Raw genomic sequence first — 57326 nt, forward strand, 5'->3', positions numbered from 1 at the left:
AGCCTTTTCCGGTTGCTGCGCGCGCCGGGCTTTCCCGACCGGATTCTGGCGCTGGATACCCTGGTGGTGAACATGATCGCGCTGATCGTGCTTTACGGCATCCTGCAGGCCAGCGGCATCAACTTCGAGGCGGCGATGCTGTTCGCCATCACCGGGTTCGTGTCGACCATCGCCTTCTGCAAATACCTGCTGCGCGGCGACATCATCGAATGAGGCGGCCATGGAACTGATTGCGGAAATCTTCATCGTGGTGCTGCTGGTGGTTGCCGGCACGTTCGGGCTGATCGGCAGCTACGGGTTGCTGAAACTGCCAGAGGCGATGCAGCGCCTGCACGCCCCCAGCAAGGCCACCACGATGGGCGTCGGGACCGCGCTGCTGGCCTCGATGCTGCATCTGGCGGTGTTTGCCGAAGCGCTGACCTGGCAGGAGGTGCTGGTGGTGCTGTTCCTGTTCATGACCTCGCCGCTGACCGCGCTTTATCTTGCCAAGGTGCATCTGCACACGATGGCAGACCGCGGCACCCTGCCCGCAACCGGCACGGGGCGCGACTGGGCGACATTCGAGCATGAAGACGCGCCGCCAAAGCCGCAGGATTGAGCGCCACGCCACGTCAGGGCAACAAGGAAGGCTGCGCCCGACAGATTCTGCGGGCAGATCGACACGACTGACCGGCGGGTGATTGACCGGCCCCATGCGCCATGCTCTGACACGCGGAACGCCGTGTCCGGCGCGGGGGCAGTGCAGTTTCATGCTTGATCTGACGACTCATTGGGCGGGCTTTCTGTCCGTCCTGATCTTCATCGGGGCCTACGTTCTGGTGATCTTCGAAGAAACCACCCACATGCGGAAATCGAAGCCGGTGATGCTGGCGGCGGGGCTGATCTGGCTGCTGATCGGCATCGCCTATGCGCAGGCGGGGCAGGCCGAACAGGCGCACGACCTGTCGGCCCACATCATCGAGGAATATGGCGAACTGTTCCTGTTCCTGCTGGTGGCGATCACCTATGTGAACACGCTGGAGGAACGGCGCGGCTTCGAGGTGCTGCGCGCGAAACTGGTCGGGCTGGGGCTGAGCTACCGCAACCTGTTCCTGCTGACCGGGGTGCTGGCGTTCTTTCTGTCGGGGGTTCTCGACAATCTGACGACCGCGCTGGTGATGGGCACGGTGGTGATGGCGCTGGGGTCGGATTCGCCGCGCTTCGTGACGGTGGGCTGCATTTCCATCGTGGTCGCGGCCAATGCCGGCGGGGCCTTCACCCCGTTCGGCGACATCACGACGCTGATGGTCTGGCAGAAGGGCAAGCTGGAGTTCTTCGATTTCTTCGCGATCTTCCTGCCGTCGATGGTCAACTGGCTGGTGCCGGCCGCAATCATGTATTTCGCCGTGCCGCTGGGCAAGCCCGCGCCGCAGACGGAACGGGTCCGGGCCAAGCCGGGCGCACTGGGTGTGGCGATCCTGTTCGGGCTGACCATCGTCACCGCCGTCAGCTTCAAGAACTTCCTCAACCTGCCGCCCGCGCTGGGGATGATGCTGGGGCTGGGCTATCTGCAGATCTGGTCGTTCTTCCTGAAAAGGCAGGGCACCCGGCGTCGCGACGGCGACATGGTGCTGGATTCGTTTCACCAGATACAGCGGGTGGAGTGGGACACGCTGCTGTTCTTCTTCGGCATCATCTTTGCGGTGGGCGGTCTGGGCGTGCTGGGATATCTGGCGCTGGCGTCGGAGTATTTCTACATCGGCATGGGGCCGACCTGGGCCAACATCATCATCGGCGCTCTGTCGGCCATCGTCGACAACATCCCGCTGATGTTCGCCGTGCTGACGATGGACCCCGAGATGAGCCACGGCCACTGGCTGCTGATCACCCTGACCTGCGGGGTGGGCGGGTCGCTGTTGTCGATCGGTTCTGCCGCCGGGGTGGCGCTGATGGGGCAGGCCAAGGGCGCCTATACCTTCTTTGGCCACCTGAAATGGACCTGGGCGATCGCGCTGGGCTATTTCGCCAGCATCGGCGTGCATCTGCTGGTCAACGCGCGGCTGTTCTGACCCAAGCCCGCCGGGATTTGACCGTGTGATCAAATCCCGGCGGGCAGCGCCCTTGCGCCACCGCTGGGGCCATGCGACCCTGCCGGTTCATCCGGACCGGAGGCCGCCCTTGCAGACCGATCTTTCCCCGCACGCCGCACCCGTGCGCCAGCATCTGCCGCAGGTCGCCCCGCCGCGCAATCCGGGCATGGCGCTGGACCTGGACTGGGTGGCCGGGGTGCAGGCCAACACCTCGGCCATCGAGCGGCGGGCGGCGACGCTGCCGGGGCGGCGCACGGTGAAGAAGGCGTTTCAGGCGGCGTGGCTGTGCAAGGCGATCAGCGTGATCGACTTGACGACGCTGGCGGGCGACGACACCGAAGGCCGGGTGCAGCGGCTTTGCGCCAAGGCGCGCCAGCCGGTGCGGGCCGACCTCTTGGCCGCGCTGGGGATGGAGGGGCTGACGACCGGCGCCGTCTGCGTCTATCACGAGATGGTGCCTGCGGCGGTGCGGGCGCTGGAAGGCTCGGGCATTCCGGTGGCCGCGGTTTCGACCGGCTTTCCGGCGGGGCTGACGCCGTGGCGGCTGCGGCTGGCAGAGATCGGCGAAAGCGTGGCGGCGGGGGCTGCGGAAATCGACATCGTGATCTCGCGCCGCCATGTGCTGACCGGCAACTGGCAGGCGCTTTATGACGAGACGGTGGCGATGCGCGCGGCCTGCGGCGAGGCCCACATGAAAGCGATCCTCGCGACCGGCGAACTTGGCACCCTGCGCAATGTCGCGCGGGCCTCGCTGGTGTGCATGATGGCGGGGGCCGATTTCATCAAGACCTCCACCGGGAAAGAGGCCGTCAACGCCACCCTGCCCGTCAGCCTGACGATGATCCGCGCCATCCGCGACTACCAGGAACGGACCGGGGTCCGCATCGGCTACAAGCCGGCGGGCGGGATTTCCAAGGCCAAGGACGCGCTGGTGTATCTGTCGCTGATGAAGGACGAACTGGGCCTGCCCTGGGTGCAGCCGGACCTTTTCCGCTTTGGCGCCTCGTCGCTGCTGGGCGACATCGAGCGGCAACTGGAACATCACCTGAGCGGACAGTATTCTGCCGCCAACCGCCATCCGATGGGCTGAACCATGACAATCCGCGACATTTTCGATGCCATGAGCTACGGCCCCGCCCCTGAAAGCGCCGCCGAGGCGATGGACTGGATCGGCCGTCACAAGGGCACCTTCGGCCACTGGATCGACGGCGGCTTCACCCGGCCGGGCTCGACCTTTCCCACACACAACCCCGCGACCGGCGGCGTGCTGGCCGAGGTGAGCCTGGGCGACGCGGCGGCGGTGGATGCCGCCGTTTCTGCCGCCCGAAAGGCGCAGCCGAAATGGGCGGCGCTTTCGGGGCACGCGCGGGCGCGGGTTCTGTATGCGCTGGCGCGGCTGGTGCAGAAGCACGCGCGGCTGCTGGCGGTGCTGGAAACGCTGGACAACGGCAAGCCGATCCGCGAATCGCGCGACATTGACCTCGCCCTGGTGGCGCGGCATTTCTACTACCATGCGGGGCTTGCGCAGCTTTTGGGCGACGAGCAGCCCGGGATGGTGCCGCTGGGGGTCTGCGGCGCGGTGATTCCGTGGAACTTCCCGCTCTTGATGCTGGCGTGGAAGGTGGCGCCTGCGCTGGCGGCGGGCAACACGGTGGTGCTGAAGCCCGCCGAATACACGCCGCTGACAGCGCTGCTGTTTGCCGAGCTGTCGCGCGAGGCGGGGCTGCCCAAGGGTGTCTTGAACATCGTGACCGGCGATGGCGACACCGGGGCGGCGCTGGTGGCGCATCCGGGTGTGGCCAAGATCGCCTTCACCGGCTCGACCGGGGTCGGGCGCAAGATCCGCGCGGCCACTGCCGGAACCGGCAAGGCCCTGACGCTGGAGCTTGGCGGCAAGTCGCCCTACATCGTGTTCGACGATGCCGACCTTGATTCTGCCGTCGAGGGGCTGGTGGATGCGATCTGGTTCAACCAGGGGCAGGTCTGCTGCGCCGGGTCGCGCCTGTTGGTTCAGGAAGGCGTGGCGGCGCGGTTCCACATGAAGCTCAAGGCGCGCATGGACGGGCTGCGGATTGGCGACCCGCTCGACAAGTGCATCGACATCGGCGCGATCATCCATCCGGTGCAGCTTGCGGCGATCACCGCGCTGGTCGATGCCAACAGCGAGGGCGAGACGCACCGCGCGGCGGTTTCGGTGCCCGAGGGCTGTTACTACCCGCCGACACTGATCACCGGCCTGTCCGCCGCCTCGCACCTGATGCAGGAGGAGATTTTTGGCCCGGTTCTGGTGTCGATGACCTTCCGCACCCCGGCCGAGGCGGTCGAACTGGCCAACAACACCCGCTACGGGCTGGCGGCCTCGGTCTGGACCGAGAACGTCAATCTGGCGCTGGACGTGGCGCCGAAGCTGAAGGCGGGGGTGGTCTGGGTCAACGCGACCAACCTCTTTGACGCCGGCGCCGGGTTCGGCGGGCTGCGCGAATCGGGCTTCGGGCGCGAGGGCGGCTGGGAAGGTCTGCTGGCCTATCTGCGGCCCGCCGGGGCTGTGAAGGCGCTGAAGCCGCTGGCGGCAGTGCCGGAACCGCGCGTGCCAGAGGCGGGGGGGGCCGATTCGGGTGGGCTGGACCGCACCGCCAAGCTTTACATCGGCGGCAAGCAGGCCCGCCCGGACGGCGGCTATTCCCGCGCGGTGTGGTCGCCTGCGGGGCGGCTGCTGGGGCATGTCGGGCTTGGCAACCGCAAGGACATCCGCAACGCGGTCGAGGCGGCCCATGCGGCGAAAGGCTGGGCGCGGATGACGGCGCATGGCCGGGCGCAGATCCTGTATTACATCGCGGAAAACCTGTCGGCCCGTGCCGACGAATTTGCCGGGCGGCTGCGCGACATGACCGGCCGGCCCGGTGTGGCCGAGGTCGAGGCCAGCATCGACCGGCTGTTCACCTGGGCCGCCTGGGCCGACAAGTTCGAGGGCGCGGTGAAACCGGTGCCGCTGCGCGCCGTGGCGCTGGCGATGAACGAGCCCTGCGGGGTGATCGGCATCCTTGCCCCCGACGAGGCGCCGCTGCTGGGCCTCGTGTCGCTGATGGCCCCGGCAATCGCCATGGGCAACACCTGCGTGCTGGTGCCGTCGGAGCCCTTCCCGCTGGCCGCGACCGACTTTGCCCAGGTGCTGGAGACCAGCGACCTGCCGGGCGGCGTGGTGAACATCGTCACCGGCAGCGCGGCCGAGCTTGCCCTGCCGCTGGCGGGGCACATGGATGTGGATGCGGTCTGGTGCTTTTCCTCGACCGACCTGTCGGGGGATGTGGAACGCGCCGCCGCGGGCAACCTGAAGCGGACCTGGGTCAACCACGGCCGCGCCCGCGATTGGTACGGGCCGGCCGGTCAGGGGCGGGAGTTCCTGCGGGCGGCGACGGCGGTCAAGACGGTGTGGGTGCCTTACGGCGAGTGACGGTGCGCGGGGCGCGGCGGAAGCGGGGGCCAGCCCCCGCACCCCCGGGGTATTTGTGCCAATGAGAAACGGGGAAGGGCAAACCGCTGAGAAGCGGCCATCGGAGACACTGCCGGCAATCTGTCTCACGGGGATATGGGTCAGGCGCGCCCGGAGGTGGCCGAGAGCGACAAAGGGTTGATGCCCATGTGCTTCAGCGCGCCGCCCCATTTGGCGCCGTCGTCGGCCGAGAACACCAGATCGGCCGGGGCGTCGGTGGTCAGCCAGTCGTTGCGGGCGATTTCGGTCTCGAGCTGGCCCGGCCCCCAGCCGGCATAGCCCAGCGCCAGCAGCGCCCGGTCCGGCCCGGTGCCGCGCGCCATGGATTGCAGGATGTCGACTGTCGCCGTCATGCCATAGCCGCCCGGCACCGCCATGGTGGCCGAGTTGCTGCGCCATTCGGGCGAATGCAGCACGAAGCCGCGCCCGCGTTCGACCGGGCCGCCGAAATGCACCCGGATGTCGCGCCCGCCGGGGTCGTGCGGGATCTTCAGCTGGTCGAGCAGGCTGGTGAAGCTGAGGTCGGGCGTCGGCTTGTTGACGATCAGCCCCATCGCCCCGTCCGGCGAATGGGCGCAGACGAGAATCACGCTGTGCTCGAAGCGCGGGTCGCCCATGCCGGGCATCGCGATCAGGACCGTGCCGCCAAGTTCCATCGCCGCCTCCTGCTGTGCTGTCAGCATATGGCGCGATTCGGGTGTTGCTCAAGAGGGTGCAAGGGGCGGCCTGCCCTGGATCACGCGGGTTTCGCCCGAAAGTGATTTTCCTATCCGGCGTGGAAGGGTAATGTCCGCACATGTTCAAACCCGTTGTCCTTGCCGCGCTGCTGGCGCTGTCTGCCCCGCCCGTCCTGGCCACCACGCAGGGTGACGTGCTGGTGGCCGAGATCCTGCCGGGGTGGCGCACCGACCACGGCACCCATATCGCGGCCCTGCACCTGAAGCTGGCACCGGACTGGAAGACCTACTGGCGCGCGCCCGGCGATACCGGCATCCCGCCGCTGTTCGACTGGAGCGGGTCGGAGAATCTGGGGGCGGTTCGGGTGCACTGGCCGCGGCCGCATGTGTTTCATGTCAACGGAATGCAGAGCATCGGCTACAAGACGGACCTCGTGCTGCCGATCGAAGTCACGGCGAAGGATCCGACACGGGCGATCCATCTGAGGGCGAGCATCGACCTCGGGGTGTGCCGCGACATCTGCATGCCCGCGGAGCTGTCGCTGTCGGCAGAGCTTGCCGGCCCGGGGGCGGCCGATGCCGTGATCAGCGCGGCCCTTGCGGACCGGCCCGATACACCCGCAGAGGCCGGCATGGCCGCGATTGCCTGCAAGGTCGAGCCGATTGCCGACGGGCTGCGCCTGACGGCCGAGATCGATCTTCCGGTGACTGGCACCATGGAAACCGTGGTGATGGAGCCGGGGGCGGCAGGTGTCTGGGCTTCGGAAGCCGTGGTGGCGCGGGTCGGGCGGCGATTGACCGCCTCGGTCGATCTGGTGCCCGAAAGCGGCGAGCCCTTCGCACTGGACCGCGCGGCCGTGACACTGACGGTGCTGGGCGACGACCGGGCGGTGGAAATTCCGGGCTGCCCCGCCGCACCCTGACCGGGGACGGCGGGGCCGCGGACCCGCCGCCGCGCCTGCGGCCGCGCCCGGGCGGGGCTCGATGCCCCGTCCGGGCGCCCGCCCCTGCCGATCCGCACCGCGCAGGGTCTTCCGGCGCGACCACCTCCGGGCGGGCACCGCCGCCATTTCCACCTGCGCCACCCTTGCCGCCGACGCCGACGCCCGTTGACGGCGACCGTTGACGGCGACCGTTGACGGGCGGGGCCATGTGTCACCATACTCCGACCGTGCATCACCGGTTTCGCGCAGCCGACAAGCGGAGGCTCATGTGAGCAACAGTCAAGAAATTCGCGCCCGGTGGGGCGATGACGCGCTGCAAAGGGCAGTGGACGCGGCAGGCATCGCGCTATGGTCCTGGAATGTCGATTTCGACCGTTTCGACATGGACGAACGCGGGTTCGAATTGTGGGACGTTTCCCCGGATGAACTCCTGACTTTCGAGCATCTGTCCGAGAAGATCCACCCTGCGGACCGGGATCGGGTCCGGGCGGCCTTTGCCGCAACACGGGCCGTCGTTGGTCCGTTCGAGATCGACTTCCGCACCCTGATCGGCAAGAAGGTCCGCTGGATTTCCGCGCGCGGTCGCGGAAGCGACGAGGATATCGTCAGGCGGACCATGATGGGGGTTTTCCTTGATGTCACCGGGCGCAAGCAGGCCGAGGAGAGCAGCGAACTGCTGGCGGGCGAGATGAGCCACCGGGTGAAGAACCTGCTCGCGATCGCCTCCGGCCTCGCCCGGATCACGTCGCGCTCTTCGTCGGGGGTCGAGGACATGACAACCCAGCTGACGCACCGGCTGACGGCTTTGGGCCGGGCCCATGACCTTGTGCGCCCCCTGCCGGGAAACCACGGCGACGCGGCCCTGCTCGGAGATATCTTCACGGTTCTGCTGGCCCCCTATGACGATCAGGGCGCCTTTGCCGGGCGCATCCGGATCGCCGTTCCAAGGATGGGCGTCGGCGAGGAAGCTGCGGCGGCCCTGGCGCTGGTGGTGCACGAGCTTGCGACGAACTCGTTGAAATACGGCTCTCTTTCGTCGGATGAAGGCGTGCTGGATGTGTCTGGCTGTGTGGCGGGCGACAATGTCCGCATCGTCTGGACGGAACAGGGCGGCCCCGAGTTGGCCAAGGCCGCCGAACAGCAGGGCTACGGCCGCAAGCTGGTCAGCCGGACGGTCGAAGGCCCGCTGGGCGGGTCGATCAGCTATGACTGGTCCAGAAGCGGCGCGCTTGTCACCATCGAGATAAACGGCGAGCGGCTGGCGTCCTAGACGCTCGCGGTCACTGCTGCCCTGCCGCAGTCTCGCCTGCCGGGCAGACCCGTTTCAGGTTTCGGGAACGGGGTCGGCGCGGCCATGCCGCCCTGCCTGCGCCCCGCCCATGCCGCCCTGCCTGCGCCCCGCCCATGCCGCCCTGCCTGCGCCCCGCCCGCGGGGCCGGAGTGGTTTCCGGCGGTCCTGCCGCCATGCCTCCGCGGTGCCGCCCTGTGCCTGCGCGCGGCGTACGGGGCGGGCCGACCGGATGCCGGCACCAGCGCAATCTTCACCTCATACGCCGCTGCCTGGCGCACGCCGGCGCGCATGAATCTGCCACATCGGCGGGTCTGTGCAAAAAAACACACGCGTCATGGATGTAATATTGCCACGGGCGAAAAAATATCATTATGAATAGACGTTCCGATGGAACAAAAACGCAGCAGCGAAAATGCCCAAAAAAGAGCATCTTTCTTTACAAAGCCAGAAAGTCTCAAATGAACGTCCAGGATACGTTTGCCACGGCTGCATGGCTGCAGTCGGAAGGTGCTTTCACGTCTCGCGAACCTGCCATTCCCGGCTCTGCGCCTGCGCCGATCGGCGACGCAGACATTTTCCGGCAATACGTGCCGCTCGTGACCACGCTGGCCGAGGCTGGCGCTGCGAAGGGCGAGCCTGAAGCCCAGGAAGGCCGGTCGGACGGGACAGGGTGGGTTTCGTCGACCAGCCTGGCAGACGCGACGGTCGCGGACAGCCTGACCGCAGGCAGTCAGACCCGACTGGCCGCACCGGCGCAGACGCCGGTCGGCACGGCATCCGGTGCGGCCCCTGCCGTCGCGGTGGCCACCGCTGCCGCCGGTGCCGATGGCGTGATCATCGTCGCGCCTGGCACGTCGGCGGCGCAGTTGCAGACCCTGATCGACACCGCCCCGGCCGGAACGACCCTTCGGCTCGCGGCCGGCCATTTCAGCTTTGACCGGACGATCACGGTGAACCGGGACGATATTTCGGTCATCGGGGCCGGGTCGGACAAGACCTTCATCGACGTGCCGCCGACCCTGGGGCAAGAGGCGTTCCATGTCGGCAACGGCCGGACGGCGGGCAGCTTTGCCCTGGCCGCCGACATGGCCGAAGGCGGCACGGCGATGACCCTGACCGGAGCCCACAGCCTGGCGGCGGGCGACTTCGTCTTTCTGTCGCGCGAAAGCACCGAGGCGTTCTATGACGAGATCGGCGACAAGGCCTGGCGCAACACCGACGTGCCGCTGCGCACCTCGATCGCGCAGGTGGAATCGGTCAACGGCTCGCAGATCACGCTGGCTTCCGGCGTGCATTTCGATTTCTCGACGGGCGAAACCCGGGTGACCGAAATCAGCATGGTCGAGAACGTGACCCTTGGCGGGTTCACCGTCGACTACGGGCTTTCCACCGCGAATCCGTCGGCGTTCTCGAACACCCTTGGGAATTACGACCGCAACGCCGTGATCGAGATCGATGGCACGGCAGGGCTGCACCTGTTCGATGTCACGTCCCGTGACGTGCCTTCGCTTGGCGTGAATGTGGCAAGCAGCACCGGCGTCACTGCCGTCGGCCTGACCATGACCGGCGCGCACAACAAGGGCGACAGCGGCAATGGATATGGGCTGCAGATCCGCGATGTCTATGACAGCAGCTTCACGGACATCAGCGATGCCGACATGCGCCATTCGGTCGTCTTTGCGTCGTGGTGCTCGTCTGCGGGGAACTTCGTGCATGTCACGCAGACCGACCGGGACATCAACTTCCACGGCGGGCGGGACCATGACAACGTCGTCGTGGTGGACAGGTCGGTTCGTGACGCCAATTCCGACATCATCGGGGCGACGCTGTTCGTGAACGTCACCGGCACCCATTACGGATCGGTGACGGATGCCGATGCAAACGTGGTGACCTTCGGCCATGTGGTGGGAACGCGGCTGAACGACCAGATCACGGGCTATGCCAACGGGGCCTGGCTCGACGGCATGGGCGGCAACGACAGCCTGACGGGCGGGGCAGGCAATGACCTGCTGATCGGCGGGACGGGCCGGGACGTGCTGAACGGGGCGGGGGGCGAGGATATCGTCCGGTATTCCGGCAGGTTCGCGGATTTCACGATCACCAGCCGGGGCAACGGCGTGTTCGAGGTCAGGGACCGCGTCGGCACCCAGTCGACCGATCAGGTGTCACAGGTCGAGTGGCTGCTGTTTGGCGACAAGGCGGTTCATCTGGCCGACATGTCGATCCACTCCGTCGCGGCCGTGAACGGCATCTTCGCCGGTGCGGGAACGTGGCTACCGGCCGCCCCGGTCCTGCCCGAGCTGGTCGGAACCTCGGGCAAGGACGTGTTCGAGGTGACCGTCGCCGGAACCACGGTCTCCGGACTGGGCGATTTCGACACGGTCCGTTCGACGGTCGATTTCACCATGTCGGGCGATGTGGAGCGGCTTGATCTGGTCGGGTCCGCCGCGATCGACGGGACGGGAAGCACCGGCGACAACCACATGCACGGCAATGATGCGGGCAATGTGCTGCAGGGCCTTGCAGGCAACGACCAGCTTTGGGGCAAGGATGGGGACGACGTTCTGCTGGGCGGGGCAGGCAACGACCAGATCACCGGCGACGCGGGCAACGACCGGATCGACGGCGGCGCGGGTCAGGACAAGATGAAAGGCGGTGCGGGTGCGGATGTCTTTGTCTTTGCCCTGGCATCCGACACCGAACGCCTGAAAAGCGACAAGGTGCTGGATTTCCAGACCGGGGTGGACCGCATCGACCTGACGGGCATCGACGCGAATGTCGATGTTGCGGGCGATCAGGCCTTTGTCCGGGGAACCGCGAATGCAGGGGCCGGGTCGGTCTGGGTCAAGAGCGGCTATGTCTATGGCGATACCAACGGGGACGGCGTGGCCGATCTGGCAATCTATGTCACCGGCACCGTCGGGCAGCACGACATCCTGCTCTGACGCCGTCACATTCCCCAGACCAGGGACTGCCTGCCCCCGATCTTGGAATTGCCCAGCGCCCCGTATCCGGCGACGAATTGCGCCAGACGCGGGGCGTGAAACACCGAAAGGTAAGCCTCGGCCCAGGCCAGTTCGAACCCGCGCAGTTCCTCGGACCCGTTGAAGTAGGATTGCGCGTGGCCGGTTCTTGTTTCGACCAGGGCGGGGTCGTCGAACGCGGCCAGAACGAAGTTGACCGAGCGGTGGATCGCCCCGTCGCAGGCGCGAAACAGGTCATGCCCGCGGCCCTGCAACAGGGCTGCGGTCACGACAAGCGGGGTGACGGCGTGCAGCTGGTAGTGCAGCGCCAGTTCCTTGCGCGCCATTTCCAGCGGCAGGCTGCCGTCGGGCGCAGCCTGACAGGCGACAAGGCGGACCGAGGCGTCGGCCCAGTCGATCATGGCGGCATCGCCGGTCGTCAGCCCGATCCGGGCAACCGCCAGCGCGGCCCAGGCGCGCAGGTTGTTCCGGCCGGCGTTCTTCGGGGCTTCGGTGTCGAAATAGGTCATCGTCGCCGTCGCGCCGGCGGACAGCCAGCCTTCGACCATGGCCCGGTCTTCGGACGCCGCGAGGAACGGTTCGACCTGCGCATAGGCAAAGGCAAGCCCCGCGATCCGCGACGGCGCCGACAGCCGGGCGTTCATCGTGGCCAGGTCGCTGAGGGCGTCGGCCCGGGCCCAGACCGCCAGTCCCGACAGCACGCAATCCGCTGCGGCGGAACGGTCGTCGGGGGAGGACACCGCCCGGTTGGCGGCAAGCGCCAGATCGCTGATGAAGGAATCAACGGGCTTGAGCTGCGCGTTCACGTCGTCGTTCGACGCCTCGTCGAAATCGGAACGGCTCTTGTCCCTTGCGTCATAGCGGCTGCCGTGGTCGAGGCTGACGACCGGTTCGGGCGTGGTGGCGCAGACAAAGGGCACGGGCGCCTTTTCGTCGGCGTGCGCAGCGGTGGCCGAGGCCAGCGTGCAGACGAGCAGTGCGGGCAGGATATGTTTCATCGGTTCACTCCGGCATCGACGGTAAAGAGCTTGACCATGTCAATCGCGGTCGGGTCGCCGGCATCGGCGGCCTTTTTCAGCCAGCCCCGCGCGTTTTCAAGGGATGCGGGCACCCCCACGCCCATCGAGTAGGCCTGCGCCAGCAGCATCATCGCGGGCACGTCGCCCCCTTCCGAGGCGCGGACCAGCCAGCCGGTCGATTCCTCGATCTCGCCCCGCGCGACAGCGGCGGCCCGCAGGCGGCCGGCGTGTTCGCGCATCGCGGCGGGATCGCCGGCCTCGGCGGCCTGCGCATAGAGCAGGTCGAGGTCAAGCCGCGACTCGATCGCCACGCGCAGCTTCGGGTCCTTTCGCGCCAGTTCGTCCAGCACGGCAGGGAGCTGGCGGGCATCGCTTCGTGCCACCAGATCGGCATAGAGCGTCACGATCCGCGCCGGGTCATAGCCTTCCTTCGCCGGGTTGCCGAGGATGCGCAACAGGCGCTGCACCGCTGTCCGGTTGCCAAGCGCATGGGCCTTTTCATAGAAGGCCAGCGCGGTCGCGTCGCCATCTTCGCCCAGAAGCGCCCGGTAGCTGTCGGCCAGTGCCACGATCTGCCAGCTGTCCTGCCCGGCCAGATGGGTGGCGATGGTCAGCCAGCGGTGCGCCTCGTCAAGATTGCCCTCTGCCCCCATCACGCCGGCGAATGCCACTGCCTCGGGAAAGGCGCAGTGCATCGCGGTGATGGCCCGCGCGCGATAGATGTCGCGGCCTGCGGCATCGGGCAGGAACGGCATCGCCAGCATCAGCGCCAGAAAGTCGCCCCGTTCGTCGATCTGCCGCGAGAAGGCGTCGAACACCGCACGGGGGGTCGGGTAGGTTGCCGGATCGGCATCGGGCAGCATCGCCATCGCCTCGCCGTTGCCGCCTTGGGCCAGCGCCACGAGCAGCGGGACGGTCTCGGCGCGGGCGGCGTCGGTCGCGTCGATCAGCAGCGCCTTGGAAAGCTTGAGCGCCGCGCCATCCTCGCCCGCCGTGACGGCGGCGCGGAACTGGTTCAGGGCGGCGGCGCGGGCGGACGGGTTGGCCGCCCGTTCCAGCGCAAGTGCCGCCCGGGCGGTCGCCACATTGGCAAAGCGGTCGGCATAGGATGTCCAGAACGCCACTTCGGACGCGGGCGATCCGTCCCGTTCCAGCACCGCCAGCAGGTTGGCAAGCGGCGTGGCGCGGCCATAGAGCGCCTGCGTCTGAAGGGCCGCCATGGCCAGCGGGTCGGGGTCGGCGGCCAGTTTCGCCAGCGCGGAATCGCTGAACTGGAACGAGGATGACCCGATGGCAGCCTCGGCCCCGGCCCAGTAGGCGGCCTGGTCCGGCAGCGGCGCATTGGGCGCCTTGCACAGGAAGGCGGCCTGAAGGTCGGCGGTCGGGGCGGCCTCGCCCAGGGTCGTGACGGCATGGATCAGGTGATCGACGGCGACGTAGAACTCGGGTTCGGTCCGGGCGGCGCCCAGATCCAGCTGGGACAGCATCACGATGGCGGCGGGGTCGTCCATGGCCGCCCCCCGTTCCAGCAGGGCGCGCGCAGCGGCCTGCCCGGTCCACCGACCCTGCACCGCAAGGATTTTCGTGGCCTGCTTGGCGAAGACCCAGGCCGGCGCGTCGGCAAGGCCCTGAAGCCTGTCCAGCGTGTCGAGAAATGCGGGTTCGAACTCGGGGTGATGCGGCAGTTGCGCCTCCAGGAACCCCGACAGGCGGATCAGGCCGGCCCGGTCGCCTTGTGCGGCGGCGGCCTCGTAAAGCGTCCGGGCCATCGCCAGATCGGCGGGCACCAGCGCGCCGGCCTCGTGAACCCGGCCGAGGGCCACCTGCGCATAAGGCAGGTTTCCGTCGGCGGCCTTGGTCAGATAGGCCAGCAGGACATCGTTGTCCTTGGTCACGAGTTCGGATTGCAGATGATATTCCGCCACCCGCCAGGCGGCGATGGGGTCACCCAGATCGGCGGCGAAGCGATACCACCGGACGGCAAGATCGTGGTCGAGGCTTACCACCTTGCCGCTGGAAAACTCGCGCGCGATCCGGGCGATCCGGTCGCAGATCAGCGGGTCGATCTGGCCCACCAGCGACCCGAAAGCCATGGTCACGGCCAGTTGCGGGTTGATGTCCCAGCCTTCGGGCGCATTCCCGGCCACCGCCAGATGCGACAGGGTCAGCAAGGCATCGGCGTTGCCGCCATAGCCGGCGGCCATCAGAAGGTCGGCGCCGCGCCGGGTATCGCGGTCGATGCCGATGCCCTCGTTCAGGAACCCCGCAAGCGCGTTCAGCATCCGGGGCGAGTTCTCGTCGCCCCGGTCAAGCAACCGCTGCACCAGACCCTCGGACTTGAGTTCCTGCAACTGCCCCAGCGCGATCATCTGTTCGATCCGGGCCAGAGTGGCGTGATCGGCGGTGAAGCTGGCGGAAAGGCCGGGAAGAAGGGTGATCACCCGCCGGATCGTTGCGTCCCAGGCCGAGGGGTCGATCTCCGCCAGGCGGCGCAGGTCGCGATTGATCAGCCCGATGTCGCGGTCGGGCAGCGCCACCCCGTCCCAGGCGCCCCATGCGGCAACCAGATCGACATCCGACGCCCGCGCCACGCAGACCGGGGTCATCACCATGTCGGGCGGTTCGAACGCAAGCGGCAGGGTCTGCGCGCCAAGCCCTTCAGGCTGCAGGCAAAGCAGGGCAAGTGCCGCAAGCAGGCCGGCCCCGGATCGGTTCATGGTCATGGGTCAGCCCTTTCGCGGGTCAGTTGGAATACAGGTTCTCGGTGCTGAAAGCGGTGTAGTCGCCGGCGCTGCCGCTGAAGACCACCGTCACGCCCGCCCGGCGCCGCATCTTGACCGCGGGCAGGTCGGCCAGGACCGTCGCGCCGTCGCGCACTTCGAAATCCAGCGTCAGCGGCGCCTTGAGCGTGACCTGACGCGAGGTGTTCTGCGCGATGCCTTCCAGCGCCAGCGCATCGGCCGACGGCACGAACAGATCCACCGAGGCCAGGTCGGACAGGTTGTAGAACACCAGATCGGCCTTGGCGGGGCTGTTCCTGATCACGTCCTGCAACAGGTGCAGCGTGCCGTCGGTGCCCGCGACGAAACTGTAGAACGAGGCCGGCGGAATATCTCCGTCGCTGACCAGATCGCCCACCGCGACAGACACCTTGCCCGCCGCCATCATCACATAGGGGGTCACACCGCCCTGCACGTTGTCGAAGGTGTCTTCCCCCACCACGGCAAGGGTTTCCCCCGGCGACACGATCCGCACGAAGGACGCGTTCGGGTCGGCGGGGTCTTCGTAAAGCTGGTTGTCCTGCGCGAAGGCAGGGGCGGCAGCAAGCGCCAGCAGGCAGGCAACAAGGCGGGAACAGCGGGTCATCACAAGGCATCCTTCCGGGATGAGGGGCAAAGCGTCAGGGTCGAGGCGTCACCGACCGGCCTGTCGAAGGTCACGGTCAGCGCGGTCAGATCGGGGTGCCAGATGCTGCCCAGCGGCTTGAAGAACCGCCCCGAAGCCAGCATCCGGTCGCTGCGCTGCATCTGCGCATTGCGCGTGACGCCCGAGGCTGTCTTCACGGTGAACAACGCGTTGCGCGGCCCATCGGTCCCGAGATCGGCAAGGATCACGTCATCTTGTCCGATCTTCAGCCCGGCCAGGTCGGCGGTCAGGCTGTTTTCGCCCGCTTGCGTGACCGCGAGCGGAACCGGACAGGTCTGCCCCGCCGCCGCCACAAGCTCGTCCATCGGGTCGGGGCCGAACTGGGCCAGATTGCTGTAGATCGGGTTTTCCCAGATCAGGAAGCGGGGCGGATTGTCGACGAAATCGCGCGAGGTCAGGTAGGACGTGATCGCGCCGAACTGGTTGCCGCCGGTAACGGCATAGTTGACCACGTCAAGGCCCGAGTATTCCGACAGGTAGCCGGCGAAATTGCCCGGCGGCGAATCCGAGAAGGAGGTGCCGACCAGCACGATCTGCACCGCTTCATCGCCGCCGGCAAAGATGTCGGACACGCCTTCGTCGGGGCCGTCCACCACCTCGGTCAGGTGGCCGACCGCCTCGACGCGGGGCAGTTCTGCGATGCAGAACGCCTGCAAGGTGCGGCGCATGGTCGAAAAGGCGTCTGTCGCGGGCTGTTCGGTGGTCTGGTATTCGGACGGGGTCAGGTCGCCATAGAACGGCTGCGCCTTGATCACCGCGCCGATCGCCTCTGCCGCGAGGCGGGCGCCGTTCGCGGTCCAGTGAAAATCGGCCTGGAAGAACGGCGGCCGGTCGGCGGGGGCGGCGGCAATCGGTGCCAGAATGTCGGGGGCCAGCACGCCATGCGCCGACAGGCGGCTGACGATGTCGCCATAGACCAGTGTCGCCGTCGCGCTGTCGAAGGCATAGTCGGCGGCGGCAGGGGGCAGGAATTGCGGCATCGCCTGACTTTTCGTCGGCACGGTCACATAGATCAGCGTCGTTCCTCCGGCGGCCAGTGCCTCGGACAGGGCGCCCATCTGGTCCATCACCGCATCCTCCATCGGATGGCGCATCCGCAGGTCGGCCAGCACGCGGTAGAAGACGCCGTCCAGCCCCTCGATCGACGGCAGGGACGATGCGGTGTCCAGCCCGCCGCACAGATAGGCCGAGGGGTCCGCGAGGACCGGGGCGCCCGAAAGGGCCGCAAGGACAATGGCAGGGCCGCCAAAGCGCATTTTCATCTTGTCACCTCGGGTTGGGGGCTGGGCATTCCGTCGATCATCCGCAGCAGGTTTTCGGCCGTGACGCGGACCGACAGATCCTCGCCCGCCGCGGCCAGCGCCAGGGCCGAACGCGCACCCGGATGGCCCGTTGCCGCATCGGCCGGGTCCGACATCAGGGCCACTCCCAGTTGCAGCGCGGCCCGCGGACTGCCGCCGCCCGAGGCCATGCCAAGGTAGTTCTGGGCCTGCGCCAGATCGCGGCCGAAGGGCACGCCGTCCGCATACATCTGCCCCAGCAGCGTCGAGGCCACCGCATTCCCGCTCAGCGCCTGCACCGTCATGGCGTTCAGGCCATGGGTCAGGCGGCCCGCGCTGTAGCCAGCGCCCTCGTCCCTGAGCAGCCGTGCCAGAGGCGGCACGGCAAAGGCCCGCCCGGTATAGGCCGCAATCGCATAGTAATGTGCGGCGGCACCCGTGGGGTCGGGGGTTTCCTTTTCCTGCAACAGCCTGGCATAGCGGAACGCGGCCAGACCGTCGCCCGCATCGGCCAGGGCTCGCAGGTCGGTCGGGCCCATCGCCGCGCCGGAGATCATCTTGCGCCGTGCCGCCTGAAGGGCAGCGGTGGGCAGGTCGCGCGTCTTGCGCACGGCATTGTCGAAGACGAAATCGGCGCGGACCACCATGCCGGGCAAGCCGGGATCGGGGGCCATCGGCTGCGCCACGGCCCCGGTTGCAAGGCAGATCAGGACGGCGGCAAACCCGGGCACGTTACCCATCGGGATTCTCCTGCTGCGGCAGCGCCGCGACTTTGGGGTCGCGCGCGGCCACATCGGGCCAGAGCGCCGGATCGGTCAGATACCGGATCGGCATCTCCCAGATGACGATTGCGGGGGGGTCCGTGCGGAAGTCGCCGCCCGCAAGGTAATCCTGCATCGGCCGCAGCGGCCCGAGTCCCTGTTCGGCCACGCTGACCACATCGCGCCCCAGCGTCCGCATCAGCGCATCGGCAAAACCCCAGTCGGGATTGGCGCTGTAGCTGGTCCCGACCAGAACGATGTCGGTTGCCGCCCCGCCAAAGATGTCGGACCCGGCATCGACGGGCGTCTGCGTCGCGGGAATCACGCTTTCGACCGCAAGACCGACGCGGGGGGCCATCGCGGCGGTGGTGACAAAGCTGACAAGATCGCCGGTCAGGGGCTTCGGGGCCGCTTGCGTGCGGTCATAGGACAGGGGGCCGGGCAGGATGGTGCCCGACGCGGCGATTGCACTCGCCACAAGGTCGGCGCCATGCGGGGTCCAGTGCGTGTCGGTGGCGAAGAAGACGGGTTCGACCGGGTCGAGCAGGGCGCGGCGCGCGTCCACCACCGCCACGCCGCGCGCTTTCAGGTCTGCGGAAAAATCGGCGCAAAGCGTCGCCAGCGCCTCGCCGAAGGCCACGTCGGGGCTGATGCCGCGGTAGATGTCGATCTTGGCGGGCAGCGGCACGACCACCAGCTCGGTTCCGCCCTGCAAGAGCTGCGCGCGGATTCCCAGCACGGTCTTCACGACCCCGGCAAGCTGTGCGTCGGTCGGCAGGGGGCGCACCTCTTCGCTGCTGAAAAGCCAGCCATCCTGCCCGACAACGGCCCCCTTCCGCGCCTCGCCCAGCAGGGCATAGCGCGCGGCACCGATCAGCCCGAACGACGGGCCCATGTGGGGCAGATCCTTCTTGTAGATGCCGTCAAGGTCACGGGTCAGCCCGCCCGACAGGAGCCCGGCGTCCGGCAGGACCACAGCGGGATGCGGCCCGGTCGCCAGCGACAGGTTGGCCAGGATCGCATAGCCGAAGAACAGCGTCGGCAGGGCAAGGCGGGCCGCGCGAAGGATGATGGTCATCTGACCCCCTAGAACTGGAAGTAGAGGAACGGAGAGAAGCTCTGTTCCGCAAGTTTCATGACGGCAAAGGCACCCAGCCCGTTGACCAGCACCGCCGGCACCAGCGCATTGAGCGCGGTCAGCCTGCCCGCCGGGCCGGGCCGCAGCCGGGTCGCGGCGGCATGGTTCAGGCGCGGTTCCAGCGCCGCGACCGCCACGCCCAGCATCAGGAACAGCAGGCTTTCGGTGGTGATCGCCAGCGCCACCTCCGGCGCGGTGGCGAACCCGTTCAGGCCCAGCATCCCGCTGTAGACGCCCAGCGCCTCGGTCACGCTGGCGGCGCGGAACATGACCCAGCCCAGCAGCACGATCAGCAGCGTGCCGCCAAGCGCGAACAGGTCGGTGGCCTTCGCCCGCCCGGTGGCACGTTCAAGCGCCAGCCAGGCGCCATGCCACAGGCCCCAGAGCACGAACGTCCAGTTCGCGCCGTGCCACAGGCCGCCCAGCACCATGACCAGCATCAGGTTCACATAGGTCCGCGCCCCGCCCCTGCGGTTGCCACCCAGCGGGATGTAAAGGTAGTCGCGCAGCCAGACCGACAGGCTGATGTGCCAGCGCCGCCAGAATTCGGTGATCGACCGGCTGATGTAGGGCGTGTCGAAGTTGCGGATGAAGTGAAAGCCCAGCATCAGGCCGATGCCGATGGCCATGTCGCTGTAGCCCGAAAAGTCGAAATAAAGCTGGATCATGTAGGCGATGGCGCCGATCCACGACAGGGCCATCGACGGATCGGGGGTCTGGAAGGCCAGGTTTGCCAGGGGTGCGACCGTGTCGGCCAGAAGCACCTTTTTCGCCAGGCCGATGGCAAAGATCGTCGTCCCCTGAAGGAACAGGTCCAGTGAATGTTCGCGGTGGGCGAATTGCCCGGCCAGATCCTTGAAGCGCAGGATCGGGCCCGCGACAAGCTGCGGGAACAGGGCGATGAAGGCGGCGAAGTCGAAGAAGCCGGCCGTGGCGACCGCATCCTTGCGATAGACATCGATCAGATAGCTGACCGCCTGAAACACGTAGAACGACACGCCGATCGGCAGGATCAGTTTCCAGTGCACGCCAAGGCCGGCCGCATCCGTGCCCCATAGCGTGGCAAAGCTGTCGATGAAGAAGTTCAGATACTTGAACACCCCCAGCACGGCCAGACAGCCCGTCAGCCCGATGATCAGAAAGGTCTTTGCCGCCCGTCGGCTTTTCGCCGCGCCGATGCCCCGCCCGAAGGCATAGGTCCAGAGGGTTGTCAGAAACAGCAGGCCCAGGAAGTCGATCCGCCACCAGCCGTAGAAGGCATAGGACCCGATCAGGATCGTGACCGACCGGAACCGCACCGGCGTCAGGTAATAGACCGCGAGGAACAGCGGCAGGAACAGGAACAGGAAGGTTTCCGACGAGAACACCATCAGCCGTTTCCTTGAAAGTCGCAAGGTGCGGGTGACGGGGCCGGGATGGAAACCACCGCGTCGCGGCGGCTGCGCAGCCAGTCCACGGTCAGCGGGGCCAGATCGCCGGCGAAGACGCGCGGCATCTGGCCGTCAAGGTCGTTGCCCTCGACTGCCACATCGCCCGGTGTGGCGCCGCGCAGGCCGTCGCGGTTTCCGGCCAGCACATTCCCGGTCAGCCAGACCTGCGCCGCGGCCGCCTGATCGCGCACAAGCACGCCGGAGCCGCGATTGAACAGGATCGCGTTGCCGGTGGCCGTGGTGTCATCCGTATCGGTCAGGGTGATCCCGGTTCCGCCGTTGCCCGCGACAAGGTTGCCCGTGATGGTGACGCACCTTGCCTTTTCGACGCCGATTCCGGTCGTCTGGCTGCCGGCGACAAGATTGCCCGTGACGCTGACGGCACGGCTGTCGCGGTCGACCAGAATCCCGGTCCGGGCCGTGCCGGACAGGAGGTTGCCGCTGATCCGCACGTCGGCCGAACCTGCCGTCACGCGGATCGCCTGGCTTCCGGACAGGGCGGTGAGCCTGTTGGCTGCAACGACCGTTTCCCTCGCGTGGGAAATCAGGATCGCGGTGCCGGTCGCGGCGGCGATGTGGTTGCCGGACACCACGGCCCCGGTCGTGCCGATCAGCCCCAGCGTCGCCACGTCGATCAGCGCACTGTCCGTGATGGCGGACGAGAACAGCGGCGCGACAAGCCCGTTGTTCGCCACCGCCATCCCGCCGAAAACATCCGATGCGCCGAACCCCAGCGCCTGAAGCGTCGCGTCGCTTGCGGTGAAGCCGCCCTGCCCCGCCGTCAGGACAAAGGGGCGGAAGGCGGGTTCGGCGGCGTTCGGACCGTCGGTCCCGATGATCGCGCCGCCTTGCACGTCCAGCCAGCCCAGGTTTGCGACAAAGCTGCCGCTCGGGCGATCGAGGATCAGTTGATCGGCCGGGCCCAGCGTCAGCCCGGCATCCGTCCAGATGGCAAGCGGGCGCGACAGCACGATGCCATCCGGCGTCACGGTCACGAAATCCTGCGCCGGGGTGCCTTTCGACAGGGCCGGCAGATCGGCCAGCGTGGCAAAGCCGCCGCGCAGCAGGATCACGTCATGGTCGCGCGCACCCTGCGCCCGGACCAGGGCCAGGTGATCCCGCGCCCCGGTCTGGATCGCGATCTGGGTCAGCAGCAGCCGTATGTCGACCAGTTCGATCACCGCGCGCGTGTCGGGCACGAAGGCTTTCGCAGCCGCAGCCGGGGCGGCGGCCGCATTCCAAGCCAGCCCGACCCCGGCCATGACCGAGGCCGCGTCATCCGCCAGCGTGCCCGCCGCCAGCGGATCGGACAGGCGGGCCACCGCCGCCTCGATCCGCTGGCGGGCAAGGTAGTCCGCCTGTTGCGCCCCGGCACCCGCAGGCAGCAGAACGCCCCCGCAGAGCAGCAGCACCGCCAGCGCGTTACCCATTTGCGACCGCCCGCAGCGGCGGAAGGGACTGGCTGATCCGGGCGGGCGGACCAACGACGGGCGGGGCGGTGGACAGAAGAAAGGCGTGCAGATCATAGTCGGCGGTATTGGTCAGGCTGATCTGGGTATCCTTGTCGATGGTCAACATGCTGCCCAGGCCGAGCGTGTGGTCGTTGCCCCGGCAATCCTCCAGGTAGGTGGCCTGCCCCGACACGACCGACAGGAAGCTGGCGCCCAGCCCGTGCCCGTTTATGGCCATCGTCGATCCGGGCAGCAGCGTCAGCATTTCAAGCCGGTAGCCCGGGTCGGTGGCCAGCGACTCGATCCCGCCCCAGGCGTGGTTGCGGAACGGGTGGCTGACCACTTCGGCCCGACCGCCGGATTTCAGCTTCTCGACCACGAGCTTGACCTGCTGGGCGTGCTTGCGGTCGGTCACCAGCAGCGCATCCTTGGTATCCACCACGATCAGGTCGTTCATCCCGATGACGACAACCAGCCGCCCGTCGCTGCGAATGAGCGAGTTCGTGGTATCGAGCGTCATCACGTCGCCGTTGGTCACGTTGCCGTCGTCCGACTTGGTGTTGACATCGTAGACCGAGGCCCAGGCCCCCACGTCGTCCCATTTCACGTCGATCGGCGCGAGCGAGATGGCGGGACTGTTTTCGAAGACCGACCGTTCGGTCGGCTCGTCGCGCGCCTCGCGAAAGGCGGCCTCGTTCAGGGTGATGCCGTTGCGGGTCGATGCTGCCTCGGTGACGGCCCTGGACACCGCGGCATGGGTGCGGGGGTCAAGGCGGCGGAACTCCTCGCAGATCACATCGGCGCGGAACATGCTGATGCCGGACGCCCAGTAGGCCGTTCCCTCGTCGATCAGCCGCTGCGCGACCTCCACGCTGGGTTTCTCGATGAAGCGCGCGACCGAATGCAGGCCGTCGTAGGACTCGACCCGGCCGCCGTCGATGATGTAGCCGTAGCCGGCCTCGGCATAGCCCGGGGTGACGCCGAACGTGATGATCTGCCCCCCGGCGGCCGCAGCGGTCATGCGCGCGACGGTGAAGTTCAGATCCCCGATGATGATGTGGTCGGACGGCAGCACCAGCAGGATCGCGTCGGGATCATCCGGCAGGATGGCCAGCGCCGCCGCCAGGACGGCGGGGCCGGTATTGCGCCCGACGGGCTCGCCGATGATGAGGCCCGACGCCTGAATCTCGTTCAGTTGCTGGCTTACCAGATCGGCCTGCGCCGCGTTGGTAACGACGATCGGATCCTTGAAGTTCGCTGCCCGGTGCCGCTGAACCGTCGTCTGGAAATAGGTCAGGCTGCCCTTGCCGTTGGTGGGTTGAAACTGCTTGGGCTGGTCGATGCGAGACATCGGCCAAAGGCGCGATCCCATGCCGCCGCACAGGATGAGCGGATGAATCGTCTTCATGGATCAGACTCCCTTGAAAATCGTTACAAGACGGGCGCGGGCCGTGTTGGCCCACGTTCCCAGACCACCCGAACCCCGCAGGATGCGGACCTGGACAGGTTGACCGACCCGGCCCGCATCAAGCGGCACGTCGGGCCGCAGCAAGATCAGTTGCGCATCCGCCCCGGCAACGGCCGGGCCCTGCGGCTCGGCGGTGGCAAGCGCCGTCTGGCCGCCCGGAAAGGTCAGCTCGATCCGGTCCGCGCCGGCCAGGTCGAACAGCATCGCGGGCGGAATGGCCGCCGCGACCAGTCGCCGGTCGCTGTCAGAGGCCAGTTGCAGCACCGGTTCCCCGATCAGGACCGTGGACCCTTCGCGCAGCCCGTTCGAGGTCACGACGCAGTCGCACGGCATGACAAGGCTTTGCACATCGCCCGACGCCGACTGAATGGCGACGGCAACGTCATCCCTTGCGGCATTCAGGTCCAGGAAGACGATCTGCCCGGTGGTCGTGGCGCGCAGCACCTCGCCGGTCGAAATGACGGTGCCGAGCGACGGGACCAGCGAGACGAACGTCCGCTGGTAGGTCAGCGTTCCGGCAACGGCGATCAGGGCCAGCGACACCAGGCCGACGCCCGCCCCCCCGGCCACACGGCGCAGCGACATCCGGCTTTCCGGCGCGCCGGCCGCCTTTGGCCCCTTGGGAGCCGCCGTCCCGGCCACGCCGATGGTCTGGCCCAGGCCGACCAGATCGCCGGAGATGTAGGCATTCAGGATATGGCGCAGCTGCGGCAGGTGCGGCCCGGTCGGGCTTGCAAACAGCAGTTCGGCCTCGCCCGACCCATGGGCCCCCTCGCGCACCTCGGCATCCACGACCAGCGTCACGGCAAACCCGTCGAACTGGAACATCAGCCGCACGATCCGCGTCGCGTTGATCGCCGCCGGGTCCATCAGCCCCGACACATAGGCCGCCACCAGCGACAGGCCCCGCCCGCGGAACTGCCGCCCGTCGATGACGGCGGTAAAGGGCAGGTCCACTACGGGATGATCGTTTCCGCCCGGCAGATTGACAGGCACGCGGTTCGCGTTCGACAGGACAGCGTTTTCCAAGGAGTTTGCCTTTCCAGCAAAGGATCAGATCAGGCCCGAGATGAACAGCACACCCAGCGTGAGCCAGCCGAGCGTCAGCATGTGGACATAGGACGAGAGGATGTTGCCCAGCCGCGCCGCCGCAGGGCGGGGGGCCGAACCGGCGGTCTGCCGGGTCCAGCGTTGCCGGTCGAGGCGGAACATGACGAAGCTTTTCACGGCCGCGCCGACGATCTGGCTGAAGTAGAGCAGGAACGGATAGCTGATCGGAAATCCGCCACCCCGGAACAGCGACAGCGCGATGCAGAACACATACCGCGTCGCCATCACCCAGGCGATGTAGGCGGGCAGGATCGCGGGGTTGACCAGCAGCGCCGTCAGCAGCACCCCCAGGGGCCCCGCCAGCGTCGTCCAGACCGAGACCCGCTGATCCAGCAGCGACCACCAGGTGAAAGCGCCGATCCGGGTTGCGGGCAGCGCCAGTGCCCGGCCGTTGGTCCGCATCATGTTGCCGAACCAGCGGACCATCAGCGTGACGGCCGACTCGACGAATCCCGGTAGGGGCTGGCGTTCCATCGACACGGTCTGCACATCGGGCAGATACAGCATCTGGTAGCCGTTCTTGAGCAGCCAGAACCAGGTCGACTTGTCGTCTCCGGTCAGAAAATCGACCCGGCCGAGACGCCAGTGGTCCAGGTAGTCGCTCTGCACCTGCCGGATGAACCCCGGATCGGTGGCAAGATCAGCCCGGAACACCGACATCCGGCCGGTCAGCGTCAGGACGCGGCGGCTCAGCCCCATCGACGACATCATCATCTGGCGCTGGGTGAACCGCAGCGCAAACCAGTCGCGGAAGGCCGGCGCGTCGGTGATCTCGACGCTTTCGTCGGTCGTCAGCGCCCCGACCGCCGGATCGCAGAAATACGGCGCGGACCGGGCCACCACGTCGATCGGCACGCAGCTGTCGCCATCGACCAGGATGACGATATCGCGCCACGACGGCGCCTGCCCGGTGATGGTGCGCAGCGCCTTGGCCAGCGCATCGCGCTTGCCCGTGCCCGGCACCTGATCGACGATCAGCCGCACGCTTGCCATGTCGGTCCGCATCTGCGCAAAGACCGACCGGATCAGCCGCAGGTCGGCCCCGTCCACCACCGAGGCGACGACCGTCGCCCCGCCGACCGATTCCGCGGCCGCGGCAAAGATCGACCGGTAGACCCGGGTCGTCACATCCGGGTCGATCTTGTAGCTGGTGACCAGGAAATAGGCATGTGCCGGGGCCGCCCGGCCCGCATAGGCCACGGCCGCCCTTTGACGCAGCCGGGGATAGGCGAAAAGCTGATACCAGGTCGCCCGGCCGAAGTTGATCGCCGCCCAGGAATAGCGCCAGAGGCCGATGACCCCCAGCGCCAGGATCGCGCCTTCGGCCCCGTCCAGCGCACCGGTGGGCAGGCTGGACAGCAGGATGCCCAGAACCAGCAGATAAAGGACGTGACCCAGGACCTGCATGTTACCAGCAGATGCCCTGATAGGTGCCGCCCGACACAAGGCCGGGCTGAAGGCGTGTCAGATCGACCATCGGCTGATCTTTCAATGCCTTGCGCAGCGGCTCCACCGCCTCGGCATAGCTGTTGCCGACAAGGATCATGTCGGATGCGTCGATCAGCTCTTGGATCGTCGGCACCATCCGGTCGCGCAGGTCGGGCACCACGTCGTTGCCCCGGCCGACCCCGGCCAGATCATGCGCGTAGCCGGTGCTGACGTTCGGGTCATAGACCTGCACGTCATGCCCGTCGGCGATCAGCCGCGATGCCAGTTCTGCCAGCGGGCTTTCCCGCAGGTCGTCCGTTCCGGGCTTGAAACTGATGCCCACCAGGCCCACGGTCTTCTTGCCGGTCTTGGTCACCATCCGCGCCGCCCGGTCGATCTGGGCGTCATTCGCGTTCAGGACGGCCGCCATCAGGGGCGCCTCGACATCGCGCGCCTTGGCAAGCTGCTGCAGGGCCCGCACGTCCTTGGGCAGGCACGACCCGCCGAAGGCAAAGCCCGGCCGCATGAAGTGCGACGAGATGTTCACCTTGTCGTCCGAGCACAGCAGTTTCATCACCAACTGCCCGTCCAGACCGCAGGCCTTGGCGATGTTGCCGATCTCGTTGGCGAAGGTGACCTTGACCGCGCGCCAGGTGTTCGACGTGTACTTCACCATTTCGGCGGTGCGCAGGTCCACCTCGTGTGTCGTGCAGGGCATGTCCTTGTTCAGCAGGTTCAGGATCGCGAACGTCGGCGCGTCGAGTGCGCCGAACACGATCAGGCCGGGGTTGTCGTAATCCTCGATCGCGGTGCTTTCGCGCAGGAATTCAGGGTAGTAACCCACGCCGAAATCCACGCCCGCCTTCAGCCCCGACGCCGCTTCCAGCGCGGAAATGCAGGCCGTTTCCATCGTGCCGGGCACGATGGTCGACCGGATGATGACCGAGTGATAGGCGTTCTTCTTCGCCAGCGCGCGCCCGACGATCTGGCACACGCCCGTCACGTGGGCCAGACCCACCGACCCGTCGGGGTTGCTGGGCGTGCCGACGCAGACAAAGCTGGCATCGGTTTCCGCAACTGCCTTTTCAGCATCCAGCGTGGCGGTCAGAAGGCCCTGCGCCACCGCGTCCGCAATCAGCTCGTCGAGCCCGTTCTCGACAATGGGCGACCGCCCGGAATTGATCACGTCCACGCGAGCGGGCTCGATATCCACAGCAATGACGGAATGCCCGTCGCGCGCCAGACATGCGGCCGAAACGACGCCGACATAGCCAATTCCAAAGACCGATATGTTGGCCATGTGTACTTCTCCATTTGCTGCGAACCGGCGGTTTCCGCGAATCGGAACTCGGGTTGCTGCGGCGCAGCTATAACGAGTGGCGCGGGTGCATAATTGTCGGAAAAAGCACACGGACTGTAGGGAAAACATGAAGCGGGTGACAGAAGGTCCGCAGCCCTTCGCATTTTACCCGCACAAGTTGCGCGGTTATTGCATCCACCCCGACTGGATTGCGTACCTGACAATGTCCGACCGTGACCTGAGATTTAGTTTTCGGTTGGCCCGGTTCTTGTAGGTGTCCACCGTCTTGGTGCTGATGTGCAACAGGGCCGCTATTTCCTTCATCGAGCTTCCCAGCGCAACGTGGCGCAGCACCTCGCATTCCCGCTCGGTCAGATCGGACAAGGATGCCTCTTGTCCCGCCTGCACGGGCGAGGGTGTGCGATGGTCTGTATAGCCTTCATGCAGATAGACCCCGCCAAAGGTGACGGCGCAGACAATCCGCACAAGCTCCTCACTTTGCACGGTTTTCGGCATGATGCCACGGAAGCCCAGCAGGCCGAGGGCGCGCGCTTCGATCGGCGCGATTTCGGGGCAATAGCCGATCAGCGAGGTCACGTCCGAAAGTCCGAGAAAGGCATCCGATACGGCCGCCCCGGGTTCGAGACGCTGCCACGGGTCAATGATCAGAATATCGGGCGCAAGTTTTTTCATCGCCGCAAGGTCGGGGGCGGCATCCACGATGATGACAAAGTTCGAAAGATAGGCATCGCGCATAAGAATAAGGCGGATACCCTCCGACAGCACCGGATTGTCATCGCAGACCACAATGGTTCGCAATCGCGGAGTCACGATTCCGTGTTCCTGCGCGCCCGCGTTTTCAAACATGGGGATGACGGCGGTCATCGGACGATCCGCAATCGGTTCGCACGGCCGTAATTTCCGGTCCCGTGATATATCCACAGGTTCCGGTTCAGGAAAATATCATGTTCGGGGATTGGAACGTCCTTCGGCGCGCGAAGGATCGGGTCGTCCGGAGTCTTGTTCGGCATGGGTCACTCGTTAAAACAGGGAAGCGTCGTTTGAAAGAAACAGCCATTCACCAGGGACAAGCTCTGCACCGGCCACGCAGTCGATCCGGTTCGTGGTTCTTCCCCTCGGACATTGCAGGGTTCGGACGCGTCGTCGCGGGACATCGCTGCCCCGTTCCTGGACTCATGAAGCTTCATGCGCCGTGAGATCGGGATGCGTGCAGTCTGCAGGAAGGGCGCAGGCTGCATGATCCCAGGTGGTGCAACTCGCCGCGCGGAGGATGGTTACGTCAGGGATGATGCTTTTGCCCGGTCTGGTCTGCCGATCACGCAAGGGTGATGGCTTGCGGTTGGCGGTGCCGCCTCGGGCCGCCGCCGGATGCCGCCACGGCGGGCGTCAGGTGCCTTGCAGCCGGGCGTGCAGCGCCAGAAGGTCGGCCCAGGCCTCGCGCTTCAGGTGCGGCTGGCGCAGCAGGTAGGCCGGGTGGAACATCGGCAGCACCGGCCGGCCCCAGACCTGAGCCCAGTCGCCGCGCATCCGGGTGATGCCGCTGCGCCCCAGCACTGCCTGGCAGGGCGTGTTGCCCATCAGCACGATCACCTGCGGGTCGGCAAGCTCGACATGGCGGCGCAGGAACGGCTGCATCATGGCGATTTCGTCGGCCGAGGGGTCGCGGTTCTGCGGTGGCCGCCACGGCATGACATTGGTGATGTAAAGCGCTGCAGCCGGATCGGGGCTGGTGCGGGTCAGCCCGATAGCGGCGAACATCCGGTCCAGCAGTTGCCCGGCGCGGCCGACGAAGGGCCGCCCCTCGGTATCCTCGTCGCGCCCCGGCGCCTCGCCGATCACCATGACGCGGGCGGCGGGGTTGCCGTCGGCAAACACCAGATTGCGTGCGCCGCGCTTGATCTCGCAATGGTCATAGGCCGCCATTGCCGCGCGCAGGTCGTCGAGCGTGCCTGCCCGCGCCGCTGCCGCCTGCGACACCGCGACGGCATCGCCGGGAACGGGGGCCGGGGCAAGCGCGCGGGGTTCGGCGGCCTGGGGTGGCGCAGCCGGCGGCCTGGCGGCTTGTGCGACGGCATCGGGTTGCGCATAGCGGTTCACCGGCGCGTCGCCGATCGCCTCGGTCGCGCCAAGGTCATGCTGCCACAGCAGCATCGCCGCCAGTGCGTGATAGTCCCCGACCGCGTCCATCCGCCCGCCCTGCTGCGTGCGGCCCCGAGTTCGGGGCCAGCGCCAAAACTAGGCCCCCGCCCCGCCCGGAACAACCCTTGTCGCGTGGCCGCCCGCTTTCTATAAGCCCCCCATCAGATGCCGCCGACGGAGACCCCGATGACCTTCCGCGCCCGCCACCTTCTTGGCATCGAACACCTTGCCCCCGACGAGATCCGCACCGTGCTCGACCTGGCCGACCGCTACGTCGATCTGAACCGGCGCACCGTCAAGCAGGCGGACGTGCTGGCGGGGCTGACGCAGATCAACATGTTCTTCGAGAACTCGACCCGGACTCAGGCCAGCTTTGAGCTCGCCGGCAAGCGGCTGGGGGCCGACGTGATGAACATGTCGGTGGCACAATCCTCGGTCAAGAAGGGCGAGACGCTGATCGACACCGCGCTGACGCTGAACGCGATGCGCCCCGACCTGCTGGTGGTGCGGCACCCCAGTTCGGGGGCGGTCAACCTGCTGGCGTCAAAGGTGAATTGCGCCGTGATCAACGCGGGCGATGGGCGGCACGAACACCCGACACAGGCGCTGCTGGACGCGCTGACGATCCGCCGTGCCAAGGGGCGCATCCAGCGCCTGACGGTGGCAATCTGCGGCGACATCGCGCATTCCCGGGTGGCACGCAGCAACCTGATCCTGCTGGGCAAGATGGAAAACCGGATCAGGCTGATCGCGCCGCCGACCCTGATGCCGCCCGGCGTGCAGGACTTCGGCTGCGAGATCTTCGACGACATGCGCGCCGGGCTGGAAGGCGCCGACGTGGTGATGATGCTGCGGCTGCAACGCGAGCGGATGGACGGCGGCTTCATCCCGTCGGAGCGCGAGTATTACCATCGCTACGGGCTGGATGCCGAAAAGCTGGCCTTCGCCAGGCCCGATGCCATCGTGATGCACCCCGGCCCGATGAACCGCGGGGTCGAGATCGACGGCACGCTGGCCGACGACATCAACCGCAGCGTGATCCAGGATCAGGTCGAGATGGGCGTGGCGGTGCGGATGGCCTGCATGGACCTGCTGGCACAGAACCTGCGCGCCGAACGCGGCCGCGCCGCGGTGGAGGGAACCTATGTCTGAACTGCCACGCGACCCGATCCACGGCCCCGCCGCGCCCCTGCCGCTGGCCGATGGCGAACGCCTGCTGGGCGCATGGGTCGCCGACCGGGCCATGTACTGGCGCGGCCATGCGGTCATGGCGCTGGCAGGCGGCGTGGCTGCGGGCGTCGTGCTGGTGTGGCTGGGCAACCCCGACCCCTGGGTGGGGCCGGTTGCGGCGGTGGCCGCGCTGGGGGCACGCGGGGCCTATCTTGCCTCGGAAGCCCTGGCGCTGAGCTGGCGGCTGACCGACCGCCGCCTGCTTGGCCCCGGCGGGCGCAGCATCGGGCTGGCCGAGATCGACACGGCCAAGCGCTTCTTCGGCGATGTGCAGATCGTCACCCGGTCCGGCGACAAGCACCTGATGAAATACATGGCCGATGCGGCGGCAGTCGTCGCCGCGATCGAGGCCGCCCGCAGCGGGAAAGCCAAGCGATGACGATCTTTCTGCAGAACGCCCGCATCATCGACCCCGAGGCGGGCACCGAGACCCTTGGCAACCTGATCCTTGACGGCGGTCTGATCGCCGCCATCGGTGCGGCCTCGGCGCCGCGGGATGCGCGGGTGATCGACTGCGAGGGCAAGTGCCTTGCCCCCGGCATCGTCGATCTGGGCGTGAAGATCGGCGAACCCGGCGAGCGGCACCGCGAAAGCTTCCGCTCGGCCGGGCTGGCGGCAGCGGCGGGGGGTGTCACCACCATCATCGCCCGCCCCGACACCAGCCCCGCCATCGACACGCCCGAGGTGCTGGAATTCGTCACCCGCCGTGCCGCCGGGGCCAGCCCGGTCCGCATCCGCCACATGGCCGCGCTGACCAAGGGGCGGGAGGGCCGCGAGATGACCGAGATCGGCTTTCTGCTGGATGCAGGTGCCGTGGCCTTCACCGATGCCGACCATGTGACCACCGACACCAAGGTACTGTCGCGCGCGCTGGTCTATGCCCGCAGCCTTGGCGCGCTGGTGATCGGGCATCCGCAAGACCCCGGCCTGTCGGCGGGGGCGTCGGTGACCTCGGGCAAGTTCGCCTCGCTGCGCGGGCTGCCGCATGTCTCGCCCATGGCGGAACGGATGGGGCTGGACCGCGACCTTGGGTTGGTCGAGATGACCGGCGCGCGCTATCACGCCGACCAGATCACCTGCGCCCGCAGCCTGCCCGCGCTGGAGCGGGCCAAGGCCAACGGGCTGGACGTAACGGCCGGCGTCTCGATCCACCATCTGACGCTGAACGATCTGGATGTGGGCGACTACCGCACCTTCTTCAAGCTGAAGCCGCCCTTGCGCTGCGAGGATGACCGGCTGGCGGTGGTCGAGGCGGTGGCCTCGGGGCTGATCGACATCATCTGTTCGATGCACACGCCACAGGACGAGGAATCCAAGCGCCTGCCGTTCGAGGAAGCGGCCGCCGGCGCGGTGGCGCTGGAGACGTTTTTGCCCGCCGCGATGCGGCTTTACCATGCCGGGGCGATGGACCTGCCGACCCTGTTCCGCGCCATGGCGCTGAACCCGGCGCGCCGTCTGGGCCTGCCGCAGGGCCGCATGGCGGAAGGCGCACCCGCCGACCTCGTGCTGTTCGACCCCGACGCGCCCTTCCTGCTGGACCGCGTCAATCTGCACTCCAAATCGCGCAATACGCCGTTTGACGGGCAGCGGATGGAAGGTAAGGTTCTGGCGACCTTCGTCGGGGGCGTGCAGGTGTTCGGGGACAAGCGATGATGATGCCGGAGCTGACAAGCGGCTGGGGCGTGCTGGGGCTGGTGGCGGTGCTGGCCTATCTGCTGGGGTCGGTGCCGTTCGGGGTGGTGATCACCCGCGCGCTGGGGCTTGGCGACCTGCGCGCCATCGGGTCGGGCAACATCGGCGCCACCAATGTGCTGCGCACCGGCAACAAGGGGGCGGCGGCGGCGACGCTGATCCTCGATGCGGCCAAGGGCGGTGTTGCCGTGCTGATCGCGCGCGCGGCGGTGGGCGAGGATGCGGCGCAAATGGCGGGGCTTGCGGCATTCCTCGGGCATCTTTACCCGGTCTGGCTGCGGTTCAGGGGCGGCAAGGGGGTCGCGACCTTCCTCGGCACCCTGCTGGCGCTGGCCTGGCCGGTGGGTCTGGCGGCCTGCGCCACCTGGGCGGTGACGGCGGCGATCTCGCGGACCTCGTCGCTTGCGGCGCTGGTTGCCGCCGCGTCATCGACCTTCTGGATGGCGGGTTTCGGGCAGCGGCGGATGATGGTGCTGGGGGCGGTGCTGACGCTGCTGGTGTTCTGGCGCCACGCCGCCAACATCCGCCGCCTGCGCGCCGGAACCGAGCCGAAGATCGGCAAGAAGGGCTGAGCGTCCCCGCGCCGGGCCAGGACCACAGTTTTCAGAATGGGACCATGAACATGGATTTCGCCACATCCGTCAGAACCTGCCTTTCGAAATATGTGACCTTTTCCGGCCGGGCCTCGCGGCCGGAGTTCTGGTGGTTCATGCTGTTCTGCCTGCTGATCAGCATCGCAGCGGCGATCATCGACGCGATGCTGTTTGGCGACTTCACGCGTGACGTGACGGGGCCGATCGGCGCAGTGGTTTCGCTGGGGGTGCTGCTGCCCACGGTTTCTGTCACGGTCCGCCGGCTGCACGATACCGGGCGGTCGGGCTGGTGGTACTGGCTGTTCCTGATCCCCGTGATCGGCACCATCATCCTGATCGTGTGGCTGGCCACCAGGGGCGAGGCCGGGCAGAACGCCTACGGGCCCCGCGCCTAGATTCCGAACCGTTCGCCGCAGCCTCGGTTCGGCAAGATCCGGGATCTGTCAGTAGCTCATCTGCCCGTAGATCCGGCCCAGATCGCCCGCCCAGTCACCCTCGTAAAGCGCCAGCAACTCGTCGGCCGCCACCCGGCCAGAGGTCACGCTTTCGGCCAGCACGTCGAGATACCCTGCCTCGTTTTCCATGCCCGACCCGGCGCGGCCGCGGGCGCGCAGCCCTTCCTGCGCCAGCGCCACCACTTCGCGCGCGAGCGGCAGCATCTTCACCCCGCCCGCCTCGGCCTGCAAACCCTGCACCGAGGCCCCGACCCGCAAGCCTTCGCGGGTTTCGGCATCCCAGCCCTTGACGATATCCCACGCGGCATCCAGCGCACCCTGATCGTACATCAGCCCGACCCAGAAGGCCGGCAGCGCGTTCAGGTGCGCCACGTCGCCCGCATCGGCACCGCGCATCTCGATGTATTTCTTGACCCTCGCCTCGGGGAAGACGGTGGTCATGTGGTCGGCCCAATCCGAGAGGGTGGGCAATTCGCCGGGCAGCGCGGGCAGCTCGCCGCGCAGGAAATCGCGGAAGCTCTGGCCCAGCGCGTTGATGTAGTGCCCGTCGCGGTAGACAAAATACATCGGCACATCAAGGATGTAATCGACATACCGCTGGTAGCCCATGCCATCCTGAAACACGAAGGGCAGCATCCCGGTGCGGCTGTCATCCAGGCCCCGCCAGATGCGCGAGCGCCAGGACTTGTGGCCGTTCGGCTTGCCCTCGAAGAACGGCGACGAGGCGAACAGAGCGGTCGCCACCGGCTGCAGCGCCAGCGCCACGCGCATCTTCTGCACCATGTCGGCTTCCGAGGCGAAATCGAGATTCACCTGCACGGTGCAGGTGCGATACATCATCTGGGTGCCGTGGCTGCCGACGCGCCCCATGTAGTCGGTCATCAGCCGGTAGCGGCCCTTGGGCATCACCGGCATCTGGTCATGCGTCCAATCCGGCGCCGCCCCGAGGCCCATGAAGCGCGCGCCGATCTTGTCGGCCACCACCTTGACCTGGCGCAGATGCTCGGCCAGTTCGGCGGCGGTGTCGTGGATGGTTTCGACCGCGGCGCCCGACAGCTCGAACTGCCCGCCCGGTTCCAGCGAGACGTTGGCGCCATCCTTGGTCAGGCCGATGATGTTGCCCTGTTCCAGCACCGGTTCCCAGCCGAAGCCGTCGCGCAGCCCTTCCAGCATCGCCCGGATCGAGGTCGCCCCCTCATAGGGCAGCGGCATCCGGGTGGCAGCGTCATAGCCGAACTTCTCGTGCTCGGTGCCGATGCGCCAGTCGGCGGCCGGTTTTTCGCCCGAGGCGATGTATTCCGCCAGTTGGCCGAAATGGTCGATCGGCCCGCCGCCGGATTGAGGAATGGACATGGGGCGCTCCGATCAAGGTCTGTTTCCGGCTGACAGACGTGCGGCGTTGCCGCGCTCAAGTCAAGGCCGGCCGTGCGGCGCGCCGCCAGATGACCCGCATTTCGGTGGCCACCGTCAGTCCCTTGCCCGAAGGCGACGTTTCCGGGGCAAGGGCCGCCACCAGCGCCTGGGTGTCCATGCCGGGCAAGGCGGCGAAGGCGTCGAACAGCCGCTCGGCCCCCTGCGCCGCCACCGGGATCAGCAGCGCCTGCCCGTCGGACTGCTTGAGCCGCCACAGGCGCTGGCCGCGGAGCGTGATCAGGCGAACCTCGTCCAGTTCGCGCAGCGAGACGAAACCGCCGGTGCCGGGGCCGAAGTAGCCCACCTGCCCCTCGTCGAGTTCGACCACGCCGGGCGCCTCGCCTCCTTGCGCAAACCGCAGGCGGCGCAGGGCCAGAAGGCCCAGCCCGGCCGCCAGCGCCAGCAGCAGCACCCCGGCCGGGATCAGGATGAACCCGCCCAGCAGGATGAACCACGCCCCCAGCAGGGCCAGCGCACCCGCCGCCGCAACCTCGCGCCAGCGCCACAGGGTCGCGCGCGCCTCGGGGCGGATCAGGTCCATGCGGGTCATTGCCAATCCCCCAGCGTCGCCTGCCACAGCGTCAGCGCCGCAACCGCCGCCGTGTCGGCCCGCAGGATGCGCGGGCCGAGGCTGGCCTGCACCACCTGCGGCATCCCCGCCAGAAGCGCCTGTTCGCCTTCGGAAAACCCGCCCTCCGGCCCGATCAGGATCGCCCAGGGGCCGGGCTCGCCGCCCCGCGGCAGGGCCTCGCGCACCCCGGCCAGATGTTCGTTGCACCACAGGATGCGCCGGTCGGCGGGCCAGTCGGCCAGCAGCCGGTCGAGGGCGGTCAGGTCGCAAACCTCGGGCACGAAGGTGCCGCCGCACTGCTCGGCGGCCTCGACGGCATGGGCCTGCAGGCGGTCCTGGCGGATGCGGTCGGCGTTGGTGAAGCGGGTCTGCACCGGGATGATGCGCGCGGCGCCCAGTTCGGCGGCCTTTTCCACGATGAAATCGGTGCGCGCCTTCCTGATCGGCGCGAACAGCAGCCAGAGGTCGGGCGGCATCTGGAGGGGCCGGCTCTGCGCCTCGCAGACCAGCACGCCGCCGCGCTTGCCCGCCTCGGCCACGGCCGCCCGCCACTCGCCATCCCGCCCGTTGAACAGCAGCACCGGCGCCCCGCGCGCCAGCCGCATCACGGCGAACAGGTAGTGCGCCTGATCGGGCGTCAGAGGAACGGCTTGCCCCGAACCAAGCGGCTGATCTACATAGAGTCGGATTTTCGCATCTGCCATGATGAGGGCACCCTATGACCCAACCGCCCCGAACGCCAGAGGCCGCCCCTTACGAGGATTTCGCGCCCGCAGGCCAGGTGGCCGACGCGCCGCGCGGCAACTGGGTGGATACGCTTGCCCCCGCCGCCAGCCGCCCCTTCCTGCGCCTGTCGCGGGCCGACCGGCCGATCGGGACATGGCTGCTGCTGATCCCGTGTTTCTGGGGGGTGGCGCTGGCTGCCGCCGCCGACCCGGCAGGCTTTCGCCGCTGGGATCTGTGGATCGTGGCGGGCTGCGCCATCGGGGCTTTCCTGATGCGCGGGGCGGGCTGCACCTGGAACGACATCACCGACCGCGACTTTGACGCCGCAGTAACGCGGACCCGCAGCCGCCCGATTCCCTCGGGTCAGGTGACGGTGCGGCAGGCGGCGGTGTGGATGGTGGTGCAGGCGCTGCTGGCCGCCCTGATCCTGTTCAGCTACAACGCGGCCAGCATCGCGCTGGGGCTGGCCTCGCTGGGGCTGGTGCTGGTTTACCCATTCGCCAAGCGGTTCACCTGGTGGCCGCAGGTGTTTCTGGGGCTGGCGTTCAACTGGGGGGCGCTTTTCGCTTTTGCCGCCCATGCGGGCACGCTCGCGCTGCCTGCGGTGGTGCTGTGGCTGTCGGGCATCGCCTGGACACTGTTCTATGACACGATCTATGCGCATCAGGACAAGGACGACGACGCGATGATCGGGGTGAAATCGACCGCGCGGCTGTTTGGCGCGCGCACCAAGCCGTGGCTGCGCGGGTTTCTGGTGGTTGCGGTGGTGCTGATGACGCTGGCGGTGCTGCTGGCGCTGCTGCCGGGCGACCCGTCGGCGCTGAAGCTGGCGCTGGCGCTGGCCGGGGTGTGGGGCTTTGGCTGGCACATGGCCTGGCAACTGACGCGGCTGGACACCGACGACCCGGACCGCTGCCTGATGCTGTTCCGGTCAAACCGCGATGCAGGGCTGATTCCTGCGCTGTTTCTTGCCGCCGCGGCACTGCTTTGATTGATCCGCACCCTGCAACGCCCTAAGGAGCAGGTGAAACAACGGAAAGTCCGCCGATGCGCCTCCCGAACACCATGATCGCGCCAGCCGCCTTTGCGGGGGCCGCCGTGCTGGCCGGGCTGGTTTCGTTCTGGGCGGCGATGGCAATCGAGCAGCGTTCGACCTCGGCGGTGACCTCGGTTCTGCTGGGCGACGGCATCACCTGGGCATCCGTGCGAAGCGACGGCCTTCAGGTGCAGTTGATCGGCACCGCCCCGAACGAGGCGGCGCGGTTTCGCGCGGTGAACCTGGCGGGCAGCATCGTCGATGCCGGGCGGGTCCGCGACCGGCTGGAGGTGACGCCGATCAAGGGCATCGAGGCGCCGCGCTTTTCGGTCGAGATGCTGCGCAACGGCGAAGGCATCTCGCTGATCGGCCTGTTGCCGCGCGGCGACCACCAGGAGGCGCTGACCGAGGGCGCGGTGGCGCTGGCGGGCGGGGCAGAGATTGCCGACATGCTGGAAACCACCGATTTCCCGGCCCCCGAAGGCTGGGATGCCGCGCTGGATTTCGGGATGGAGGCGCTGAAGATGCTTCCGCGATCGAAGATCTCGGTGGCAGCCGACCGGGTGGCGATCACCGCCATTTCCGACAGCGACGCCGAAAAGCGCAAGCTGGAAAGCGAACTGGCGCGGCGCAAGCCGGAAGGGCTCGCGGTCGAGATCAGCATTTCGGCACCACGCCCGGTGCTGACTCCCTTTACCCTGCGCTTCGTCAAGGACGCCGACGGCGCGCGCTTCGATGCCTGTTCCGCCGACACGCCGCGCGCCCGCGACCGCATACTGGCCGCCGCGACCAGGGCCGGCGTGATGGGCAAGACCGCCTGCACCGTCGGCCTTGGCGTGCCGAGCCCGAGCTGGGCCGAGGCGGCAGAGGCCGCGATCCGTGCGGTGGACGCGCTGGGTGAAGGGTCTGTCACCTTCTCGGATGCCGACGTGACGCTGCTGGCCTCGGTGGAAACGCCGCAGGCGGTGTTCGATACCGTGGTGGGCGAATTGCAGACTGCGCTGCCGCCGGTGTTTTCGCTGAAGGCGACGCTGCCGCCGCGCCCGGTAGCCACGCCGCAGGGGCCGGCCGAATTCACCGCCACGTTGAAGAAGAACGGGCAGGTGCAGTTGCGCGGACGACTGACCGACGATCTGCTTCGCGCCGCGGTGGACAGCTTTGCCCGCGCCCAGTTCGGCGCGACGCAGGTCTATACCGCCACGCGGCTGGATGCCGATCTGCCCGACGGCTGGCCGGTGCGGGTGCTGGCGGGGCTGGAGTCGCTGGCGCAACTGGCCGAGGGCACGCTTCTGGTGCGCGCCGATACGGTCGAGGTGGCCGGGGTCACCGGATCGCAGGACGCCCGCGCCCGCATCGCGCAACTGCTGTCGGCCAAGCTGGGCCAGGGCCAGACCTTCAAGGTCGCCGTGACCTATGACGAGCGGCTGGACCCGCTGGCCGCCCTGCCGTCGCCGCAGGAATGCGTGTCGCGGCTGAATGCGGTGCTTGCGGCGAACAAGATCACCTTCGCGCCGGGCTCGGCTGAAATCGACGGCGCGGCCGGGGTGACGCTGGATGCGCTGACGGGGATTCTGGGCGAATGCCCGGAGTTGAAGCTGGAAATCGCGGGCCATACCGACTCGCAGGGCAGCGAAGAAGGCAATCGAGCGCTGAGCCAGGCCCGAGCCGAGGCCGTGCTGCTTGCACTGCAAGGCCGCCGCGCCCCGGTGCTGGGGCTGACCGCGCTGGGCTATGGCGAAACCCGGCCGCTGGCCGACAACGGCAGCGAGGCCGGGCGCGAAGCCAACCGGCGCATCGAGTTCACCCTGCTGGAATCGGGTGAGGCGGCAGACGACGCCGATCCGGCCGCCGCCAGTGCCGATGCCCCCGCCGATGCCCCCGGGGCCGAATCAACCGATTCCGCCCCTGCCGCCGGTGCGGTACCCGAAGGCCGGACAGGTCCAGACGGCGCGGCGGCCGTGGCGCCCGATGCCGCCGCCCCACCAGCGCCGCCCGCAGCGGCGGAAAATGACGCCCGCGCACCCGTGACGCCCGCCGGCGACCCGGATTTCTCGGGCGACGACAGCCCTTCGGTCGCGCCGGCCGAGGCCACGCTGAAACCCCGGCCGCGCCCGGCCCGCCCGTGACGAAACCTGACCAGGGATCCCCATGAACCGCATCGAATTCATCATCGTCACGGCCATCATCCTGTTCGTGGCGTTCGGCCTGGGTTGGTTCACCTACTGGTTGCTGCACCGCTTCTCCCGGGTCTCCGGCGGCGACATGGGCGAGCTTGACCGGATGGCGCAGTCGCTGCACGAGGCCGAGGAAATGCGCGATCAGACGGTGATCTATCTGGAACAGCGCGAGGCCGAGTTGTCGAACCAGATCGCCCAGACCGAAGCCGAACTGCGCGCCGCGATGGAAGGTCTGCGCGATGCCCGCCACGAGGCCGAGGAAATGCGCGCCTATATCGAGCGGATGCACTCCAACGGATAGGCGGGGTCAGAGGCCGCCCAGGCAGGTTCCGGTCAGGGCAGAGCCCGCGTCGGCAAGATCGTCGATCACGTCGAAATGATGCTTGCCGGGCGAGACCGTCCACGGGCAGGACCAGCTTTCCGACAGGGTGCGCGCCTGCCACAGGAACGCCGGGCGTTCCTGCCCGCCGACCCAGACATGCGCCTGACACCCCGGCCGCAACCGGTGGCGCGCCGGGCTTTCGGCGGCCGCCTCTGGCGCGTCGAGCCGCAGCTTCTCGTTCATGCCGGTCAGGATCAGCGGCGAAAGCTCGGCCAGGGGCGAGATCGGCACGACGCGGGCGATGCGCGCCGCGGGTGCCTCGGTGCAGCCCATCCGGGCGGCAAGGTGCCCGCCCGCCGAATGGCCGGTGACCACCAGCGGGCCCGCGACCTCTGCCGCGATGGCGGATACCGCCTGACCGATCTCGCGGGTGATGGCGGCGATCCGCGCGTCGGGGGCAAGGGTGTAGGAAGGCAGGGCACAGGCCCAGCCCCGTGCCAGCGCCCCGGCCGCCAGATGCGACCAGTCCTGCCGCCCGAAGGCCATCCAGTAACCGCCGTGGATGAACACCAGGCAACCGCGCGGCGCGGCTTCCGGCAGGAACAGGTCGAACCGCTGCCGTTCGCCCGCGCCATAGGGCAGGCCCAGCCGGGCAGTGGCCGCATGTTTCGCGCGAAATGCCGCCGCCGCCTGCGCCCAGCGGACGGGAAAGGCGTCGGCGCCGGGGATGAAGGCCCCGTTGGTGTAGGCGCGATCCATGTCCATTCGACGGTCCTTTCCTCGGGGAACTGGACATTCCCCCATCGGCCATGCTTTTTCATACCCTAAACCGAAATGGGAGGCCACGATGCTTGATTCCGTCACAGACCTGCGCGCGCTGCTGAAAGACCCCTCGCTGCTGGCGACAAAGGCCTATGTCGCGGGGGAGTGGATCGACGCCGACGACGGCTCCACCTTTCCGGTGACCAACCCGGCACGCGGCGACGTGATCTGCACCGTGCCGAACCTGTCGCGCGCCGAAACCGCACGGGCAATCGCCGCCGCCGAGGTGGCCCAGAAAGACTGGGCCGCCCGCCCGGCCAAGGAACGCGCCAACATCCTGCGCGCCTGGTTCAACCTGATGATGGCCAATCAGGATGACCTTGGCCGCATCCTTACCGCCGAGATGGGCAAGCCGCTGGCCGAGGCCAAGGGCGAAATTGCCTATGGCGCGTCGTTCATCGAATGGTTCGCCGAGGAGGCCAAGCGCGTCTATGGCGAAACCATCCCCGGCCACATGCGCGACAAGCGCATCACCGTGCTGAAACAGCCGATCGGGGTGGTCGGCTCGATCACGCCGTGGAACTTCCCCAACGCGATGATCACCCGCAAATGTGGCCCGGCGCTGGCAGCAGGCTGCGGCTTCGTCGCCCGCCCCGCCGCCGAGACGCCGCTTTCGGCGCTGGCGCTGGCGGTGCTGGCGGAACGGGCGGGGCTGCCTGCGGGGATATTTTCGGTCATCACCTCGAAGCGGTCTTCCGACATCGGCAAGGAGTTCTGCGAGAACCCGATCGTGCGCAAGCTGACCTTCACCGGCTCGACCGAGGTCGGGCGCATCCTGCTGCGGCAGGCGGCCGACCAGGTGATGAAATGCTCGATGGAGCTGGGCGGCAACGCGCCCTTCATCGTGTTCGACGATGCCGATCTGGATGCGGCGGTTGATGGGGCGATGGCGTCGAAGTTCCGCAACAACGGCCAGACCTGCGTCTGCGCCAACCGGATCTATGTGCAGGCCGCGGTCTATGACGCCTTTGCCGCGAAACTGGCGGCGGCGGTGAAGAAGCTCAACGTCGGTGACGGGCTGACCGAAGGGGTGACCACCGGGCCGCTGGTCAACATGGATGCGGTGACCAAGGTCGAGGAGCACATCGCCGACGTGCTGGCCAAGGGCGGCAGCATCGTCACCGGCGGCGCGCGGCACGCCCTTGGCGGGTCGTTCTTCGAGCCGACCGTCGTGACCGGCGTCACCTCGGACATGCTGGTGACCAACGAGGAAACCTTCGGACCGCTGGCGCCGCTGTTCAGGTTCGACACCGAGGAAGAGGTGATCGAGCGCGCCAATGCCACGATCTTCGGCCTCGCCTCGTATTTCTACGCCCGAGACATCGGACGCATCACCCGCGTGCAGGAGGCGCTGGAATACGGCATCGTCGGGGTCAACACGGGAATCATCTCGACCGAGGTTGCGCCGTTCGGCGGCGTCAAGCAATCCGGCCTGGGACGCGAAGGCTCGCACCACGGGATGGAGGACTATCTGGAGATGAAATACATCTGCCTGTCGATCTGATGCGGAGGGGGCGGGGCGCAGGCCACCGCCCCCCGTTCGGCACGGGTTAGCAGCCATGCATGAGCTGTCAGGCAGGCGCCAAACGCGCAAGGCAGCCGAGCGCACAAAAGCAAACGGGGGCGGCTTTCGCCACCCCCGCCTGTCATTCAAACCTGATGGAAATCAGGCAAGAATCAGGTTCATCGCCGATTCACGACCGTCGCGGCCGGATTCGATGTCGAACGTCACGGCCTGACCATCGGCCAGTTCGCGGATGCCGGCACGTTCCAGCGCAGAAACGTGAACGAACACGTCACGGTTGCCGTTCGCGGGGGCGATGAAACCAAAACCTTTGGTTGCGTTGAACCATTTCACGGTGCCATTGGCCATCGTGATGTCTCCTTCTTTTTTCGCCACCCACAAAACGCGATGGCCCGGCATAGTCACATCAAGATCGAGACCTGCGCCGAAAGGAAACAGAAGATCGATAGAGAAAGCGTTGCCCGACCTTCATAGCCCCATTGCCTCTCCGGCACAAGGGGGCATGGGAAATCATTCCGGCGGGTGGCCCGCTCGGCTCGCGGCCGTGACAAGGCGCTGGCCCGCCGGGCGCGCATCGGGCAATAAAGATGCGGGCGGGCCAAGGTTCGGCCTCTGGCCCGCGTCTGACCTGTCGAGATGCTGATGGATACGCCCGATGCAACCCTGGCTTCCGCCGCCGCCGGTGGCGACCGCGCCGCGTTCGGCGCGCTGCTGGCACGGCATTACGACCGGGTGTTCGGCCTGTGCTGGCGGCTGACCGGCAGCCGGGCCGAGGCGCAGGATCTGGCGCAGGACATCTGCGCCGCCCTGCCCGCCAAGCTGCGCGGCTGGCGGGCAGAGGCGCGCTTTACCACCTGGCTTTACCGCGTCACGGTGAACGCCGCCCATGACCTGCGCCGCAGGCAGGCGGTGCGGGCGCGCGCGGCCTCGGGCTGGGGCGACTGGGAAATCGCCCGGCAGGAAGAAATGGCCGAGGCGGCGGCGGCGCAGGACTGGCTTGCCACCGCGATGACCCGCCTGCCGCCCGAATTGCGCGATACCGTGGCGCTCGTGCTGGGCGAAGACATGACACAGGCCGAGGCCGCGCAGGTGCTGGGCCTGTCGGAAGGCACCATCGCCTGGCGGATGTCGGAGGTGAAGAAGCGCCTGCGCATCCTCGCCGCCAAGGAGGCCGCGACATGACCGACGATCTGGAAACCCTGAAGGCCGCCCTGCGCGCCACCCCGCCCGCCGATCCCGCCGGGCGCGAGGCGGCGCTGCGGCTGGCGATGGAAAATTATGACAGGCTCCAAGGATCGGGCGATGGCTCACGTCCCAATCCCGACCGCCCCTCGACGGCGGGGTTGCTGAACGGAGTGCGTTCCATGCTGAAATCCCTTTCCTCACGCCGTATCCTGGCTGCCACCACGTCGGTCGCGGCGCTGTGCCTTGGCCTTGTCGTCGTGCTGCCGTTGCGAGACGACGCGCCCGTGAACGAGACGGTTGCGGTGACCGCCCGGCCGGAGGTTGCTGTCGCCCCGCCGCTGGCCGGGGGCACCCCGCAGGACTACGCCGCCGCCACCGCCGATGTGCCTCAGGTCGAGGCGGATCAGGAAATGATGGCAGAACCGGCACCGGCGATCGTGGGCGGGGCCGCGCCGGAAAGCTATGCCGCAGCCCCGCAGACCGCCACACGCGACCTTGCCGCCAAGCATGGTGTCGGCATGGCCCCGCCGATGATGGAAATGGCGCCGCAAGCGCAGGAAAACACCGAAAGCTTCGCCAATGCAGGGGCGAACCCGGTCAAGGTGACGGCGGAAGAGCCGGTTTCCACCTTCTCGGTCGATGTCGATACCGCCAGCTATGCCATCGTGCGGTCCTCGCTGATGACGGGCGCGCTGCCCCCGGCAGAGGCGGTGCGGATCGAGGAGATGGTGAACTATTTCCCCTACGCCTATCCCGCACCCGCAGCCGGGGAAGCGCCGTTCCGGCCGACCGTGACGGTGCTGCCGACGCCCTGGAACTCCGGCACAAGGCTGGTGCATGTGGCGCTGCAAGGGCGGCTGCCCGCGCTGGCCGACCGGCCGCCGCTGAATCTGGTGTTCCTGATCGACACCTCGGGGTCGATGCAGGATGCGAACAAGCTGCCGTTGCTGCAGCAGTCGCTGCGGCTGATGCTGGGGCAACTGCGCGCGCAGGATCAGGTGGCCATCGTCGCCTATGCCGGATCGGCGGGCGAGGTGCTGCCGCCCACCCCGGCGTCGGACAGTGCGGCGATCCTTGGCGCGCTCGACCGGCTGGCGGCAGGCGGGTCCACCGCCGGGGCGGAAGGGCTGGCGCTGGCCTATCAGGTGGCGGGCAACATGGCAGCGGCGGGCGAGGTCAGCCGGGTGCTGCTGGCGACCGACGGCGATTTCAACGTGGGCATCGACGACCCGGAGGGGCTGGCGGCCTACATCGCCAGGCAGCGCGACACGGGGATATACCTTTCGGTGCTGGGCTTCGGGCGCGGCAATCTCGACGATGCCACAATGCAGGCGCTGGCGCAAAGCGGCAACGGGCAGGCGGCCTACATCGACACGCTGAACGAGGCGCGCAAGGTGCTGGTCGATCAGCTTTCCGGCGCGCTGTTCCCGATTGCCAACGACGTGAAGATCCAGATCGAATGGAACCCGGCGACCGTCGCCGAATACCGCCTGATCGGCTATGAAACCCGCGCGCTGCGGCGCGAGGATTTCAACAACGACAAGGTCGATGCGGGCGAGATTGGTGCCGGCCACGCGGTGACGGCGATCTACGAGGTCACAGCACCTGGCAGCCCCTCCCTGCTGAACGACCCTTTGCGCTACGGCACCGCCGCACCCGTCGCCGGGAATGGCGAGCTTGGCTTCCTGCGCTTGCGCTACAAGGCACCGGGCGAGACTGTCTCGGCGCTGATCGAGGTGCCGATTGCCGAAGGCGAGGCCGCCGGGGACGACGTGCGCTTCGGCGTGGCGATGGCCGGGTTCGGGCAGATGCTGACCGGGGCACGCTATCTGGGCGACTGGGGTTGGGATCAGGCGATCCAGCTGGCACTGGGGGCACGCGGGGAAGATGCGTTCGGCTACCGCATCGAGGCGGTGAACCTGATGCGGATGGCGCAATCGCTCGACGCCCAATGACGCGAAAGGCCCCGGGGGCAAACCCGGGGCCTTTGCGGACGATCAGCGGTTGGCCCTTGATCGCCGGGGAGACCGGACGCCCCAGCGCGGGGCACCACGGATCAGGCGGTTGCGGTTTCGACGGCGCGGGCTTCCAGCGCCTTGGGCTCCTGCGCCGGACGGGCAATCTCGATCCGGCGGGGTTTCAGCGCCTCGGGGGTTTCACGCACCAGGTCGATGTGCAGCATCCCGAGTTCATGCACCGCCCCGGTCACCCGCACATGGTCGGCCAGCGCGAAGCGGCGCTCGAAGGCGCGGGTGGCGATGCCACGGTGCAGGTAGGTCCGCCCGGTGTCATCCTCGGCGGTCTTGCGGGCGGCGACATGCAGCGTGCCGTCGCGCACCTCGACCGACAGGTCATCGGCGGCGAACCCGGCCACCGCGACCGAGATGCGGTAGGCGTTGTCGGCGGTCTTTTCGATGTTGTAGGGCGGGTAGGTCGGCTGCGCCACGTCGGAGGTCAGCGCACGGTCCATCAGGTCGGCAATCCGGTCGAAGCCGACGGTGGCACGGTAGAGCGGGGCAAAATCATAGGTTCGCATCGTCATCCTCATCAAGCGATGGTTGCGCCCTGCCACAGGGTCAGGACAACCGGGCCCGTCATGGCACCCGGTCGCCACATGATCTGGGAAAACCGCCCTGCCGGTTCAAGAGGGGTCAGGGGCTGCCGGGGCGCAAAAATTTCGCGCCGCCGGTCTGTCCGGCGGTCTGCGACCCGCTCAGCAGCCGCGCGCCTGGGATGACGCGCTGGAACACACCGTCGCTGCTGCCCGCAAGTTCCGCCCGCAGCGCCTCGAGCGGCGCCTCCAGCGCCGTGCCCAGCGCCACCTGCCGACCGTCCACCACCGCCTTGGCCGACACCACCGAAACCACCCGCGCCACCCCGTCGCGCACCGAAAAGATCGGCGCGCCGGACGATCCGAAATCGACGTTGCACGACAGCACAAGCACGCCGGGCTGCCGGCCCAGCACGTGGCAGACCTCTTGCAGGCTGGGGGCCTCGGCCCTGTCCTGCGCATAGGACACCACGCCGACCTCGTCGCCCTTGGCCGGGCGCGGATCGGTCTCGAACGGGGTGATCGAGGGCAGGCGGATCGGCTGGTCAAGCTGGATCAGCGCGATGTCATAGGCCACCCGCACCAGCTTTTCGTGGCCGCCATAGACATATTCCGGATGCGCCACAGCCCGGCGCACGCCGCGATAGGCCGCCGCCCGGCCATTGCGCCACCCTGCCAGAAACTCGATCTCGGACGGGTCGATGCGCGCGCCGGTCACCTTGTCGAACAGGCAATGCGCCGCCGTAAGCACCAGATCGGTCGCGATCAGCGCGCCGGTGCAGAACCCCTTGCGCCCCAGGTTCAGCCGCCCCACGCCCTCCCAGCCGCGGCTGTCGTCGCCGGTCGCCAGCTGGCGCAGCGGGCTTTCCTGCGCGCGGCCGGGCAGGCCGAGGCCCAGACAGAGGATCAGAAGCAGGATCAGACGCATGTCACCTCCGGGCAATCGTCTGGACAGACACCGCCATTGCGGCGGATTTATGGCCGCTGCCCGGTCATCCCGTCCAGCCCGCGCGGCTTCGGCCCGCCCAGCGCCCAGTCGAGCAGTTCCACCGTATGCACCACCGGCACATGGCTGGCCGACCCGATCTGGATCATGCAGCCGATGTTGCCCGCGGCGATCAGGTCGGGGGCCTTCGCCTCCAGCGTCTGCACCTTGCGCGCCCGCAACTTCTGCGAAATCTCGGGCTGCAACAGGTTGTAGGTGCCGGCCGACCCGCAGCACAGATGGCTGTCGGCCGGTTCGACCACCTCGAACCCCACCCGTCTCAGCAGATCCTTCGGCGTGGACTTGATCTGCTGGCCGTGCTGCAGCGAACAGGCCGAATGATAGGCGACACGCAGGCCCTTCGCCGCGCCCTCGGGCAGGCCGATCCGCTCCAGCAACTCGGTGATGTCGAGCGCCATGCCCGAGACTTCGGCCGCATCCGCCGCCAGCGGGCCGTTGCGGAACATGTGGCCGTAATCCTTGATCGTGGTACCGCAGCCCGAGGTATTGATCACCACCGCATCCAGCCCCCCCGCCCGCTTTTCCGCCATCCAGGCCGCGATGTTGTGCACCGCCAGATCGAATGCCTGATCCTCCTTGCCCATGTGATGCGTCAGCGCCCCGCAGCACCCCATGCCGCGCGCCACCACCACCTCGCATCCCAGCCGCCGCAACAGCCGGATGGTGGCATCGTTGATGTCGGTGTTCAGCGCCTTCTGCGCACAGCCGGTCAGCAGCGCCACCCGCATCCGCCGCTCGCCTTCGGCGGCAAACACCTGCGGCGCGTCGTTCGGGCTTACGGGGGGCGAGACCTTGGGCACCATCGCCACCATCGCCCGCAGCCGCGCATCCGGCATCAGGAACGCGAAGGGCCGCGCCACCCGCGCCCCCCACAGCGCCAGCCGGAACCGCGCCGGATAGGGCAGGGTATGCGCCAGCAGCCAGCGCAGCGCCCGGTCCATCAGCGGCCGCCTGTAGGTCCGCTCGATATGCGCGCGCGCCAGATCGACCAGATGCATGTAATGCACGCCCGAGGGGCAGGTCGTCATGCAGGCAAGGCACCCCAGACAGCGGTCAATGTGCTTCACGGTCTTTACGTCCGCGTCCCGCCCGGTTTCCAGCATGTCCTTGATCAGGTAGATCCGGCCGCGCGGGCTGTCGAGCTCGTCGCCCAGCACCTGATATGTCGGGCAGGTCGCGGTGCAGAAACCGCAATGCACGCAGGTGCGCAGAATCTGATTGGCGGTCGCAAGGCCGGGGTCGCGCAACTGCTCGGGGGTGAAACTGGTCTGCATCGGTGCTCCTCAGACCATCAGGCCGGGGTTGAGTATGCCGCGCGGGTCGAACTTCGCGCGCAGCCCCGCCGCAAGCGCGGCCAATGGCGCCGGTTCGGGGTGAAACGCCGCCAGCCGCGCCCTTGTGTCCGGCCCGGCCCGCAGCAGCGTCGCATGACCGCCGAACGGCCCAAGCCGCGCCCGCAGATCGATCCCCGGCGCCATCAGCGCCCAGATCAGCCCGCCGGCCCAGTCGTAAAGCACCGCCTCCGCCCCCAGCCGCGCCGCGATGCCCGCCGCCTCCGACGGCTTCACCGACAGCCGCCAGACATCGCCCTCGCGGCCGTGAAACGGCGCCACATCGCGAATGCCCGCCCAGCGCGCCGCCCCGTCCTCGCGCTCCACCGCCCCAAACCCCGCCAGCAGCGCCGCCAGCCGCCCGGCGCGGTAGGCGACCGAGGCCGCAAAGCCCTCGATCCGCAGAAACGTCCCCTGCCCCGGCCAGTGCGCCGCCCCCGAGACCTCGAAAGGCGACCCCATCGCCGCCGCCATCGCCGCCACCGCCCGCGCGTCCGGCAACCCGTGCAGCACAAGCGTCGCCGCAGCCTCCGGCACCGGCAGCAGCTTGAAGCTGACCTCGGTCAACACCCCCAGCGTGCCCCAGGACCCCGCCATCAGCTTGACCAGATCATAGCCGGTGACGTTCTTCATCACCCGCCCGCCATTCCTGATCACCACGCCCTCGCCGGTAACCAGCCGCACCCCGATCAGGCTGTCGCGGCAAGCCCCCGCCTGCAACCGCCTTGGCCCCGAGGCATTGGCCGCCACCACCCCGCCCAGCGTCGAGACCCCTTGCGTTCCGAGCAACCCGCGCATGTCGGGCACCTCGAAGGGCAGGCGCTGCCCTTCCGCCGCCAGCATCGCCTCCACCTCGGCCAGCGGCGTCCCCGCCTGCGCCACCAGCGTCAGCGCCCCCGGCTCGTAAAGCGAAATCCCCGCCAGCCCGCCGGTCTCCAGCACCGCCCCCGGCCCCGGCCGCCCCACGCCCCGCGTGCCACCGCCCAGGATGCGCAACGGCCCGGCGGCCCCCCGCACCGCCTCGGCAAGTTCGGCCTCGGTCACTGGGCGCATCCCCATCCCCTTCTTCTGTTCACAAGTATCCTCGGGGGGTCCGGGGGGCAGACGGCCCCCCCGGCGCCGGTCACGCCGCACGCCGCCCGGCCGTCGCGGCCAGCGGAAACACCTTGGCCGGGTTCAGAAGCCACCTCGGGTCGAACACGTCCTTCACCCGCAACTGCGCCTCGATATCGTCCGGCGAGAACTGCACCGACATCAGGTCGCGCTTCTCGATCCCCACGCCATGCTCGCCGGTCAGGCAACCCCCGACCTCGACGCAGAGCTTCAGGATCTCGGCGCCGAACGCCTCGCACAGTTCCAGATCACCAGGCTTGTTGGCATCGAACAGGATCAGCGGATGCATGTTGCCGTCGCCCGCGTGGAACACGTTGGCCACGTCCAGCCCGTAGTCCTTCGACATTTCGGCAATCCGGCGCAGCACGAAGGGCAGGCTCGACACCGGAATCGTGCCGTCGAGGCACATGTAGTCGTTGATGCTGCCCATCGCCCCGAAGGCCGACTTGCGGCCCAGCCAGATCTTCTTGCTTTCCGCCTCGGACCGGCTTTCGCGGAACTCGACCGGGTTGTGGCGCAGCGCGATGGTCCTGATCTTGGCCAGTTGCTCGTCGATCTCGGCGGGCGAGCCTTCGACCTCGACGATCAGCAGCGCCTCGCAATCAGGGTAGCCCGCGTGGGCGAAGGCCTCGGTGGCGCGGATGCAGGGGCGGTCCATGAACTCGATGGCAACCGGCAGGATGCCCGCCTTGATGATGTCGGACACGCAGGCCCCCGCCACCTCGTTGGCATCGAAGCCGATCAGCACCGGGCGCGCCCCTTCGGGCTTGGGCAGGATGCGCAGCGTGGCTTCCGTAACCACGCCGAGTTGCCCCTCCGAGCCGCAGACCACCCCCAGCAGATCCAGCCCCGGCGCGTCGAGATGCGCGCCGCCGATCTCGACCACCGTGCCGTCCATCAGCACCATGGTCACGCCCAGAAGGTTGTTGGTCGTCACACCGTATTTCAGGCAATGCGCCCCGCCGGAGTTCATCGCAATGTTGCCCGCAATCGCGCAGGCGAGCTGGCTCGACGGGTCGGGGGCGTAGAAGAAACCGTCCGCCTCTACCGCGCCGGTCACGCTGAGGTTGGTGCGCCCGGACTGCACCCGGATGAAGCGGTTGGGGTAATCGGTCTCGATCACGCCGTTCAGCCGCGCGACGCCGAGGATCACGCAATCGGCGGTCGGCAGCGCACCGCCTGCAAGGCTGGTGCCCGAGCCGCGCGGCACCACCGGCACGCCCTCCTCGAAGCAGACCCGCAGCACCGCCGCGACCTCGGAGGTGGACCGCGGCAACACGGCAGCCAGCGGCGGGCAGCGGTAGGCGGTCAGCGCATCGCATTCATAGGCACGGGTTTCGGCCGGGTCATCCACCACCGCATCGCGAGGTAGCACCCCAAGCAGACGCTCCACGATCCGGGCCTTGCGGGCAAGGATCGCGGGGTTGGGTATCGGCATGTCCATGGCGGCCCTCCCGGCGGTATTGGTAAATTAATATAACCAATTTGCCGCTTTGGCAAGCGTTCCGCTTCTGGGTAAGGTGCGGGCATGGAAATGATGACACGCCTTGCCCCCTTTGGTCTGGCCGACGCCGCTGCGGTGGGGTTTCTGCTGGCGGTCTGGCTCGGGCTGGGCTGGCTGGTGGAACATCCGCCCGCCGGGCGCATGTCGGTCTCGATGCTGATGGCCGAGTATCGCCGCGACTGGATGCGCCAGTTCGTGACGCGCCAGCCGCGCATCTTCGATGGCGCGGTGATCGACAGCCTGCGGCAGGGCACTGCCTTCTTCGCCTCGGCCAGCATGATCGCGATCGGCGGCGGCATCGCATTGCTGGGCAACTCCGACCGGGTGGCGGGGCTGGCGCAGGATCTGACGCTGGGGATCGCAGCACCTGTGATCGAGATCAAGGTGATCCTCGTGCTGCTGCTGGTCGCCAATGCCTTCCTGAAGTTCGTCTGGTCGCACCGGCTGTTCGGCTATTGCTGCATCCTGATGGCGGCAGTGCCGAACGATCCCGCCGACCCGCTTGCCTATCACCGCGCTTCGCAGGCGGCCGAGGTCAACATCACCGCTGCTCGAAGCTTCAACCGGGGACTGCATTCGGTCTATTTCGCACTGGGCGCGCTGGGGTGGCTGCTGGGGCCGCTGGCGCTGGTGCTGGCCACGCTGGTCACCGCAGCGGTGCAGATCCGGCGCGAGTTCGCCTCGGCCTCGCGCGTCGTCATCCTGCAACGGGCCGCGCCTTAAGCGTTGCGGCGCACGCCGAAGCGGCCTTCGCGCAGCCAGGCCGCCAGCGCCAGCCCGGCGGCGAGCAGCAGCCACAGCCAGCCCGGCAGCAGCGCCGCCACCCGGATGTCCTGCGTGACATAGGCACCGCGCGGGGTGATGCCGATCCAGCCGCGCCCCGCCGCGACCCGGCCTTCGCGCACGGTGCGGATGTCGGGCGCGCCATCCTCCAGCCGCAGGATGCCGCCGCCGGTCGGGTCGGTCACCGAGGAAAGCTTGTCGCCGCTGGCGATGGTTTCCTCGAATTCCTTCGGAGCCGAGGGGCCGACGGCGACCACCGCCGCAAGCTCGCCCTGCGCCAGACGGTAAAGGCCGACGACGGGTGCTGCAAACGTCGCCGCATAGGTGCCGGGCGACACCTCGGGCATTGCCAGCAGGGTCTCGCTGCCATCCGGGCCGGTGATCGTCACATCCCCCGGCGGAGTTTCGGCGATGGAGCGGCGGGTGATCGTCAGGCCCTGACCATCGGCCAGCGCGGTCAGCGCCTCCTCCTCCAGTTCGGGTTCCTTCATCATCCAGTGCGCCAGCCGCCGCAGCAGTTCAAGCTGCGGCCCGCCGCCTTCGTAGCCGCGCCCCCAGAGCCAGGCGTGGTCGGAGGCCATTACCGCCACGCGCCCCTCACCTTCCCGCGCCAGCACCAAAAGCGGCCGGTCGCCCGCGCCCTGCATCACCACCTGCCCGCCGGGGCGGGCGGAAATCTCGATCTGGCGGAACCAGCGGCCCCAGCCACCTTCGGGGGCCAGCGCTTCCAGCCCCTGCGTCACCGGGTGGCGGCGGCCAAGGTCGGTCAGCGCGGGGCGGAAGCCTTCCTCGATCACCCGGCTGGTCGCCTCGACCGGCAGGATTTCCGACAGGGGGGAACGCCACAGGCTGTCGGCAGTGCCGAACTCCGGCCCGGCCGCCACCAGCACCGTGCCGCCCTTTCGGACGTAATCGCGCACGTTTTCAAGGTAGGAGGTCGGCAGGATGCCGCGCAGCCGGTAGCGATCGAAGATGATCAGATCGAATTCCTCGATCTTTTCCACGAACAGCTCACGCGTCGGAAAGGCGATCAGCGACAGTTCCGAGACCGGAATCCCGTCCTGCTTTTCGGGCGGCCGCAGGATGGTGAAATGCACGAGATCCACCGAGGGGTCGGATTTCAAGAGGTTGCGCCAGACCCTTTCGCCCGCATGCGGCTCGCCCGAGACGAGCAGCACCCGCAGCCGGTCGCGCACGCCGTTGATCGACACGACGGCGGCGTTGTTGCGGTCGGTCAACTCGCCCTCTGCCACGGCGACCTGGAATTGCAGCACGTTCATGCCGCCATGCGGCAGGGTGACGGGCAGTTCCAGATCCTCGCCCACCGGCACGCGGTAGGTCTGCGGCTCGCCGCCATCGACGGCAATCGACAGGTCGGCGCCGGTGCCAAGGCCGACAGGCACCGCGCCCTGATCCTCGATCCGCAGGATCAGCGTGACCGGCTCGCCCAGAATGGCGAAGGCAGGGGCGTTGCGGACCACAAGGCGGCGGTCCCAGTCCTGCGCCTGGCCGGTCAGCAGCACATGCAGGGGGGCGGGCATTTCAGGGGCCAGTGGCATGTCATGCGCCTGCCCGTCGGTGATCAGGATCGCCCCGGCCACCCTTGCACGGGGTTCTTCGGCCAGCGCCTCGGCCAGGGCCGTCATCAGTTGCGTGCCCGCGTCGCCGTCGCCGTCGCCCACGCGCACCACGCGCAACTCGGTGTTTTCCAGTGCCGCCACCTCGGCCTGCACCGCCGTCAGCGCGGCGGCGGTCTGGTCGGGGCGGGTGCCGATCTGCTGGCTGGCGCTGTCGTCCACCACCGCAATCACGATGTCGGACAGGGGGGCGCGGTCTTCTTCCTGCAAGGACGGGTTGGCCAGCGCCGCCAGCACCGCCACCGCCGCCAGCCCGCGCAGCCACCAGCCCGCCAGCCCGCGCCACAGTGCGAAGCCGACCAGCACCGCCGCCAGCACCGCCAGCGCCCAAAGCGCCACCATCGGCAGCAGCGGGTCGAAGACCACGGTTCCGGTCATGCGCGCGCCCCCATCAGTTGCCCAGCCGTTCCAGCAGGGCCGGCACATGCACCTGATCGGATTTGTAATTTCCGGTCAGCACATGCATGATCAGGTTGACCCCGAAGCGGTAGGCGATCTCGCGTTGCCGCTCGCCCGCGTAGCCGCGCCCCACAGGGAACATCGCCACCCCGCGCCCGTCCACCGCCCAGGCCGAAGCCCAGTCGTTGCCGCCGATCACCACCGGCGTCACGCCGTCGTTCAGGTTGCGAAAGGGCATCCCCTCGGCCTGTTCGGCATCGGGTGGGGCAGCCTCGACCCAGAGTGCTGCGCCGGTGTAGCGGCCGGGATAATCCTGCAGCAGATAGAAGGTCCGGGTCAGCACATGGTCGGGCGGCACCTGTTCCAGCGGCGGGATGTCAAGCGGCGCGGCCAGCCGTTGCAGGTGCTGCGCCTCGGGCGTGCTGCGCCCCCCCATGTCGCCGTCGCGGGTGTCGAACAGGATCAGCCCGCCGGACCGCAGGTAACGGTTCAGCTTGGCATAGGCGGCGGGCGAGGGCAGCGCCTGCGCCGTGGTGACCGGCCAGTACAGGAAGGGAAAGAACGCCAGTTCGTCCGATTCAAGATTGACCCCGATCGGGTCGGCCGGTTCGACCGAGGTGCGCTCGAACAGGCGCAGGCCAAGGCCGCGCAGGCCGGCCTCGGCCACCTCGTCCACCCGTTCGTCATCGGTGATGACATAGCCCAGACGGACCTCGGTCGTGGCCTCCAGCGCGAAGGCGTCGTCGGCACGGGCCTCCGGCGCGGGGACCAGCAGCAGCAGCACAAGCGAGGCGCGGATCGCGCCAACCCGGCCGGTCAGCCGCCCCGAGATCCACAGCGCCGCCAGAATGTCGATCAGCAAGAGCCCCAGCGCACCACCGAGGAACGCGCCCTTCAGCGCCTGTTCGCGGGCCGCCTCAAGCCCCTCGACCGCGACGGTCGCGGGCCATTCGGCGGCCACCAGCGTGGTGTCGGCATTGATCACGTTCAGCGCCACGCGGCGGTCATCCCCGGCATAAAGCCCCGGCGCCAGTCCGGGGCCGGGGGTGCCCTGCGCCAGCGCCTCGCCAGCCACCCCGGCCAGCTCGCCCGCGTCGGAGGGCACGCCGAAAGCATCCAGCACCACCTCGGGCACCCAGACCCGCCCGGCGAGATCTTCGGCCTCGGGGGCTGCGGGCCGGGTGGAAACCGCCAGCCGTTCCAGCATCTGCACGAACAGGCCCGACAGCGGCAGGCTGGACCATTCGGCATTCGCCGTCACATGCACCAGCACCACCTGACCCTGCCCAACGGCCTTGCGCGTCACCAGCGGCGTGCCGTCGGCAAGGGCAGCGATGGTGCGCGACGCCAGATCGGGGTCGGGCTGGGCCAGCACCTGCGCGGTCACTGTCACCTCGGCGGGCACCGGCAGGCCGAAGAACGGGCTGGTTTCGGCAAAGGTCGCCAGCGCCTTCGGCTCGCCCCAGCTCATCGCGCCGCCGACCGTGCGCCCGCCTTCGCGCAGGCGCACCGGCATCAGCGGGTCTTCCGCACTGCGCGACACATCCGAGGCGGCAAGGCGTGGCCCGGCAAAGCGCAAGAGCAGGCCGCCCTTGTCCAGCCAGTCGAGAATGCCATCGGTTTCATCGGGCGACAGGCGGGCCACGTCGGCCAGCACGATCACGTCGGGGCTGGCGAGCAGGATGTCGGCAAGCGTGCCGTCGATCAGGTCGGCCACCGGTTCCAGCGCCTGCCGCAGGTAGTGGGTGGGCGAGAGAAGCTGCAACCCTTCGCGGTCATCACGCCCGGCGATCAGCGCGACCTTGCGGCGCTTCAGGCTGTCGTCGGTCAGGCTGACCGCGCCGGCCGACCGCACCCCCGCAATCTCGAACCGCGACAGGCGGTTGCGCAGTTCGGGCGGCAGGCTGAGGGCGGTTTCGGCGGTGGCGGACCCGGCTGCGAAGTCGAGCGTCACACGGGCCAGTTCCCGCTCGATCCCCGCAGGGTCGAGCCCGCGCGCCGACACCTCGGCCTGCACGGCGTCGGCTGCGGGCAGGCGCAGGGCGGAAAGCTGCACCGCGCCATCGGCAAACCCGGCAGGCCGCAGCGCAAGCACCGGGCGCGGGCTCTGGAACACCGTCACCGCGCCCCGCTCGCCAAGGGCGGCCAGCAGGGTGTCGCGGCCGGGATGGTCGAGCCCGTCCGACAGCCAGAAACTGGCGAACCGGCCTTCGGGCAGCGCCCCGGCCCAATTGGCGGGCGATGGTGCCCAGGGCTGCGGCGCAAGCCCGGTCAGCCGCCCGGCCCAGGCATTGGCCGCCTGAAACTGCGGGGTCTCGGCCGCATCGGTCAGGCGCAGCACGGCGATGGGGCGGCCCTCGCGCCCCGCCTCCTCGACCAGCGCCGTTGCCCGGTCGATCCGGCGCGGCCAGTCGCGGGCGTCGGCCCAGCCGCCATCGAACAGCACCAGCAGCGGGCCGGTCCCGGCCTGCCGTTCCTTAGGGTTCAGCACCGGCCCGGCAAAGGCGATGATCGCCGCCGCAATCGCCGCCGCGCGCAGCAAGAGCAGCCACCACGGCGTCTTGTCGGTTTCCACCTCGTCATCGGTCAGGCCCAGCAGCAGCGCCACGCCCGGGAACCGACGCCGGATCGGCGCGGGCGGCACGGCGCGCAGGATCAGCCACAGCACCGGCAGCGCGACCAGCGCCAGCAGGATCAGCGGCGCAGTAAACCCGATGGGGCCCAGCATCCACATCAGCCCGCCCTTTCCAGCGCCGCATACAGCCACAACAGCACCGGCTGCGCCGCCGTGCCGGTGTGGTGACACTGGTAGTGCCAGCCCGAGGCGCGGGCCAGCGTTGCCAGCCGTTCCTTGCGCTCGGCCAGCCGTGCCAGATAGCGGCCGCGCAGGTCGCCCGCCCGCAGGGTCTCATGGCGCAGGCTGCCGCCCATCGACTCGAATATGGTGCGGCCGTCGAACGGGAAATCCTCTTCGGCCGGGTCGAGCACCTGGCACAGCACGCCGCGCACCCCCCGGTCGGTGGCGCGGCCAAGGGCGGTCTCGATCCCCGCCAGATCGCCAAGGAAATCCGACAGGAACACGGCGCGGCCATGGCTGACCATGCCTGCGGTTTCCGGCGCGCCATAGTCGGCGGCTGAGTCCGCCTCCAGCGCGTCGGCGATGCGGGGAAGCTGCATCCGGCCGGACCGGGGCGGGGCGGCGTCGCCCGCCAGCCCGACCCGCTCGCCGCCGCGCAAGAGCAGCACCGCCAGCGCCAGCGCCAGCAGCCGTGCGCGGTCGGCCTTGGGGGGGCGCGACCCTGCGCCGGTGAACGACATCGACTTCGACCCATCGACCCACAGCGTCACCGTCTGCGCTGCCTGCCATTCGCGTTCACGCACGAAATGGGCATCCGACCGGGCCGAACGACGCCAGTCGACCATCCGCGCGGAATCTCCGGCATGGGCCGGGCGGTATTGCCAGAACTCGTCGCCCATCCCCGCCCGCCTGCGCCCGTGATCGCCAAGGATCACCGTCGCGGCCAGATGCTCGGCGGCCGCCAGCAGCGGCGGCAGGGCCTGGCCCAGCGACTCGGCACGGACGCGAAGGGGGGCGGCTGCGCTCACGCCGCCGCCTCGAGGCCCAGCGTGCGGGCGGCCACGCCGTCGATCAGCGAGGCGAGGCTTTCGCCCCGCGCCCGGGCCGCGAACGAAAGCGCCATGCGATGCGTCAGCACCGGGCGCGCCAGCGCAGCGACATCGGCGACCGAAGGCGCCAGCCGACCGTCGAGCAAGGCCCGCGCTCGCACCGTCAGCATCAGTGCCTGCGCCGCGCGCGGGCCGGGGCCCC

Annotated in this window: 49 protein-coding genes (2 of these 49 cut by a window edge); 20 read left to right on the forward strand and 29 right to left on the reverse strand. The window is 68.3% G+C overall.

Features of this window, described 5'->3' with window-relative positions:
- The 5 genes from RNZ50_19055 to RNZ50_19075 form a co-directional block, all read left to right on the forward strand.
- Window positions 1-213, forward strand: the 3' portion of a protein-coding gene (locus tag RNZ50_19055) for a K+/H+ antiporter subunit F (protein ID MDT8857093.1). Its footprint begins 57 nt before the window's first position; 213 of the gene's 270 nt are visible here — the last part of the coding sequence; its start codon lies beyond the left edge, outside the window; its stop codon occupies window positions 211-213.
- 7 nt (window positions 214-220) lie between these two features.
- Complete coding sequence (locus tag RNZ50_19060) at window positions 221-598, forward strand: monovalent cation/H(+) antiporter subunit G (protein ID MDT8857094.1); 378 nt, start codon at window positions 221-223, stop codon at window positions 596-598.
- 151 nt (window positions 599-749) lie between these two features.
- A complete protein-coding gene (gene nhaD / locus RNZ50_19065) occupies window positions 750-2048 on the forward strand; it encodes a sodium:proton antiporter NhaD (protein ID MDT8857095.1) in 1299 nt (432 codons plus the stop codon).
- Between the two features lie 109 nt (window positions 2049-2157).
- Entirely contained in the window at window positions 2158-3159 is a 1002-nt protein-coding gene (gene deoC, locus RNZ50_19070) for a deoxyribose-phosphate aldolase (GenBank protein ID MDT8857096.1), read from the forward strand.
- A gap of 3 nt (window positions 3160-3162) precedes the next feature.
- Window positions 3163-5520, forward strand: a complete 2358-nt coding sequence (locus RNZ50_19075) for an aldehyde dehydrogenase family protein (protein ID MDT8857097.1) — start codon at window positions 3163-3165, stop codon at window positions 5518-5520.
- 140 nt (window positions 5521-5660) lie between these two features.
- Here the strand turns inward: RNZ50_19075 and RNZ50_19080 are convergent, their stop codons facing one another.
- Window positions 5661-6215 carry a YqgE/AlgH family protein gene (locus RNZ50_19080; GenBank protein ID MDT8857098.1) on the reverse strand — a complete coding sequence of 185 codons (555 nt, stop codon included), beginning with the start codon at window positions 6213-6215 and terminating at the stop codon, window positions 5661-5663.
- Window positions 6216-6355: 140 nt separating this feature from the next.
- On the opposite strand from RNZ50_19080, the gene RNZ50_19085 reads away from it, so the two are divergent.
- From RNZ50_19085 to RNZ50_19095, 3 genes are all read left to right on the forward strand, one after another.
- Window positions 6356-7159, forward strand: a complete 804-nt coding sequence (locus RNZ50_19085) for a protein-disulfide reductase DsbD family protein (protein MDT8857099.1) — start codon at window positions 6356-6358, stop codon at window positions 7157-7159.
- A 289-nt stretch (window positions 7160-7448) separates the two neighbouring features.
- On the forward strand, window positions 7449-8450 hold the full coding sequence (locus RNZ50_19090; GenBank protein MDT8857100.1) for an HWE histidine kinase domain-containing protein: 1002 nt from the start codon (window positions 7449-7451) through the stop codon (window positions 8448-8450).
- 479 nt (window positions 8451-8929) lie between these two features.
- Window positions 8930-11416, forward strand: coding sequence for a calcium-binding protein (locus RNZ50_19095; protein MDT8857101.1), 2487 nt, complete (start codon window positions 8930-8932; stop codon window positions 11414-11416).
- A 5-nt stretch (window positions 11417-11421) separates the two neighbouring features.
- Here the strand turns inward: RNZ50_19095 and RNZ50_19100 are convergent, their stop codons facing one another.
- From RNZ50_19100 to RNZ50_19165, 14 genes are all read right to left on the reverse strand, one after another.
- Window positions 11422-12453 (reverse strand): alginate lyase family protein, encoded by a 1032-nt coding sequence (locus RNZ50_19100; GenBank protein ID MDT8857102.1) that lies wholly within the window; start codon window positions 12451-12453, stop codon window positions 11422-11424.
- Entirely contained in the window at window positions 12450-15197 is a 2748-nt protein-coding gene (locus RNZ50_19105) for a hypothetical protein (protein MDT8857103.1), read from the reverse strand. Before RNZ50_19105 ends, RNZ50_19100 begins: the two co-directional genes overlap by 4 nt.
- Window positions 15198-15216: 19 nt before the next feature.
- Complete coding sequence (locus RNZ50_19110) at window positions 15217-15840, reverse strand: alginate O-acetyltransferase AlgF (protein MDT8857104.1); 624 nt, start codon at window positions 15838-15840, stop codon at window positions 15217-15219.
- The gene (locus tag RNZ50_19115) at window positions 15840-17162 is read right to left on the reverse strand and encodes a hypothetical protein (protein MDT8857105.1); all 1323 of its coding nucleotides are present in this window, start codon (window positions 17160-17162) and stop codon (window positions 15840-15842) included. The genes RNZ50_19110 and RNZ50_19115 overlap by 1 nt, the downstream gene beginning before the upstream one ends.
- The gene (locus RNZ50_19120; protein MDT8857106.1) at window positions 17159-17920 is read right to left on the reverse strand and encodes a hypothetical protein; all 762 of its coding nucleotides are present in this window, start codon (window positions 17918-17920) and stop codon (window positions 17159-17161) included. The genes RNZ50_19115 and RNZ50_19120 overlap by 4 nt, the downstream gene beginning before the upstream one ends.
- Window positions 17913-19019 carry a hypothetical protein gene (locus RNZ50_19125; GenBank protein ID MDT8857107.1) on the reverse strand — a complete coding sequence of 369 codons (1107 nt, stop codon included), beginning with the start codon at window positions 19017-19019 and terminating at the stop codon, window positions 17913-17915. The genes RNZ50_19120 and RNZ50_19125 overlap by 8 nt, the downstream gene beginning before the upstream one ends.
- Before the next feature lie 8 nt (window positions 19020-19027).
- Window positions 19028-20449 (reverse strand): MBOAT family protein, encoded by a 1422-nt coding sequence (locus tag RNZ50_19130; GenBank protein MDT8857108.1) that lies wholly within the window; start codon window positions 20447-20449, stop codon window positions 19028-19030.
- Window positions 20449-21939 (reverse strand): NosD domain-containing protein, encoded by a 1491-nt coding sequence (locus RNZ50_19135; protein ID MDT8857109.1) that lies wholly within the window; start codon window positions 21937-21939, stop codon window positions 20449-20451. Before RNZ50_19135 ends, RNZ50_19130 begins: the two co-directional genes overlap by 1 nt.
- Window positions 21932-23368, reverse strand: coding sequence for a sugar phosphate nucleotidyltransferase (locus RNZ50_19140; protein ID MDT8857110.1), 1437 nt, complete (start codon window positions 23366-23368; stop codon window positions 21932-21934). Before RNZ50_19140 ends, RNZ50_19135 begins: the two co-directional genes overlap by 8 nt.
- 3 nt (window positions 23369-23371) lie before the next feature.
- Window positions 23372-24457: a hypothetical protein gene (locus tag RNZ50_19145; GenBank protein MDT8857111.1), complete on the reverse strand. Its 1086-nt coding sequence runs from the start codon at window positions 24455-24457 to the stop codon at window positions 23372-23374.
- A 24-nt stretch (window positions 24458-24481) separates the two neighbouring features.
- The gene (locus RNZ50_19150; protein MDT8857112.1) at window positions 24482-25945 is read right to left on the reverse strand and encodes a glycosyltransferase; all 1464 of its coding nucleotides are present in this window, start codon (window positions 25943-25945) and stop codon (window positions 24482-24484) included.
- A 1-nt stretch (window position 25946) separates the two neighbouring features.
- The gene (locus tag RNZ50_19155; protein ID MDT8857113.1) at window positions 25947-27266 is read right to left on the reverse strand and encodes a nucleotide sugar dehydrogenase; all 1320 of its coding nucleotides are present in this window, start codon (window positions 27264-27266) and stop codon (window positions 25947-25949) included.
- A gap of 186 nt (window positions 27267-27452) precedes the next feature.
- Complete coding sequence (locus tag RNZ50_19160; protein MDT8857114.1) at window positions 27453-28151, reverse strand: response regulator transcription factor; 699 nt, start codon at window positions 28149-28151, stop codon at window positions 27453-27455.
- Between the two features lie 522 nt (window positions 28152-28673).
- Window positions 28674-29474, reverse strand: coding sequence for a uracil-DNA glycosylase (locus RNZ50_19165; protein MDT8857115.1), 801 nt, complete (start codon window positions 29472-29474; stop codon window positions 28674-28676).
- A 138-nt stretch (window positions 29475-29612) separates the two neighbouring features.
- On the opposite strand from RNZ50_19165, the gene RNZ50_19170 reads away from it, so the two are divergent.
- The 5 genes from RNZ50_19170 to RNZ50_19190 are packed head-to-tail and all read left to right on the forward strand — an operon-like array spanning window position 29613 to window position 33336.
- On the forward strand, window positions 29613-30578 hold the full coding sequence (locus tag RNZ50_19170) for an aspartate carbamoyltransferase catalytic subunit (protein MDT8857116.1): 966 nt from the start codon (window positions 29613-29615) through the stop codon (window positions 30576-30578).
- The gene (locus RNZ50_19175; GenBank protein MDT8857117.1) at window positions 30571-31035 is read left to right on the forward strand and encodes a hypothetical protein; all 465 of its coding nucleotides are present in this window, start codon (window positions 30571-30573) and stop codon (window positions 31033-31035) included. Before RNZ50_19170 ends, RNZ50_19175 begins: the two co-directional genes overlap by 8 nt.
- Window positions 31032-32309 (forward strand): dihydroorotase, encoded by a 1278-nt coding sequence (pyrC, locus tag RNZ50_19180; GenBank protein MDT8857118.1) that lies wholly within the window; start codon window positions 31032-31034, stop codon window positions 32307-32309. The genes RNZ50_19175 and pyrC overlap by 4 nt, the downstream gene beginning before the upstream one ends.
- Before the next feature lie 2 nt (window positions 32310-32311).
- Window positions 32312-32920: a glycerol-3-phosphate 1-O-acyltransferase PlsY gene (gene plsY / locus RNZ50_19185; GenBank protein ID MDT8857119.1), complete on the forward strand. Its 609-nt coding sequence runs from the start codon at window positions 32312-32314 to the stop codon at window positions 32918-32920.
- Between the two features lie 44 nt (window positions 32921-32964).
- The gene (locus RNZ50_19190; GenBank protein MDT8857120.1) at window positions 32965-33336 is read left to right on the forward strand and encodes a DUF805 domain-containing protein; all 372 of its coding nucleotides are present in this window, start codon (window positions 32965-32967) and stop codon (window positions 33334-33336) included.
- A 48-nt stretch (window positions 33337-33384) separates the two neighbouring features.
- Here the strand turns inward: RNZ50_19190 and RNZ50_19195 are convergent, their stop codons facing one another.
- The 3 genes from RNZ50_19195 to RNZ50_19205 are packed head-to-tail and all read right to left on the reverse strand — an operon-like array spanning window position 33385 to window position 36084.
- Window positions 33385-34749, reverse strand: a complete 1365-nt coding sequence (locus RNZ50_19195; GenBank protein ID MDT8857121.1) for a glutamate--cysteine ligase — start codon at window positions 34747-34749, stop codon at window positions 33385-33387.
- A gap of 55 nt (window positions 34750-34804) precedes the next feature.
- Entirely contained in the window at window positions 34805-35359 is a 555-nt protein-coding gene (locus RNZ50_19200) for a hypothetical protein (GenBank protein ID MDT8857122.1), read from the reverse strand.
- A complete protein-coding gene (locus RNZ50_19205; protein MDT8857123.1) occupies window positions 35356-36084 on the reverse strand; it encodes a 16S rRNA (uracil(1498)-N(3))-methyltransferase in 729 nt (242 codons plus the stop codon). The genes RNZ50_19200 and RNZ50_19205 overlap by 4 nt, the downstream gene beginning before the upstream one ends.
- Before the next feature lie 14 nt (window positions 36085-36098).
- Here RNZ50_19205 and ubiA point away from each other — a divergent pair, with 14 nt between their 5' ends.
- The 3 genes from ubiA to RNZ50_19220 are packed head-to-tail and all read left to right on the forward strand — an operon-like array spanning window position 36099 to window position 39620.
- A complete protein-coding gene (gene ubiA / locus RNZ50_19210; protein ID MDT8857124.1) occupies window positions 36099-37097 on the forward strand; it encodes a 4-hydroxybenzoate octaprenyltransferase in 999 nt (332 codons plus the stop codon).
- Window positions 37098-37153: 56 nt separating this feature from the next.
- The gene (locus RNZ50_19215) at window positions 37154-39268 is read left to right on the forward strand and encodes an OmpA family protein (GenBank protein MDT8857125.1); all 2115 of its coding nucleotides are present in this window, start codon (window positions 37154-37156) and stop codon (window positions 39266-39268) included.
- 22 nt (window positions 39269-39290) lie between these two features.
- On the forward strand, window positions 39291-39620 hold the full coding sequence (locus tag RNZ50_19220) for a hypothetical protein (protein MDT8857126.1): 330 nt from the start codon (window positions 39291-39293) through the stop codon (window positions 39618-39620).
- A gap of 6 nt (window positions 39621-39626) precedes the next feature.
- Here the strand turns inward: RNZ50_19220 and RNZ50_19225 are convergent, their stop codons facing one another.
- Window positions 39627-40406, reverse strand: coding sequence for an alpha/beta hydrolase (locus RNZ50_19225; GenBank protein ID MDT8857127.1), 780 nt, complete (start codon window positions 40404-40406; stop codon window positions 39627-39629).
- A gap of 82 nt (window positions 40407-40488) precedes the next feature.
- Between RNZ50_19225 and RNZ50_19230 the strand changes: the two genes are divergently transcribed.
- Entirely contained in the window at window positions 40489-41967 is a 1479-nt protein-coding gene (locus tag RNZ50_19230; protein MDT8857128.1) for an NAD-dependent succinate-semialdehyde dehydrogenase, read from the forward strand.
- Window positions 41968-42129: 162 nt separating this feature from the next.
- Here the strand turns inward: RNZ50_19230 and RNZ50_19235 are convergent, their stop codons facing one another.
- Window positions 42130-42336, reverse strand: coding sequence for a cold-shock protein (locus RNZ50_19235; protein ID MDT8857129.1), 207 nt, complete (start codon window positions 42334-42336; stop codon window positions 42130-42132).
- A gap of 294 nt (window positions 42337-42630) precedes the next feature.
- Between RNZ50_19235 and RNZ50_19240 the strand changes: the two genes are divergently transcribed.
- Window positions 42631-43170, forward strand: coding sequence for an RNA polymerase sigma factor (locus RNZ50_19240; protein ID MDT8857130.1), 540 nt, complete (start codon window positions 42631-42633; stop codon window positions 43168-43170).
- Window positions 43167-45128 (forward strand): VWA domain-containing protein, encoded by a 1962-nt coding sequence (locus RNZ50_19245; GenBank protein ID MDT8857131.1) that lies wholly within the window; start codon window positions 43167-43169, stop codon window positions 45126-45128. The genes RNZ50_19240 and RNZ50_19245 overlap by 4 nt, the downstream gene beginning before the upstream one ends.
- A 101-nt stretch (window positions 45129-45229) precedes the next feature.
- Here the strand turns inward: RNZ50_19245 and RNZ50_19250 are convergent, their stop codons facing one another.
- The 5 genes from RNZ50_19250 to RNZ50_19270 form a co-directional block, all read right to left on the reverse strand.
- The gene (locus RNZ50_19250; protein MDT8857132.1) at window positions 45230-45709 is read right to left on the reverse strand and encodes an Hsp20 family protein; all 480 of its coding nucleotides are present in this window, start codon (window positions 45707-45709) and stop codon (window positions 45230-45232) included.
- A gap of 115 nt (window positions 45710-45824) precedes the next feature.
- The gene (locus RNZ50_19255; protein ID MDT8857133.1) at window positions 45825-46652 is read right to left on the reverse strand and encodes a trypsin-like serine protease; all 828 of its coding nucleotides are present in this window, start codon (window positions 46650-46652) and stop codon (window positions 45825-45827) included.
- 47 nt (window positions 46653-46699) lie between these two features.
- Window positions 46700-48004: a glycolate oxidase subunit GlcF gene (gene glcF, locus RNZ50_19260; GenBank protein ID MDT8857134.1), complete on the reverse strand. Its 1305-nt coding sequence runs from the start codon at window positions 48002-48004 to the stop codon at window positions 46700-46702.
- 9 nt (window positions 48005-48013) lie between these two features.
- Window positions 48014-49114 (reverse strand): FAD-binding protein, encoded by a 1101-nt coding sequence (locus RNZ50_19265; GenBank protein MDT8857135.1) that lies wholly within the window; start codon window positions 49112-49114, stop codon window positions 48014-48016.
- Between the two features lie 70 nt (window positions 49115-49184).
- Window positions 49185-50618, reverse strand: a complete 1434-nt coding sequence (locus tag RNZ50_19270) for an FAD-linked oxidase C-terminal domain-containing protein (protein ID MDT8857136.1) — start codon at window positions 50616-50618, stop codon at window positions 49185-49187.
- Between the two features lie 84 nt (window positions 50619-50702).
- Here RNZ50_19270 and RNZ50_19275 point away from each other — a divergent pair, with 84 nt between their 5' ends.
- Window positions 50703-51401: a DUF599 domain-containing protein gene (locus tag RNZ50_19275; protein MDT8857137.1), complete on the forward strand. Its 699-nt coding sequence runs from the start codon at window positions 50703-50705 to the stop codon at window positions 51399-51401.
- On the opposite strand, the gene RNZ50_19280 is transcribed toward RNZ50_19275, so the two are convergent.
- The 4 genes in view from RNZ50_19280 to RNZ50_19295 are tightly spaced (at most 13 nt apart) and all read right to left on the reverse strand, a layout consistent with a single transcriptional unit that may run on beyond the window.
- Window positions 51398-53476 (reverse strand): glutamine amidotransferase, encoded by a 2079-nt coding sequence (locus RNZ50_19280; protein ID MDT8857138.1) that lies wholly within the window; start codon window positions 53474-53476, stop codon window positions 51398-51400. The genes RNZ50_19275 and RNZ50_19280 overlap by 4 nt on opposite strands.
- 13 nt (window positions 53477-53489) lie before the next feature.
- Window positions 53490-56231 carry a DUF4159 domain-containing protein gene (locus RNZ50_19285; protein ID MDT8857139.1) on the reverse strand — a complete coding sequence of 914 codons (2742 nt, stop codon included), beginning with the start codon at window positions 56229-56231 and terminating at the stop codon, window positions 53490-53492.
- Window positions 56231-57103, reverse strand: coding sequence for a DUF58 domain-containing protein (locus RNZ50_19290; GenBank protein MDT8857140.1), 873 nt, complete (start codon window positions 57101-57103; stop codon window positions 56231-56233). The genes RNZ50_19285 and RNZ50_19290 overlap by 1 nt, the downstream gene beginning before the upstream one ends.
- Window positions 57100-57326: the 3' end of a MoxR family ATPase gene (locus RNZ50_19295; protein MDT8857141.1), read on the reverse strand. It continues 772 nt past the right edge of the window; the window shows 227 of its 999 coding nt (coding positions 773-999); its start codon lies off the right edge, out of view; its stop codon occupies window positions 57100-57102. The genes RNZ50_19290 and RNZ50_19295 overlap by 4 nt, the downstream gene beginning before the upstream one ends.

The organism is Paracoccaceae bacterium Fryx2 (genome assembly GCA_032334235.1).
Classification (GTDB): Bacteria; Pseudomonadota; Alphaproteobacteria; order Rhodobacterales; family Rhodobacteraceae; genus JAVSGI01.

What these genes read in the sequence shown, in the direction of transcription:
- RNZ50_19140 (MDT8857110.1), bottom strand. Translation starts at nt 23,368, where the DNA reads ATGAAGACGATTCATCCGCTCATCCTGTGCGGCGGCATGGGATCGCGC.
- RNZ50_19240 (MDT8857130.1), top strand. Translation starts at nt 42,631, where the DNA reads ATGGATACGCCCGATGCAACCCTGGCTTCCGCCGCCGCCGGTGGCGAC.
- RNZ50_19220 (MDT8857126.1), top strand. Translation starts at nt 39,291, where the DNA reads ATGAACCGCATCGAATTCATCATCGTCACGGCCATCATCCTGTTCGTG.
- RNZ50_19275 (MDT8857137.1), top strand. Translation starts at nt 50,703, where the DNA reads ATGGAAATGATGACACGCCTTGCCCCCTTTGGTCTGGCCGACGCCGCT.
- RNZ50_19085 (MDT8857099.1), top strand. Translation starts at nt 6,356, where the DNA reads ATGTTCAAACCCGTTGTCCTTGCCGCGCTGCTGGCGCTGTCTGCCCCG.
- RNZ50_19080 (MDT8857098.1), bottom strand. Translation starts at nt 6,215, where the DNA reads ATGGAACTTGGCGGCACGGTCCTGATCGCGATGCCCGGCATGGGCGAC.
- pyrC (MDT8857118.1), top strand. Translation starts at nt 31,032, where the DNA reads ATGACGATCTTTCTGCAGAACGCCCGCATCATCGACCCCGAGGCGGGC.
- RNZ50_19195 (MDT8857121.1), bottom strand. Translation starts at nt 34,749, where the DNA reads ATGTCCATTCCTCAATCCGGCGGCGGGCCGATCGACCATTTCGGCCAA.
- RNZ50_19150 (MDT8857112.1), bottom strand. Translation starts at nt 25,945, where the DNA reads ATGCAGGTCCTGGGTCACGTCCTTTATCTGCTGGTTCTGGGCATCCTG.
- RNZ50_19120 (MDT8857106.1), bottom strand. Translation starts at nt 17,920, where the DNA reads ATGGGTAACGTGCCCGGGTTTGCCGCCGTCCTGATCTGCCTTGCAACC.
- RNZ50_19160 (MDT8857114.1), bottom strand. Translation starts at nt 28,151, where the DNA reads ATGACCGCCGTCATCCCCATGTTTGAAAACGCGGGCGCGCAGGAACAC.
- RNZ50_19280 (MDT8857138.1), bottom strand. Translation starts at nt 53,476, where the DNA reads ATGACCGGAACCGTGGTCTTCGACCCGCTGCTGCCGATGGTGGCGCTT.
- RNZ50_19135 (MDT8857109.1), bottom strand. Translation starts at nt 21,939, where the DNA reads ATGGGTAACGCGCTGGCGGTGCTGCTGCTCTGCGGGGGCGTTCTGCTG.
- plsY (MDT8857119.1), top strand. Translation starts at nt 32,312, where the DNA reads ATGCCGGAGCTGACAAGCGGCTGGGGCGTGCTGGGGCTGGTGGCGGTG.
- RNZ50_19165 (MDT8857115.1), bottom strand. Translation starts at nt 29,474, where the DNA reads ATGGACGCGGTCGGGGACTATCACGCACTGGCGGCGATGCTGCTGTGG.
- RNZ50_19115 (MDT8857105.1), bottom strand. Translation starts at nt 17,162, where the DNA reads ATGAAAATGCGCTTTGGCGGCCCTGCCATTGTCCTTGCGGCCCTTTCG.
- glcF (MDT8857134.1), bottom strand. Translation starts at nt 48,004, where the DNA reads ATGCAGACCAGTTTCACCCCCGAGCAGTTGCGCGACCCCGGCCTTGCG.
- RNZ50_19265 (MDT8857135.1), bottom strand. Translation starts at nt 49,114, where the DNA reads ATGCGCCCAGTGACCGAGGCCGAACTTGCCGAGGCGGTGCGGGGGGCC.
- RNZ50_19100 (MDT8857102.1), bottom strand. Translation starts at nt 12,453, where the DNA reads ATGAAACATATCCTGCCCGCACTGCTCGTCTGCACGCTGGCCTCGGCC.
- RNZ50_19125 (MDT8857107.1), bottom strand. Translation starts at nt 19,019, where the DNA reads ATGACCATCATCCTTCGCGCGGCCCGCCTTGCCCTGCCGACGCTGTTC.
- RNZ50_19095 (MDT8857101.1), top strand. Translation starts at nt 8,930, where the DNA reads ATGAACGTCCAGGATACGTTTGCCACGGCTGCATGGCTGCAGTCGGAA.
- RNZ50_19250 (MDT8857132.1), bottom strand. Translation starts at nt 45,709, where the DNA reads ATGCGAACCTATGATTTTGCCCCGCTCTACCGTGCCACCGTCGGCTTC.
- RNZ50_19285 (MDT8857139.1), bottom strand. Translation starts at nt 56,231, where the DNA reads ATGTGGATGCTGGGCCCCATCGGGTTTACTGCGCCGCTGATCCTGCTG.
- nhaD (MDT8857095.1), top strand. Translation starts at nt 750, where the DNA reads ATGCTTGATCTGACGACTCATTGGGCGGGCTTTCTGTCCGTCCTGATC.
- RNZ50_19105 (MDT8857103.1), bottom strand. Translation starts at nt 15,197, where the DNA reads ATGACCATGAACCGATCCGGGGCCGGCCTGCTTGCGGCACTTGCCCTG.
- RNZ50_19130 (MDT8857108.1), bottom strand. Translation starts at nt 20,449, where the DNA reads ATGGTGTTCTCGTCGGAAACCTTCCTGTTCCTGTTCCTGCCGCTGTTC.
- RNZ50_19170 (MDT8857116.1), top strand. Translation starts at nt 29,613, where the DNA reads ATGACCTTCCGCGCCCGCCACCTTCTTGGCATCGAACACCTTGCCCCC.
- RNZ50_19225 (MDT8857127.1), bottom strand. Translation starts at nt 40,406, where the DNA reads ATGGACATGGATCGCGCCTACACCAACGGGGCCTTCATCCCCGGCGCC.
- RNZ50_19215 (MDT8857125.1), top strand. Translation starts at nt 37,154, where the DNA reads ATGCGCCTCCCGAACACCATGATCGCGCCAGCCGCCTTTGCGGGGGCC.
- RNZ50_19110 (MDT8857104.1), bottom strand. Translation starts at nt 15,840, where the DNA reads ATGACCCGCTGTTCCCGCCTTGTTGCCTGCCTGCTGGCGCTTGCTGCC.
- RNZ50_19255 (MDT8857133.1), bottom strand. Translation starts at nt 46,652, where the DNA reads ATGCGTCTGATCCTGCTTCTGATCCTCTGTCTGGGCCTCGGCCTGCCC.
- RNZ50_19230 (MDT8857128.1), top strand. Translation starts at nt 40,489, where the DNA reads ATGCTTGATTCCGTCACAGACCTGCGCGCGCTGCTGAAAGACCCCTCG.
- RNZ50_19235 (MDT8857129.1), bottom strand. Translation starts at nt 42,336, where the DNA reads ATGGCCAATGGCACCGTGAAATGGTTCAACGCAACCAAAGGTTTTGGT.
- RNZ50_19060 (MDT8857094.1), top strand. Translation starts at nt 221, where the DNA reads ATGGAACTGATTGCGGAAATCTTCATCGTGGTGCTGCTGGTGGTTGCC.
- RNZ50_19205 (MDT8857123.1), bottom strand. Translation starts at nt 36,084, where the DNA reads ATGGCAGATGCGAAAATCCGACTCTATGTAGATCAGCCGCTTGGTTCG.
- RNZ50_19200 (MDT8857122.1), bottom strand. Translation starts at nt 35,359, where the DNA reads ATGACCCGCATGGACCTGATCCGCCCCGAGGCGCGCGCGACCCTGTGG.
- RNZ50_19245 (MDT8857131.1), top strand. Translation starts at nt 43,167, where the DNA reads ATGACCGACGATCTGGAAACCCTGAAGGCCGCCCTGCGCGCCACCCCG.
- RNZ50_19155 (MDT8857113.1), bottom strand. Translation starts at nt 27,266, where the DNA reads ATGGCCAACATATCGGTCTTTGGAATTGGCTATGTCGGCGTCGTTTCG.
- ubiA (MDT8857124.1), top strand. Translation starts at nt 36,099, where the DNA reads ATGACCCAACCGCCCCGAACGCCAGAGGCCGCCCCTTACGAGGATTTC.
- RNZ50_19270 (MDT8857136.1), bottom strand. Translation starts at nt 50,618, where the DNA reads ATGGACATGCCGATACCCAACCCCGCGATCCTTGCCCGCAAGGCCCGG.
- RNZ50_19190 (MDT8857120.1), top strand. Translation starts at nt 32,965, where the DNA reads ATGAACATGGATTTCGCCACATCCGTCAGAACCTGCCTTTCGAAATAT.
- RNZ50_19175 (MDT8857117.1), top strand. Translation starts at nt 30,571, where the DNA reads ATGTCTGAACTGCCACGCGACCCGATCCACGGCCCCGCCGCGCCCCTG.
- RNZ50_19075 (MDT8857097.1), top strand. Translation starts at nt 3,163, where the DNA reads ATGACAATCCGCGACATTTTCGATGCCATGAGCTACGGCCCCGCCCCT.